Source organism: Christiangramia forsetii KT0803, assembly GCF_000060345.1.
Classification (GTDB): Bacteria; Bacteroidota; Bacteroidia; order Flavobacteriales; family Flavobacteriaceae; genus Christiangramia; species Christiangramia forsetii.
The window spans coordinates 749729-807399 of sequence record NC_008571.1 but is presented as its reverse complement, the minus strand read 5'-3'; the positions used below and the strand labels follow the sequence as shown (position 1 = coordinate 807399).

General features: G+C 37.4%; 40 protein-coding genes and 1 pseudogene (2 of these 41 running past the window's edge). 20 read left to right on the top strand and 21 right to left on the bottom strand.

Annotation, left to right across the window (positions count from 1 at the left end; all coding sequences use genetic code 11):
• Positions 1 to 673: the 3' portion of a DJ-1/PfpI family protein gene (locus GFO_RS03425; RefSeq protein ID WP_011708634.1), read on the top strand. The gene continues 74 nt to the left of window position 1, outside the view; 673 of the gene's 747 nt are visible here — the last part of the coding sequence; its start codon lies beyond the left edge, outside the window; it ends in the stop codon at positions 671 to 673.
• Between the two features lie 154 nt (positions 674 to 827).
• On the opposite strand, the gene GFO_RS03420 is transcribed toward GFO_RS03425, so the two are convergent.
• Together GFO_RS03420 and GFO_RS03415 are read right to left on the bottom strand one after the other, a co-directional pair.
• Positions 828 to 2171, bottom strand: a complete 1344-nt coding sequence (locus GFO_RS03420) for a sensor histidine kinase (protein WP_011708633.1) — start codon at positions 2169 to 2171, stop codon at positions 828 to 830.
• The gene (locus tag GFO_RS03415; protein ID WP_011708632.1) at positions 2161 to 3507 is read right to left on the bottom strand and encodes a sigma-54-dependent transcriptional regulator; all 1347 of its coding nucleotides are present in this window, start codon (positions 3505 to 3507) and stop codon (positions 2161 to 2163) included. Before GFO_RS03415 ends, GFO_RS03420 begins: the two co-directional genes overlap by 11 nt.
• Positions 3508 to 3711: 204 nt before the next feature.
• Between GFO_RS03415 and GFO_RS03410 the strand changes: the two genes are divergently transcribed.
• From GFO_RS03410 to GFO_RS03355, 12 genes are all read left to right on the top strand, one after another.
• Complete coding sequence (locus tag GFO_RS03410; RefSeq protein WP_011708631.1) at positions 3712 to 4962, top strand: efflux RND transporter periplasmic adaptor subunit; 1251 nt, start codon at positions 3712 to 3714, stop codon at positions 4960 to 4962.
• A gap of 135 nt (positions 4963 to 5097) precedes the next feature.
• Positions 5098 to 5787 carry an ABC transporter ATP-binding protein gene (locus tag GFO_RS03405; RefSeq protein ID WP_011708630.1) on the top strand — a complete coding sequence of 230 codons (690 nt, stop codon included), beginning with the start codon at positions 5098 to 5100 and terminating at the stop codon, positions 5785 to 5787.
• Between the two features lie 48 nt (positions 5788 to 5835).
• Positions 5836 to 8268: an ABC transporter permease gene (locus tag GFO_RS03400; RefSeq protein WP_011708629.1), complete on the top strand. Its 2433-nt coding sequence runs from the start codon at positions 5836 to 5838 to the stop codon at positions 8266 to 8268.
• A gap of 2 nt (positions 8269 to 8270) precedes the next feature.
• Positions 8271 to 10688 (top strand): ABC transporter permease, encoded by a 2418-nt coding sequence (locus tag GFO_RS03395; RefSeq protein ID WP_011708628.1) that lies wholly within the window; start codon positions 8271 to 8273, stop codon positions 10686 to 10688.
• A 2-nt stretch (positions 10689 to 10690) separates the two neighbouring features.
• Entirely contained in the window at positions 10691 to 13066 is a 2376-nt protein-coding gene (locus GFO_RS03390; RefSeq protein WP_011708627.1) for an ABC transporter permease, read from the top strand.
• Positions 13067 to 13088: 22 nt separating this feature from the next.
• Positions 13089 to 15500: an ABC transporter permease gene (locus tag GFO_RS03385; RefSeq protein ID WP_011708626.1), complete on the top strand. Its 2412-nt coding sequence runs from the start codon at positions 13089 to 13091 to the stop codon at positions 15498 to 15500.
• A gap of 10 nt (positions 15501 to 15510) precedes the next feature.
• Positions 15511 to 16275: a head GIN domain-containing protein gene (locus GFO_RS03380; protein WP_011708625.1), complete on the top strand. Its 765-nt coding sequence runs from the start codon at positions 15511 to 15513 to the stop codon at positions 16273 to 16275.
• A 20-nt stretch (positions 16276 to 16295) separates the two neighbouring features.
• On the top strand, positions 16296 to 18680 hold the full coding sequence (locus GFO_RS03375) for an ABC transporter permease (RefSeq protein ID WP_011708624.1): 2385 nt from the start codon (positions 16296 to 16298) through the stop codon (positions 18678 to 18680).
• 80 nt (positions 18681 to 18760) lie between these two features.
• Positions 18761 to 19426 (top strand): ABC transporter ATP-binding protein, encoded by a 666-nt coding sequence (locus GFO_RS03370; RefSeq protein ID WP_011708623.1) that lies wholly within the window; start codon positions 18761 to 18763, stop codon positions 19424 to 19426.
• Positions 19427 to 19542: 116 nt separating this feature from the next.
• On the top strand, positions 19543 to 20955 hold the full coding sequence (locus GFO_RS03365; protein WP_011708622.1) for a TolC family protein: 1413 nt from the start codon (positions 19543 to 19545) through the stop codon (positions 20953 to 20955).
• Between the two features lie 307 nt (positions 20956 to 21262).
• Positions 21263 to 21889: a hypothetical protein gene (locus tag GFO_RS03360; RefSeq protein ID WP_011708621.1), complete on the top strand. Its 627-nt coding sequence runs from the start codon at positions 21263 to 21265 to the stop codon at positions 21887 to 21889.
• Between the two features lie 93 nt (positions 21890 to 21982).
• Positions 21983 to 22819 (top strand): tetratricopeptide repeat protein, encoded by an 837-nt coding sequence (locus GFO_RS03355; protein ID WP_148264588.1) that lies wholly within the window; start codon positions 21983 to 21985, stop codon positions 22817 to 22819.
• A 348-nt stretch (positions 22820 to 23167) separates the two neighbouring features.
• Here GFO_RS03355 and GFO_RS03350 read toward each other — a convergent pair whose 3' ends face one another.
• From GFO_RS03350 to GFO_RS03265, 18 genes are all read right to left on the bottom strand, one after another.
• Positions 23168 to 25129 (bottom strand): glycoside hydrolase family 97 protein, encoded by a 1962-nt coding sequence (locus GFO_RS03350; protein ID WP_011708619.1) that lies wholly within the window; start codon positions 25127 to 25129, stop codon positions 23168 to 23170.
• A gap of 41 nt (positions 25130 to 25170) precedes the next feature.
• On the bottom strand, positions 25171 to 26124 hold the full coding sequence (locus GFO_RS03345; RefSeq protein WP_041250228.1) for a transketolase family protein: 954 nt from the start codon (positions 26122 to 26124) through the stop codon (positions 25171 to 25173).
• 9 nt (positions 26125 to 26133) lie between these two features.
• Positions 26134 to 26976 (bottom strand): transketolase, encoded by an 843-nt coding sequence (locus GFO_RS03340; RefSeq protein ID WP_011708617.1) that lies wholly within the window; start codon positions 26974 to 26976, stop codon positions 26134 to 26136.
• 3 nt (positions 26977 to 26979) lie between these two features.
• On the bottom strand, positions 26980 to 27636 hold the full coding sequence (gene fsa, locus GFO_RS03335; RefSeq protein WP_011708616.1) for a fructose-6-phosphate aldolase: 657 nt from the start codon (positions 27634 to 27636) through the stop codon (positions 26980 to 26982).
• A gap of 2 nt (positions 27637 to 27638) precedes the next feature.
• Positions 27639 to 29258, bottom strand: a complete 1620-nt coding sequence (locus GFO_RS03330) for a sodium:solute symporter (RefSeq protein WP_011708615.1) — start codon at positions 29256 to 29258, stop codon at positions 27639 to 27641.
• 1 nt (position 29259) lies between these two features.
• Positions 29260 to 30468: an aldose epimerase family protein gene (locus GFO_RS03325; RefSeq protein WP_011708614.1), complete on the bottom strand. Its 1209-nt coding sequence runs from the start codon at positions 30466 to 30468 to the stop codon at positions 29260 to 29262.
• An 18-nt stretch (positions 30469 to 30486) separates the two neighbouring features.
• A complete protein-coding gene (araA, locus tag GFO_RS03320) occupies positions 30487 to 31995 on the bottom strand; it encodes an L-arabinose isomerase (protein WP_011708613.1) in 1509 nt (502 codons plus the stop codon).
• Between the two features lie 21 nt (positions 31996 to 32016).
• The gene (locus GFO_RS03315; RefSeq protein ID WP_011708612.1) at positions 32017 to 32721 is read right to left on the bottom strand and encodes an L-ribulose-5-phosphate 4-epimerase; all 705 of its coding nucleotides are present in this window, start codon (positions 32719 to 32721) and stop codon (positions 32017 to 32019) included.
• The gene (locus GFO_RS03310; protein WP_011708611.1) at positions 32705 to 34402 is read right to left on the bottom strand and encodes a ribulokinase; all 1698 of its coding nucleotides are present in this window, start codon (positions 34400 to 34402) and stop codon (positions 32705 to 32707) included. Before GFO_RS03310 ends, GFO_RS03315 begins: the two co-directional genes overlap by 17 nt.
• 51 nt (positions 34403 to 34453) lie before the next feature.
• The gene (locus GFO_RS03305) at positions 34454 to 34663 is read right to left on the bottom strand and encodes a hypothetical protein (protein ID WP_148264587.1); all 210 of its coding nucleotides are present in this window, start codon (positions 34661 to 34663) and stop codon (positions 34454 to 34456) included.
• 16 nt (positions 34664 to 34679) lie between these two features.
• The gene (locus GFO_RS03300) at positions 34680 to 35783 is read right to left on the bottom strand and encodes a glycoside hydrolase family 43 protein (RefSeq protein WP_011708609.1); all 1104 of its coding nucleotides are present in this window, start codon (positions 35781 to 35783) and stop codon (positions 34680 to 34682) included.
• 158 nt (positions 35784 to 35941) lie between these two features.
• Positions 35942 to 36910: an arabinan endo-1,5-alpha-L-arabinosidase gene (locus GFO_RS03295; RefSeq protein WP_229664763.1), complete on the bottom strand. Its 969-nt coding sequence runs from the start codon at positions 36908 to 36910 to the stop codon at positions 35942 to 35944.
• A gap of 29 nt (positions 36911 to 36939) precedes the next feature.
• Positions 36940 to 37902, bottom strand: coding sequence for a glycoside hydrolase family 43 protein (locus GFO_RS03290; RefSeq protein WP_011708607.1), 963 nt, complete (start codon positions 37900 to 37902; stop codon positions 36940 to 36942).
• Positions 37902 to 40292 carry a glycoside hydrolase family 127 protein gene (locus GFO_RS03285; protein WP_011708606.1) on the bottom strand — a complete coding sequence of 797 codons (2391 nt, stop codon included), beginning with the start codon at positions 40290 to 40292 and terminating at the stop codon, positions 37902 to 37904. The genes GFO_RS03290 and GFO_RS03285 overlap by 1 nt, the downstream gene beginning before the upstream one ends.
• A 3-nt stretch (positions 40293 to 40295) precedes the next feature.
• Positions 40296 to 41921, bottom strand: a complete 1626-nt coding sequence (locus tag GFO_RS03280) for an arabinan endo-1,5-alpha-L-arabinosidase (protein WP_011708605.1) — start codon at positions 41919 to 41921, stop codon at positions 40296 to 40298.
• Between the two features lie 6 nt (positions 41922 to 41927).
• Complete coding sequence (locus GFO_RS03275; protein ID WP_011708604.1) at positions 41928 to 43478, bottom strand: alpha-N-arabinofuranosidase; 1551 nt, start codon at positions 43476 to 43478, stop codon at positions 41928 to 41930.
• A gap of 69 nt (positions 43479 to 43547) precedes the next feature.
• Complete coding sequence (locus GFO_RS03270) at positions 43548 to 45116, bottom strand: RagB/SusD family nutrient uptake outer membrane protein (RefSeq protein WP_011708603.1); 1569 nt, start codon at positions 45114 to 45116, stop codon at positions 43548 to 43550.
• A gap of 12 nt (positions 45117 to 45128) precedes the next feature.
• A complete protein-coding gene (locus GFO_RS03265; protein WP_011708602.1) occupies positions 45129 to 48185 on the bottom strand; it encodes a SusC/RagA family TonB-linked outer membrane protein in 3057 nt (1018 codons plus the stop codon).
• A 196-nt stretch (positions 48186 to 48381) separates the two neighbouring features.
• Here GFO_RS03265 and GFO_RS03260 point away from each other — a divergent pair, with 196 nt between their 5' ends.
• Both GFO_RS03260 and GFO_RS03255 read left to right on the top strand, forming a co-directional pair.
• The gene (locus GFO_RS03260) at positions 48382 to 49071 is read left to right on the top strand and encodes an NUDIX hydrolase (RefSeq protein ID WP_011708601.1); all 690 of its coding nucleotides are present in this window, start codon (positions 48382 to 48384) and stop codon (positions 49069 to 49071) included.
• 511 nt (positions 49072 to 49582) lie between these two features.
• Positions 49583 to 49914 (top strand): annotated as a pseudogene (locus GFO_RS03255) (single-stranded DNA-binding protein).
• A 511-nt stretch (positions 49915 to 50425) separates the two neighbouring features.
• Here GFO_RS03255 and GFO_RS03250 read toward each other — a convergent pair.
• Entirely contained in the window at positions 50426 to 50752 is a 327-nt protein-coding gene (locus GFO_RS03250) for a phosphotyrosine protein phosphatase (protein ID WP_041250226.1), read from the bottom strand.
• Positions 50753 to 50868: 116 nt separating this feature from the next.
• Between GFO_RS03250 and GFO_RS03245 the strand changes: the two genes are divergently transcribed.
• The 5 genes in view from GFO_RS03245 to GFO_RS03225 are tightly spaced (at most 40 nt apart) and all read left to right on the top strand, a layout consistent with a single transcriptional unit that may run on beyond the window.
• Entirely contained in the window at positions 50869 to 51660 is a 792-nt protein-coding gene (locus GFO_RS03245; protein ID WP_011708596.1) for a type IV toxin-antitoxin system AbiEi family antitoxin domain-containing protein, read from the top strand.
• A complete protein-coding gene (locus GFO_RS03240; RefSeq protein WP_011708595.1) occupies positions 51657 to 52448 on the top strand; it encodes a nucleotidyl transferase AbiEii/AbiGii toxin family protein in 792 nt (263 codons plus the stop codon). Before GFO_RS03245 ends, GFO_RS03240 begins: the two co-directional genes overlap by 4 nt.
• Before the next feature lie 40 nt (positions 52449 to 52488).
• Positions 52489 to 55491, top strand: a complete 3003-nt coding sequence (locus GFO_RS03235) for a type I restriction endonuclease subunit R (protein ID WP_011708594.1) — start codon at positions 52489 to 52491, stop codon at positions 55489 to 55491.
• Entirely contained in the window at positions 55484 to 56716 is a 1233-nt protein-coding gene (locus tag GFO_RS03230; RefSeq protein WP_041249992.1) for a restriction endonuclease subunit S, read from the top strand. The genes GFO_RS03235 and GFO_RS03230 overlap by 8 nt, the downstream gene beginning before the upstream one ends.
• A 4-nt stretch (positions 56717 to 56720) precedes the next feature.
• Positions 56721 to 57671: the 5' portion of an AAA family ATPase gene (locus GFO_RS03225; RefSeq protein WP_011708592.1), read on the top strand. 129 nt of this gene lie beyond the right edge of the window; 951 of the gene's 1080 nt are visible here — the first part of the coding sequence; it begins with the start codon at positions 56721 to 56723; its stop codon lies beyond the right edge, outside the window.

Sequence of the window (57671 nt, the reverse complement as noted above, 5' to 3'; positions counted from 1 at the left end):
TGAAAATCAAAATAATCGCGAAAAAGAAATTAAATCTGATACGCTGACAAAGCATTTAAAACCGTTCAAAAAAGAATTACCCACCATTGGTCTTTTAATGTATAATGGAGTTCTACAAAGTGAAGTGATAGCTACCTCTGATGTATTCGCAAAACCGACAGAAGATGAAAAACAAATTTTTAATGTGATTACCATTGCCGAAACGGAAAATCCCATAATAACTGAAGAAGGAATAAAAATTGTACCTGATTACACCTTTGAAAATTGTCCGGAATTAGAAGCCCTTTTCGTTCCAAGTGCCTATGACATGTATGCTCAGGTACATAATGATAATATCATCAATTTTATTAGAGAAAAGAATAAAGAAACTAAATATACCGTAAGCAATTGTGCAGGCGCGCAATTAATTGGAAAATCTGGGATTGCAGATGGTCATAAAATTGTGACCTGGATAGGTGGTGGAGAAGAACTTCAAAAGACGTATCCAGAATTGAAAGTTCAAAACGATAGTTTAGTGACCTACGTGAAAGATGGAAAATTCCTGTCGTCAAATGGAAATTTAGCGAGTTACATCTCAGCATTAAACTTAGTGGAGATAATGACCAGTGCTGAACATAGAAAATTTGTAGAATCTTACTTATACCTTGACCGACTTAAAAACTGGGAAGAGTAAGTCTTTTTCTATCGATCTCAGCTATCTTAAAATATCGTGTTTATACCAAAAATCTTGATTTGATAATTAGGACATCAAGGACTCTGCGAAACAAATAAAATAAAATCTACACTATACAAGTTCCTTTTAGCATTATTGAGAAAGAGCATTCAAACTAAAAATTCAGGCTTATAATGGTGCCTCCTTCTAAGTTGTTATTAACCTGAATCTTTCCACCATGCAGCGTCATAATTTGCTTAGATAAACTCAATCCTATCCCGCTTCCCTCCTTTTTTGTGGTGTAAAATGGCACAAAAATATCTTCCATAATTTCCTCGGGAATACCTGTTCCATTATCAGATACCCTTATAAATATTCTACCGTCCAGTTTTTTTTCTGCTGAAATTTGAACCTTCGCACGTGTATTATCTTCGCAAGATTCTACAGCATTTAAAATAAGATTTATCAGCACCTGTTCCATCAGGTAAGAATCAATTTCAACTTCCAGTTCTTCATTTTGTAAATAGAAACTCAGTTCAGCGTTTTTACCATTGAGAAGTGGTTGCATGAGGTGTTTTATATTGCTGAACAGATCTTTTAAGAGTACCAGTTCCAGGTTCAAATTAGTGACTTTATTCAGACTACGATAGGTTTTGGCAAATTTCAACAAGCCTTCACTCCTTGTTTCGATACTAGAAAGACCGGCGTCAAGATCTTCAATTTCAAGCTGATTTTCTTGTGGATTCTCCTGATGCATTTTCACCTGAAATTTTAAGGTATTGGCGAGTGAAGAAATCGGCGCAATGGAATTCATAATTTCATGGGTCATTACGCTCAACAATTTTTTCCAGGCATCAGCTTCTGTTTTATTCAGGGTATCTTCAATATTATGAAGCACAATGAGTTTGAAGCTTTTGTTCTCTATCTGAAAAACACTGTTGGAAAGCAAGACCTTGCTATTTTCCTTATGAACTTTAATATCTACAGCGGTGGGTTTTGAATACGTAGTGTCAAAAAGTAAATGATAAACTTCCGGATTCCTGCTAATGACAAATTTGATGTTTTTAAATGACGAAAAATCTAATGTATTTTGAAAAGATTCGTTTGCCCAAAGCACTTTTCCGCTTTCAATTTCATAGGCCAGAATCCCAATATCTACCAGTTCCAGTATCTTCTGAAGGTAAAGATACTGGGTTTCCTTCTCAGAATTCATTTCTCTTACCGTGCGGTTCACAGTATTAAACCCGGCATAAAGACGCCTAATATCATTAGATTTATTTTCTTCCAGATATCTACGAGAAAAATCCCTGTATTTAACCGATTCGAAAAAGTCGTCCATTACTTCAAATCGTCGGCTTAGAAACCGAAAGAATTCATAGATCAGAATGATAACAAGAAATAGAAAAATCCCCACTGCGATAAAAAAGCTTTTGAGGATGCTAAATACCAGTCCGGTTAAGGCTAGCATCAAGATCAAAATCCTGATTAGGATACCACCATGATAGCTTTTAAAGATCATATTTCTCTAATCTACGGTATAATGCTGCCCTCGTAATTCCCAGTTCTTTGGCAGATTTGGATATATTTCCCTTATTCTTATCGATCACTTTTAAAATGGTGTTTTTCTCTACTGTTTCCAGGCGCATATCATCAATTTCCGTAGAAATTGAGTTATTTTCAATTGCTGAAAAAGAAAGGTCCGTTTCTTTAAGCAAGGTGCTATCAGCCATAATTACCGTTCGTTCGATAACAAATTGCAATTCTCTAACATTCCCGGGGAAACTATGATTTTTGAGCTTTTTAAGAAAAGAGGGATCTAGTTTAAATGGGCCTTTGGAATATTTTTCAGAATAAAAATCCAAAAAATGCTTTGTTAATAAGGTGATATCGGTTCCACGCACCCGCAACGGAGGCATGGTAAGATCTACCGTGTTTATTCTATAAATAAGGTCTTTTCTGAATTTTGATTCATCTGAAAGTTCTGAAATATCAAGATTGGTCGCACAAATCAACCGAATATCGATTGGAATCACCTCATTGGAACCAAGTGGAGTAATATGCCTATTCTGAAGCACTGTTAATAATCGAGCCTGCTGTCTTAGACTGATATTTCCAATTTCATCCAGGAATAGCGTGCCGCCCTGCGCAGCCTCAAACCTTCCCATACGATCTTCACGAGCATCGGTAAAAGCGCCTTTCTTATATCCAAATAATTCACTTTCAAATAAAGTAGAAGTCAGGGCTCCTACATCCACCTTCACAAAAGCTTTCGACTTACGCTGAGAATTCTCGTGGATCGCTTTTGCAATCAAATCTTTCCCAGTACCGTTTTCTCCAAGAATAAGGATATTGGCATCTGTAGGCGATACCTTTTTCACTTTAGCAAAAACCTGCTGAAGCTCTTCACTCTCCCCTATTATTTTTGTTCCTGCTACACTGGGTTTTATAGATTTCGAGCCCTGTTTTTTACGATTCTGGAGCATGTCCTTAATCGATTCTATCACCTTTTGATTCTGCCACGGTTTTACGATAAAATCAGAAGCTCCTTCTTTTAAAGACCTTATTGCCAGATCGATATCACCATAAGCGGTGATTAAAATCACATCGGTTTCAGGTGCCGTCTCCTTGACCTTATTCAGCCAGAAAATCCCTTCATTCCCGGTATTCACCAGTCCGTTGAAGTTCATGTCTAAAATTATAACGTCAAATTTATTCCCGGATAGCAGAGAGTTTAAATTCTCGGGATTCTTTTCTATAGTAATTTCAGTAACAAAAGGTTTCAGCAGCAAACGTAGCGCAGTTAGCACATCTGCATCGTCATCTATAACCAGTATTTTAGCATCTTTGAGCTGCATAGACACAATATTACAATTTATTAGTGCCTCTTCTGAATTTCAAAAGCAGAAATATTTGTAACGATAATAGTGTATTACAAGCGAACAGCTAGTGTCCGAAAACGAACACTTTTAAATCAACCAAAATATTTAAATTATTGAATATCAATGATTTGCATTTCCGGCATTATATTGATAGTACTATAAGCGGAAACAATATTATTTATGGATATACCTCTTAAAAAGAAACGCTTTACTCCTAAAAAAATCGCAATCATCGCCGGTTCTGTGCTTATTATCGCACTTATACTATTTGTAATCCTTTCCTCTACCGGGAACTCCAAGTTGAATGTTGAAAAAGAACGGATTACCATAAGTGAGGTCAAAAATGGCAATTTTCAGGAGAATATTCCGGTCAACGGGGTGGTATTACCTATAAAAACTATTTATCTGGATGCGATGGAAGGAGGGCGAGTTGAAGAGAAGTTTGTCGAAGATGGTACCATGATGAAAAAGGGAGAGCCTATTATAAGATTATCTAATACAGATCTTGAATTGAGCCTGGTAAATCAGGAAACCCAGGTTTATAATCTGCTAACTCAGATGCAGATTTCACAGAATGCTGCGAGACAGAATACGATTAATAAAAGGAACAATTTTACAGACGTTGAGAATAATCTTATTGAAGCCAGACGTAAATACGAACTGAACAAAAAGCTTTACGAGAAAGGTGCCGTTGGGAGACAGGATTATATGGAATCTGAGAATAATTATAATTATCAGCAAGAAAAACATCAGCTGGCAAGAGAAGTATTGGAACAGGATTCTCTTTCCAGTAAGCAGGAAACACAGCAAGCTCGTGAATCTTATGAGCGTACCAGGAAAGCATTGGAATTAATGCGTAGAAAAGTGGGTGATCTTGTGGTAAAAGCGCCGGTAGATGGGCAGCTTACCGCACTGGATGCTGAAATTGGACAATCCAAGCAGAAAGGGGAACGTTTGGGACAAATTGATGTGATCAGTGGTTATAAGGTGAGAGCAGAAATTGATGAACATTATATATCAAGAATTTTTAACGGGCAACGTGGCGCTTTTAGTTTTAATGGTGAGGAATATGAATTGGAAATTAAAAAAGTGTATACCCAGGTTTCTAATGGACGATTCCAGGTAGATATGCATTTTGTAGAAGGGGTGCCCGAAAATATTCGTCGAGGGCAGAGCCTTCAAATCAAACTGGCTTTGAGCCAGGAAAAAGAAGCAGTCTTAGTTTCTAAAGGAGGTTTTTTTCAGCAAACCGGCGGAAACTGGATATTTAAAGTTTCTGAAGATGGTGAAACTGCCTATAAAACACCTATTCGTTTAGGAAGTCAGAATACCGAATATTATGAGGTCTTAGAAGGAATTAAACCTGGAGAGCAAGTAATTACATCAAGCTATTCCAATTTTGGGGATATTGAGGAGTTGGTTTTGAATTGAGCACCTCCCCGACCCTTCCGACCGCTGTTGCGGACACCTTCTCTGGGAAGGATTAAAATATATAAAGACTGCCACGTTTTACGAAAAAGTAAAACTCGCAGTGACAAAATTGAAAAAACTAAATACTTACAAAAGATGATAAAAATCACCAACCTGGAAAAATATTATAAGACGGAAGAGGTACAAACCATCGCGCTTAACAAACTTTCTTTTGAAGTAAAAGAAGGCGAATTTGCCGCCATCATGGGGCCTTCGGGCTGCGGAAAATCTACCTTACTAAATATCCTGGGGTTACTTGATGATCCTGATGGTGGAAGTTACCTCTTTAACGGAACCGAGGTTGCAGGTTATAATGAACGCCAGAGAGCAAAATTGAGAAAACATAATATCGGTTTCGTTTTTCAGAGTTTTAACCTCATCGATGAACTTAGTGTTTTTGAAAATGTAGAGCTACCATTAATCTATACCGGGGTAAAACCAGCAGAAAGAAAAGAACGAGTTCATGAAGTATTAGAAAAAATGCAGATCATGCATAGAAGAAAACACTTTCCGCAGCAATTATCGGGAGGGCAACAGCAGCGTGTCGCAGTCGCACGGGCAGTTGTTAATAATCCTAAACTCATATTAGCCGATGAGCCAACCGGAAATCTGGATAGCAGTAACGGAAATGAAGTTATGGATCTTTTAACCGAACTCAACGAAGCGGGAACCACCATCATCATGGTTACCCACAGTGAACACGACGCAAAATTCAGCCATCGAATCATCAGGATGCTGGACGGACAGAAAGTGACAGAGAATCTGCTTGCCGAATTTAAAAGTTAAGAAGGGTCATTCATCTCCCGATAGCTATCGGGACAAAAAACGAAAGTCATGTTTAGGAATTATTTTAAAATTGCGTTTAGAAGTCTAAAAAAGCAATCCTTTTTTACCCTAATTAATACATTAGGGCTTGCCATAGGCATGGCTGGTAGTTTGTTAATTGCGCTCTACATTTATGAAGAGCTGCATTATGACAACATGTTCGCAGATGCAGACCGTATTTACAGGATAGATATGGAAATTAAATTTGGTGGTGCAGAGATGAAAAGCGGTGAAACATCACCACCAATGGCTGCAACCTTAGAAAAAGATTTTCCGGAGGTTGAAAATACTGTTCGGTTTAGAAGTCTAGGGAGTAATCTCTTTAGAAGCAGAGATAAAACCACCAATATTAAAGAGCTTTCGACGACCTATGTGGATTCTACCTTTTTCAGCATGTTCGGGCTTGAACTTATTCATGGCGATGAAGAATCGGCGTTGAAAGAAACCAATACGCTGGTTATGACCAGAACAGCTGCAGAAAATCATTTTGGTAGTGTAGATGTTGTTGGAAAGAGTGTTTTAGTGAATAATGAAGAGACCTATATAGTTACTGGTGTAATGGAGGATCTTCCTGATAACTCCTTTCTAAAGGATTACAGCATATTTATGGCAATGGCTGGAAATGTAGCCTCTCGGGAAAATATTTGGGGTAGTCACAATTACTACACCTTTGTTAAGCTATCACCAGAGACCCGTCTCGATAATTTTCAGCTACAACTAGATGGGTTGTTAGAAAAGTATGTGCTCCCCTGGGCTCAAAAAACCTTTCCAGGTATGACCAAAGAATCTTTTGCTGCATCTGGAAATTACATCAGGTATCACACCATAGCATTGACGGATATTCATCTTTATTCTGAAAATCAAAATGAAATGGGTACGAAAGGAACGATCCAAAACGTATATATTCTATCATTCATTGGGCTCTTCCTTATTTTTCTGGCATGCGTGAATTTCATGAATCTATCCACTGCGCATTCCCTAAAAAGATCCAAAGAAGTAGGAATACGCAAGACACTTGGATCCAATAGGCTTCAGTTAATAGTGCAATTCCTAACAGAATCCGGACTAGTTACTTTTACTTCAATGATTCTAGCCATAATAATAGCATTTATTGCATTACCTTTTTTCAATGATCTGGCTGGCAGGAGTATTAGTATCCCTTTTACAGAACCTTTGTTCTATGTTACGATTTTATTCATCACGATACTGCTAGGACTTTTTTCCGGGAGTTATCCAGCCTTTGTCATATCCAGATTTATTCCGGTGGATACACTTAAGGGGAATGGACTAAAGAAAGGTAGCAAGTGGAATATTAGAAGCATGCTCGTTATATTTCAGTTTGGGGTTGCAGTATTTCTGATTGTTGGAACCTTGGTGGTTTTTCAGCAATTAGAGTTTATACAAAACAAGGATCTTGGTTTTGACAAAGAACAGGTTTTGGTAATCAATGACACGTATGCCGCTGGACAGCAGCTTGATATTTTAAAACAGGATATTCTAAATTTGAGCGCCGTCAAAAGCGCTACAGTGAGTAGTTTCATGCCTACTCCATCTGTGCGATCTAACAGTACCTTTTTTAAGGAAACTGCCATGGATCAGCAATATGCCATCCAGATGCAGACATGGGATGTAGATGACGATTATTTGAATACGCTAAATCTGCAGTTGATTGCCGGTCGCGATTTCAACAATCAATCTGCTGCAGATTCTACCGCCGTCATTATCAATGAATCGGCACTAGTTCCTCTAGGTCTTAGTGCAAAGGATGCTATTGGTAAAAGAATCACCCAGGAAGTTGAACGTGAAAATCCTGAATTTTTTCATGTCATAGGCGTTATTAGCGACTTTCATTTTGAATCCTTGCGAGAAAATGTAGGTGCACTGGGACTATTCATGGACAAATCTACAGGATCTATGGCCATTAAGTTGAAAACAGATGATTTTGCAAGTGTTATTGCTAGCATAGAAAGCATTTGGGAAAAGAGAGCTCCTGGCCAGCCTTTCAATTATCGTTTTATGGATGACGCATTTGAAGCCTCCTACAAAGAGGAGCGTCGTCTGGGTAGTATCTTTATGGTTTTTACAAGCTTATCCATTTTTATCGCCTGTCTTGGCCTTTTTGGTCTGGCAGCATTTAATGCCCAAAATAGAACCAAAGAAATAGGAGTCCGTAAGGTTTTAGGAGCCAGTGTGGGTCAGATTACTATTGGGTTGACCACGGACTTTCTAAAACTGGTAACCGTAGCTACTTTAATTGCATTGCCAATTGGCTGGTATTTTATGAATATCTGGTTGCAAGATTTTTCATATCGCATACAGATTGGTTGGGAAATAATGGTCTTTTCAGCATTATTAGTCATAACCGTTGCTATAATAACAGTAAGCTATCAAAGTATCAAAGCGGCACTAGCCAATCCAGTAAAAAGTTTAAGAACAGAATAATTATGTTTAGAAATTATCTAAAAATCGCATGGCGAAGCCTTTGGAAAGAGAAGACCTTTACTTTTCTAAATGTCTTCGGACTTTCAGTTGCCTTTGGAGCAGCGATCCTGCTTTCCATTTACTCACTTTTTGAACTCTCTTTTAATAAGTTTCACGAACATGGAGATAATATCTTCCAGGTGTACCATACAGAATATACTCCGAAAGGGCCTGAAGCTGGAGTTGCTAATCCATTGCCATTTGCGAACGCGCTTAAAGAGGAAGTTCCCGGTGTGGAAAAGATCACTCGTTTTAATGGCGGTGGCGTGCTAGCTAGTATTGGCGAAAATCAAGTTCGCTTACAGTCAGCTTTTGTTGATCCGGAATTCTTTTCAATTTTCACTTTTCCGGTTTTGAAAGGAGATAAAAATCCGGTTTCCGGTAAATCTGAAATCGCTCTTACCGAAAAAGCGGCCAGAATACTTTTTGGCGATGAGGAAGCTCTGGGGAAAAATGTCGATATTTTTATTGATGAACAGGAAGTTCCGTTTACAGTAACTTCTATCATAAAAAACATCCCCCAGGAAAGCAATATTTCTTTCGATATCGCCCTTAATTTTAAGAGTCAGTCTCATCATGCCTATGGAAGGAATATAGGCCGATGGGATAATTCCAATCATGAAGTCTATATGCAACTGGCAGAAGGGATTTCCCCTACTCAATTTGAAAAATCTACCCGGGATTTTTCAAAACTGCATTATGCTGATGCATTTATAAATGCAAAAAGGGATGGAGCCCAACCCGGGGAGAATGGACAATATATTCAGCAGCGACTGCTATCTGTGAAAGATTTAAATTTTGTAAAAATAGAAAATGGTTTAGCTGCTCCCAATAGAACATATCCTTATCTAATCTTAGGCATCGCTTTCCTTATATTATTCATTGCAAGCATCAATTTCATTAATATGAATATCGCCAAAAGTTCACAACGTTTACGTGAAATTGGAATGCGTAAAACCCTTGGTGCCAGAAAAACTCAATTATTCTTTCAATTTTGGGGAGAAAGCATCCTGGTTTTCCTAGGTGCGATGTTTTTAGGATTATTAATAGCATATCTTTTGTTAGAACCTTTTCAAAGCCTTTTTAATACCCGTGCTTCCTATGAAAATGTGATTAGTTTCCGGAATATAATCAGTTTTATCTCTGCAGTTGCATTTATAACATTTATCGCCGGTGGTTATCCCGCCATGCTATTAAGTAAACTTGGTACTTTAAAAGCTTTAAAAGGAAAAATCAATTTGAATGGTGGCAACCGGGTGAGAAACACGTTGATTGTAGTTCAATTTAGCATAGCGATACTCCTGATTAGTGGAACGCTGGTACTCTGGAATCAGCTTCAATACATGCAGAATAAAGACCTTGGATTTAATAAGGAACAGGTGATCTCTTTTCCGCTAAATGGTAAAAAAGATGATTTCCGTGCCATGCAATTGCTTAGAAACGAATTAAACGATACACCAGGAATTAAAAGTATCACTGCTGCTAATAACATTCTGGGAATAGGAAAAGACCACAACACTACTACCAGTATTATGGGATTCGAACATAAGGGAAAAGTGGTCAAAACAAATTTATTGATGGTGGATCACGACTATCCTGAAACCGTAGGCCTGGAACTGCTTTCTGGCAGAAGCTTTAAAAAGTCTTATCCTTCAGATAGCCTCTCCATTGTTATCAATGAAGCCATGGCCAAAGAATTAAACGAAAAAGATATTTTGAATTCCAGTATTATTCTAGACGATAGCATTCGTTATTCAATAATAGGAATCGTGAAAGATTATAATTTTCAGTCGATGGATAAAGAAATTGAACCTTTGACGCTATTTCTAAAGCCCCTTTGGAATTTGCGTTATGCCTTTGTAAGTGTAGCTCCCCAGAATCTTACAAACTCCTTTAATGATGTTAAAAATGCCTGGAATAAAATAGAACCTAATGCTGAATTTATGGGTTCTTTCCTTGATGAAAATATAGACCGCACACTGGAACGAGAACGAAATATGACCACAATGATCACCAGCGGATCGGTGATCGCTATCATCTTAAGCTGTGTTGGTCTTTTTGCCATTTCTCTTCTTGTAGTTTCTCAACGCAGAAAAGAAATTGGAATTCGGAAAGTGGTGGGTGCCAGTGCTTCCAGAATTACCGTGATGCTCACTTCAGATTTCCTGAAATTGGTTGGAATTGCCTTTTTAATTGCGACACCTATTGCCTGGTTTTTTAGTGATAAATGGTTGCAAGGCTATCCATACCGAATGGATTTAAATATCTGGATTTTTATAAGTGCCGGAGTTCTTGCCTTTATTATCGCCATTTTAACCATAAGCTTTAGAACAATACGTGCTGCTATACAAAATCCTGTTAAAAGCTTAAGAACAGAATAATTATGATTAGACATTATTTTAAAATAGCATTAAGAAACCTAAGGAAAAATAAACTTTACAGCATTATTAATATTGGAGGTCTTTGTCTCGGTTTAACTGCATGTATTCTCATAATGTTCTACGTTTCACATGAACACAGCTATGATAAATTTCATGCAGATTCAACCAGGATTTTTCAATTAGAAGGCATGACAAAATTTAGAGATCAAACCATTTATATGCAAAATTTTAGTCCGGTTGTTGCTGGAGCTATGGTTGAAAAATCTCCTTGGGTAGAAGCTGGACTAAGAATAAATTACGAATACAAGCCACTTATAGTAAAGACGGTAGAGGAAACACCGCAAAGTTTTTCGGAATCCAACTTCTTCTATACCGATCAGAATTTCTTTAATTTCTTTTCTTTTAATCTTCTTCAGGGAAATAAAGAAACGGTATTAATTAGACCATTCAGTGTGGTCATTTCCGAAGATATCGCAAAAAAATACTTTGGAAATAGCGATCCTATAGGAAAGAAACTTGAGGTTTTAAAAGATAGTACGTATCAATTTCAGATAACCGGAATAGTAGAGAATAGTCCGTCGAATTCTAGTATTAAAAGCGGATTAATTACTTCCATTGCTACCATGGAAAAAATGAAGGAGCATGAACGCAACTTTAGTTCTCAGATTTTTCAGGGTGGGTCCTTTGCCACTTTCCTGAAACTAGATAATGCCGAAAATTTAAAAGCTGTTAGTAAAACCGCACAAATTTTAAGTAAGCAGGCAAATACACAATCAAAGGATGAATATTTACTGGAAGCTTTTGGAGACAAACATTTAAAATCCAGAAAAGACATCGGAATAAAATATCTGGATGTATTTCCTTTAGTTGCAATTTTAGTTTTACTGCTTGCATTAATCAATTATATGAGCCTTACTACTGCAAGAGCAGACTCCAGAGCAAAAGAAGTTGGGGTGAGGAAGGTAAATGGTGCCAATAAGAAGCATATCGCGCTACAATTTTATATGGAATCTGCCCTGTATGTTAGCCTATCTTTTATTCTAGCTGGAATCTTAAGCTATTTTCTTGAAAAACCATTTTTTAATTTGATGGATATTGAGATAGACGGAGCCTTTTTTTTCCATCCAGTATTTTTGGCAATTTTGGGTTTTATCTATTTGATCACGATTCTATTAGCTGGCATATACCCTTCTTTAGTAATGACATCGTTTAAACCTATTGAAAATTTCAGAAAGAAATCTCAGGAGAAGTTTGGTGGAAACATGGTTAGAAAAATTTGTGCCACTGTTCAGTTTACAATAGCTGTCGTTTTAATAATTGGTGGATTTATCATTAAACAACAAATGGAATATCTAAAGACATTAAATACGGGCTTAGATCGTTCTGAAATTTTAATGGTACCCCTTCAAAAAAGTATTAGAGATAATTCTCAGGCCTTTAGAAATAAAATTGAAAAAATTCCAGGAGTAAGGAATACAGCTATATCTAATAATCAGATATATGATGGGTACGATATATTCTATGCTTCTGCAAAGAATACAGAATCTGTAGCCCTGCCTTTAATGCAGGTAGATGATAACTTCCTGAATATCCTGGATGTAAAATGGAAATTAGAACCCGCAAATGATAAATTGATAACGGCAGCCAAGAAAATAGTAATAAATGAAACTGCAATTGGAAAATTCAACCTTAGCAAGGATCCCAGGGGAGAATTTATAGAGTTAGCAGGAAGTAAGCAAGAAATCGTAGGCGTGGTAAAAGATTTCAACTATGCATCCCTCGAAAATCCCATAGATGCGCTTGGACTGAAAATATCAAAGCGAAATGAATTTTCAGGAACAGGGTGCTTGTACATTAAATACAGTAATAGGGACAATTTACCGGAGCTGATTTCAAATATAGCCGGTAGTTATAAAAAATATGATTCTGAAGCACCCTTTGATTATCAATTTATGGATGATAAATTCAACGCTCTTTTCAAATCTGAAGAACGTCTATCAAGAATGTTCAGTTTATTTATCATTCTCACAATTATCATTGCGGGACTTGGACTTTTAGGCCTCGCCACCTTTTCTGCACAGCAAAGAGTAAAAGAAATTGGGGTTAGAAAAATTTTAGGTGCAAGTGTTTTCCAGATCACTACTTTACTTTCAAAAGATTTTATAAAACTAACTGCTTTAGCAGTATTAATTGCCTCGCCTGTGGCATGGTTTCTCGCTAATGAATGGCTTCAGGGTTTTGCTTATCAAACTAAAATTGAATGGCCGGTATTTTTTCTATCTGGTGTATTTGCTGTATCACTCGCTTTATTTATAGTCTGTTTCCAGGCCATTAGAGCAGCCAGGGCAAATCCTGTGAAAAATTTAAGAACAGAATAAACCATCATCAAAGAAATTCATCATGATCAAAAACTATCTAAAAACAGGCTGGAGAAATATCCTTAAAGACAAAGGTATTTTTTCTATTAATATCACCGGATTGGCGATAGGCATAGCTTCCTGCCTGTTGATCATGCTCTTTGTCACAGATGAACTTAGTTATGATCGTTTCCACGAAAAAGCAGAACGAATTGTTAGGGTTGTTTTTAAGGCAAATGTAAACGGGGAAGAAATGAAAGAAGCTGTGGTGATGGCTCCCGTGGCTCAGGCACTTAAAAACGATCTTCCCGAAGTTACCAAATCTACCCGACTTGCAAAATCACACAACAATCGCATAGAATATAATGGAACCTATTTCGGACAAAGCAGTCTTGCCTATGTAGACCCAAACTTTTTTGAAATATTTAGCTTCCCAATTATTCAGGGTGTTAAAAATAGAGCCCTGGATAAACCAAATACGGTAGTCATCTCCAAATCTTTTGCTGAAAACACTTTTGGAAATATAGATCCTATCGGTAAAACCCTGAAGGTAACCAACAGAGATGAAAACCTTACAATTACCGGTGTCATAGAAGATATGCCAAAGAATTCCCATTTCCATTTTGATCTTTTGGTTTCTACTTTAGGGTACGCACAGGCTAAAAAAACAAGTTGGATGGAATCTGATTTTTTCACCTATCTGGTTTTACAAAAAGATACACGAATTGAAACTGTAGAAGCTAAACTTCCGGCAATTTCTGAAAAATATATGGGTCCACAGATAAAGGACGCGCTGGGAATGACCTACACGGAGTTTACCCAAGACAACAAAATTGGTCTTTTCCTGCAACCTCTAACAGATATTCATTTATATTCCGATTTTTCTGATGCCACTATCCTTGAACAAGGAGGCGATATCAAATATGTTTATATTTTTAGTGCAATCGCGATTTTTATGCTAATCATCGCTTGTATTAATTTTATGAATCTGGCGACTGCTTCGGCCACAAAAAGAGCAAAGGAAGTTGGCATTAGAAAAGTGCTTGGTTCTAATAAAAAGCAACTTATTTACCAGTTTTTAGCAGAGTCCTTTATCGCTACTTTTCTTGCTGCTTTTCTGGCTTTACTACTGGTTTCGCTTTCACTTCCTTTTTTCAATCTACTTGCTGGGAAAGAACTAAATTTTCAATATTTGCTTTCTCCTGAAATAATACTGGCTTTTTTCAGTCTTATCTTTTTTATTGGATTTCTAGCCGGTGGATATCCGGCATTTTACCTTTCTTCCTTCAATCCTTTAAACGCATTAAAATCTAAATTTTCCGGAAGCGGGAAAAATTCAGGACTTAGAAGCGGATTGGTAATTTTTCAGTTTGTGATTTCCGCGGGGCTTATCCTCTCGACACTGGTAGTCAAAGAGCAAATGGATTTTATTCAGGATAAGGCATTAGGCTATGAGAAAGATCAACTTTTAGTAGTTAGAAATTCTTATTTATTGGGCAATAATGAAGATAACTATATAGACCAGGTTAAAAATAATCCGCTGGTGGAAAACCTGACCCATTCAGCATTTGTTCCTGCAGGGGAAAGCGATAATGAAGTTGGGGGGATCTTTAAAAACAACGAATTTCAGCGTAGAATGTCATTTTACAATATTGATGAAAACTATATTCCCACCATGGGTATGGAGTTACTGGAAGGAAGAAATTTTTCTAAGGATTTTGGAGCGGAATCCGATAAAGTGATCCTCAACCAAAAAGCTATCGAAATTCTCGGTTTTGACAAAGATCCAATTGGAAATACTTTTCAGCGTGATACTCATGACGGACTAAAAACAATGACGGTTATAGGGGTTATTAAAAACTTCAATTTTAAATCTTTGCATCAGGAAATCGAGCCACTTATTTTAAAGTATAATCCCTACGGCGGTATTATCATCCGTTCAAAAGTTGCCGATATGTCCGTCCTTATTGAAAATCTCAATGATAATTGGAATAACTACAATGTAAAAGAAGGCTTTAACTACAGTATTTTGGACGATGCCTACAATCATACCTATTTGAAAGAACGAAAAATGGGAACTATTCTTAGCCTTTTCGCTTTACTAACAATTATTGTTGCCTGTCTTGGACTATTTGGACTGGTGACCTTTACTGCAGAACAACGTTTTAAAGAAATTGGGATTAGAAAAGTGCTTGGTTCTTCTGCAACACAGATTGTTACGCTTCTTTCGAAAGATTTTTTAAAGCTTGTAGGACTGTCATTTTTAATCGCCTTCCCGCTTAGTTATTTTTTAATGAATAAATGGTTACAGGATTTTGCATATCGCACCAGTATTCACTGGTGGCTTTACCTCATGGCTGCAGTTGTAACCATGGGAATTGCCTTTTTGACCATTGGCATAAAAAGCTATAAAGCTGCCAGTGTAAACCCCATAAAAAGTTTAAAAACAGAATAAAACAATATTTATGAAAAAATCAATTCTAACTCAAAACAAAATGCTAATCACTTTGATCATAAGCGTCCTGAACTTTAGTTTTTCTAATGCGCAATCTAAAACTATTGAAGTATCTCCGTTTAAGGAAGTAATCGTCAGCCCGTATATCGAGGTAGTTTTTAAACAATCAGATCAGGAATCTGTGGTGATCGAAAAATCGAGCGTCGAAACTGAGAAGATCAATATAGAAGTTGATAAAAAAACACTCCATATTTACCTGGACGATGCAAAAGTGGTTGCAAAGGAAGAAGAGGTTATGATCAACGGAATTGAACAGGATCGTTCAATTTACAATGGAACCGAAGCAACTATTACCGTTTATTATAGAAATCTGGAAGAGGTAGAAATTCGGAGTGAAGAGATGATCAATTTTGCAGATGCGATACAAACTGAAGATTTTGATCTGGATATTTATGGTTCTGCAAAAGTTTATCTTGAAAGTATTACTGCGGAAGATTTTAAGGTAGCCATGTATGGCGAAAGCTATTTGGAAATCAAAGATGGAAATGTAGATTTTCAGCGTTATCGCTGCTATGGGAAAAGTGAGGTGAGTGCAGTAGATCTTCAATCTGCTGAAACTAAAATTGCCGCTTATGGCAACAATCATATTGTGGTAAATGTTTCAGAAAAACTAAAAGTCTCGGCATTTGGGGAAGCCAGAATTCAGTATAAAGGAAACGCAAAAGTCAACAACGGACTCAAAATAGGAGAAACTGTCATTCAAAAAATAGATTAAAACCTGAAAATCATTCATTCATGTTTAAAAATTTCATCAAAATATCCTGGCGAAAAATAAAGTCAGATAAAACATTCTCATTCATCAATATTCTGGGACTATCTATTGGTCTTACTATTACGATCCTGCTTTTTCTATTTGTGATGCAGGAGCGTAGTTTCGATAAAATGTATGCGAATAAAGATCGTATTTATCGGGCTTTGCTGAACACGACGGAAAAATCGAATAAGGAGATATGGTCTACCGTTCCTGCGGCTTTGAGCCCGAATGCAAAAACAGAGATCCCGGAAATAGAAAATTCAGCCAGGCTCTGGGATCATAACTTTGGCAGTACTGCCTTTATTGAAGCCGAAAATGAGCAGTATGTAGAGCCAAAAATGTATTATGCGGATGCTACTTTCTTTGATATATTTCAAATTGAATTTATTTCCGGAAATCCCGCCACCGCATTAGTACGCCCAAATACCATTACTTTATCAGAAACTACCGCGAAAAAATATTTTGGAACCCGCAATGCTTTAGGCAAAATATTGAAAGTAGATAATGATATGGCAATGGAAGTTACCGGTGTATATAAAGACTTTCCTATAAATTCCAGTTTTGAGGGCGAGTTGATCGCATCGTTCAGCTCTGTGGGATTTTATGAAAATCCATCCTGGAGCAACGCAAGTTTTGAAACCTTTTTTCTACTGAATAAAGGTTCAAAAATGGCAAATGTTGAAAAGAAAATTTCCATTCTGCTAGACAAAAAAGTTGAAAAGGAATATCAATGGTACACCTTAAGTCTACAACCACTGGAAAAAATACATCTGTATTCTACGAAAATTGAAAAAGGGAATTCCTCAAAAATAGGAAGCATCGATGAAGTTCGAAACTTCAGCCTGCTGGCTATTTTAATTTTATTGATCGCCTGTATTAATTATATGAATCTGGCTACGGCACGATCACAGAAAAGCACCAAAGATGTTGGCATTAACAAAACACTTGGAGCTTCAGGAAAGGTATTGATCTTCAGGTTTTTTATTGAAACGGGATTTGTAACCCTGATAGCAATCGTACTGGCTATTATTTTAAGTCTTATTTCGATTCCTCTCTTCGAATCTGTTACGGGAACCGTATTGAGTTATAGTGCGCTTACCTCGCTTCCATTTATTGTAGCAATTTTTATTATCTGGCTGGTTACGACACTTGTTGCCGGCTCATTCCCTGCATTATATTTATCTAAATTTTCTCCAATGGAAGTCATGAAATCTTCCAAAGAAAACGGAAGTTTTTCTACAGTGCTAAGAAAAGGATTGGTGATCGTTCAATTTTCAGCATCGGTTATTTTGATCATTAGTGTGCTGGTAATTTATAATCAGCTTCATTTCATTCAGAATAAAGATCTGGGATATAATCCGGAAAATATACTGGCTGTTTCTACCTCGGCAGTAAAGAAAGATAGTGATAAAGAATCCCTGATAAAGCGCTTTAGACAACTTCCCGAAGTTTCCAGTGCGACGATGGCACAGGGTTATCCGGGATTGAGTGTAAGTGGTCGTTCTCTATATAAGAATATAAATTCTGAAGAGAGTATTAACATTCAAACCAATAGAAGCGGAGACGGGATTAGTGATGTGCTGCAACTAAAGTTCCTTGCCGGAAACGGACTTCCTAAAAACAAACAGGAAGGAGATAGTATTGTAGATGTGGTTCTAAACAAAAAAGCCGTAGACTACCTTGGTATTAGTCCACAGGAAGCGATTGGAAAAAATGTTAGCATGCAATTAGGAACGAATGCTTACGTGGTGGGTGTGGTAGACAATTTCAATTTTTCCTCCCTGCATTCGCCCATTGGCGCTTATGCCTTTAACAATGGCAGGGAACCGCTACGCTATTTACTTATTCGGTTTAATAGCGCTAACATGGCTACCTCGCTAGCTAAATTCGAAAATACCTTTAATGAAATTGTGCCTTCATCTGCATTCGATTATTCCTTTTTAGATAAAAATGTAGAGCAAATGTATGCTTCGGAACGTAGAACTGCCGAGATCGCTCTGATTTTTGCCGGACTGGCAATTTTTGTAGCCTGCCTTGGTTTGTTCGGACTTGCGGCATTTATGGCAGAACAACGAACCAAAGAGATTGGCGTTCGAAAAGTTCTGGGCGCAAGTATTGCGAGCATTACCAGATTGCTATCCAAAGACTTCATTAAACTAGTTTTGGCAGCCCTGGTATTTGCCTTTCCACTTGCGTATTGGATGACAGAAAAATGGCTTCAGGAATTTGCTTATCGCATAGCAATAGACTGGCAGATATTTGTCTTTGCAGGGATAATTGCCATATTCATCGCTTTTGTTACCGTAAGTTTCCAGGCGATTAAAGCGGCTGTTTCAAATCCTATAAATTCCTTAAGAAACGATTAGTGTACTCTTTAGAAAGGGAAATAAATAATATTAAAAAAAAGCTGAAACAAGTTCAGACCGACATAAATAAAAATTAAAACATGCTTAAACTAAATCATATCTATAAATGGGTAAAATCAGGTGGAAAGAGAATTTTTCTACTGAATGACCTAAGTCTAAACGTTGAAGAAGGAGAGTTTCTATCCATAATGGGGCCTTCGGGTTCTGGTAAATCTACTCTGCTAAATGTCATTGCCATGTTAGATGAATTTAATGAAGGTGAATATTTTTTTGAAGACCAGCCTATCCACGAGCTGAAATCGAAAAAACGAACCGAAATTTTCAACCAAAACATCGGTTTTATTTTCCAGGCTTATCACCTGCTGGATGATTTGACGGTTTATGAAAATATTGAAACTCCCCTACTTTACAAAAAAGTCAAAAGTTCAGAAAGAAAGGCTTTGGTGGCTGATATTCTGGACCGTTTCAATATTGTAGGAAAGAAAGATCTTTTTCCGCATCAGCTAAGTGGCGGTCAGCAACAATTAGTTGGTATTGCACGAGCTTTGATCATCAAACCTAAACTTATCCTTGCCGATGAGCCTACCGGAAACCTTAATTCTAAGCAAAGCGATGAGATCATGCAGCTTTTTAAAAAATTGAATCAGGAAGGGGTTACTATTATCCAGGCTTCACATTCAGAAAGTAATGCCGCTTATGGCTCACGAATCATCAACCTTCTGGACGGAAGCGTTGAAAAATCATAAAAATATATTTTTCTAACTGCGCTCACAACTTTGCTTTGTCATCCTGAGCGCAGTCGAAGGATAGGCAAATAGTGCTCCTAAAAATCTTAAAAAGACATTCATTAAAAATTTAAATTTTGAAAACATTCATCATCATCACATCATTCTTCTTTTCCCTGCAACTCTTTTCCCAGAAAATTTCTTCGGAAAAATTATCGCTAGAAGAAAGTATCGAGATCGCATTAAAAAACAACATAAACTTAAAAAGATCGCAATTACAGGCAGAAACCGCCGCACTTACTTTTAAAGGAACGCGTTCTGAAGTTCTTCCTAGTCTAAATGGCAGATTTAATTATGGAGTTAACAATGGCCGGAGTATTGATCCGTTTACAAATGATTTTATAGATCAAAAATTGAATTTCAGCAATGCTGGTCTTAATTTGGATACACAAATATTCAACGGCTTCGAACTTAGAAATTCCATTCAAAGAGACCGGTTTAATATGAAAGCTTCGGAAGCTCAAGCTGAGGCTGAGCGCCAGCAGCTAATCCTTGATGTTACATTAGCATATTTTCAAGTTCTTAATAATCAGGATCTTATGGAATTGGCTAAATTCAGATTGGAAAGTACCAGGCAGCAAACCGATAGACTAGAAACCTTGAATGAAGAAGGACAGGGAAATCCGGCAGACTATACCGATATAAAAGGACAGGTTAATAATGACCAATCTAGCGTCGTGGATGCCAAAAACAACCTCTATCAATCTAAACTTGAACTGGCTCAACTCCTCAATTTAGATTCTGAAATAAATATAGAGGAATTTCAAGTTTCCCCAGAACTAGAAAAATATCGTTTATCTGCGGAGGAAACTTACGAAGCCTCCCTCGAGAATCTTGCTACCTTTAAAGCCAGGCGTTTAAGAATACAGGCTGCAGAAGAAGATATAGCAGTATCCCGTTCTCTTTTTGCCCCAAATATTTCTTTATTTGCCCAATTAAATACTAACTATTCCAGTGTTGCCAGGTTATTCAATGAAACAGGCACCCAAATTGTAGAAACCGGACAATTTATTACTGTAGATGAAGTGACCTACCCGGTAAGAACGAATCAAAGTCAGTTTGGAGAGGAAAAAATATCGTATTCAGATCAGTTTGAGAATAATCTTAATTCAGTCATAGGGGTTGCAGTGGATATTCCTATTTTTAATGGTTTCAGGGCAAAGAGGAATGTTCAGCTTAAAAAGATTGAACTGGAAGATGCTGAACTGGAACTGGAAAATACAAAAACTCAATTTTTGCAGGCCATCAAAAGAGCCCATAGTGATATGGAAGCCGCTTATGAAAACTATTTTATCCTCCAGGATCAGGTAGAAGCCTATGAGCAATCTTACGAAGTAAACGAGATCAGGTTTACAAATGGAGTCTCAAATATTGTGGAATATATTATAAGTAAAAACAATTTAGACCGGGCCAGAATAAATCTGGCTAATGCCAAATACGAGTATTTAATAAGGATAAAAGTGTTGGATTATTACAAGGGTGATGTTTAACCTTTTAATACTACATCGCTATACAATAAAACTGTAGAGGTTCTTAGTGAAGTGCATATAATTTTAAAGTTATCTTCACTTAGCCCTTTTATAAGTTCGAGTGCAGTCGAGAACTATTGGGCAAGTGATTTTAAGTTTCGACTTCGCTCAACCTGACATTCAATGATCTAATAAATGTTTGAACGTGAAACAACCTATATAAAACTAATTCACCGCATGAGATTTGATTGTCAATCTATCCATATGCTTTGAAAAATTTTACTATAAACCTTTTTAACAAGATCAGAATAAGATAACCATACTTCTCATGAAAAGAATAAATCCGTATAAAGAAATTAACGAAGCGCTATCCTCTCTTGATAATGGTGGTAGATTCTATAACATCTTAGCAAAATCAAATGATGGTATAATAACTCAGTCTGAATTAGGGAAAATTGGTGGTGTATTTAATGACAAGCAAAAAGTCATCCTTTTTCTAGAAATGTCTATGATCTCATTGAAAGATGAAGAAAAACAGGAAATACTTTCAAAATTAGATGAAGAATTAAAACAAACATATCTAAAATATAAGCCACAAAATTTATTGCCATCTAAAGCGAATGAAAATGGAGTAATTGCTTCAAACGCTATATTAACCGGAGTTCCAAAATTAATAGACAATAAATCTGATTTCAATGGATTTATAATGGTACCGATAATGGCAGGAAAAGTAATGTCTTTTATAATGATCCCAATGATAGATAATTATGATGTTTATGAATTGCGGGACGAGAAAACTTCGGAAACCTTCATAATCGCACATTCAAGGGGTTCAGAAAAACTACCAAGCGAAAAGATAATTATTGCTGGATTACTAAAGGAGCTTAAGTCAGAAAAAGATGAAAACAGTGAAGCTGTGAAATTTCTGGAAGTAAACTATTATATTTCAAATTAGATCTAACAAAATTTGGTCAAAGCCTACAAATAAGTCTTCCTTTTTCCAATAATTCTATAACCCGAGGTCGCTATGCAAAATTTAAATCAAGCTTTGAAATACTTAAAAAAACACCTTCTGACTTTACTTTTTATTTCAGTTTTAATTGGTTGTAATCACAAGAAAAATCTAAAAACTTCAGAAGAAAATGAAGTTTCAAAATTCACTCAGAAACAGCAAGATTCGCTCATTGAAGTTCATCTTAAAAATGGAGCCTGGGCGCATGATACTTATTCGCAAGAGTGGCAAAAAGAAATTGATAAAGGTTTAAAAAAAGATTCCACCGTAGCCTATTTCTGGCAACAAAAAGCGATGCCACTGTTTAAACAAAGTAAATATGAGCTCGGGATGCCTTTTATTGATAAAGCCGTAAAGTACAATCCGAAAAGATGGCAGGATTACAGGGCATTTATAAAATGTATATTTTCAAAACAATACAAAGATGCAATTGTAGATTTTAGAAATTATCAGGATCAATATGGCTATGGATTTGTTATGGATCATTCTTACAATTTTTACATTGCCTTGAGTTATTTGCAGCTTAATGAATTTGAGAAAGCAGAGGGAATTTTTGAAAAAGATTATCATAAAACCATACAGGAAAACAAAGAAGGCTGGTTACACCACTTAGATCTTTTTTATTATGGAATTAGCAAGTATGAACAGAAAAAATATGAGGAAGCTTTAGAATTATTTGATAAGGCACTGGAGATCTACCCCCAATTTTCGGATGTTCAATATTACAAGGCTAAAATTCTTTATAAGCTTGGGAAACCAAACGAAGGGCAAAGTATATATAAAGATGCCAAAGAGAATGCAGATAAAGGATATTCTATTAATGAAGATAATGCTATATATGAAAGATATCCTTATCAAGTTAGATGGCCTTAAGACGCTATAGATTTCCTAAAAGATCATATTCCTCTATTATTTTAACTTGAAAATAACTAGAGCTAATTCCGAGTACAATTAGGGACTATAACTTACTCACTGAGTATCTCCTCATTTATTCGAGTTCGGCAGTTATTATTTTATAATAAATAAAATCAAAAAAGCCCGTAAACATAATGTTTACGGGCTTTTTTAGGAGAAGGAGGAGCTATCCAACTTTTACTTTTCATAAGCTTTTTTTAATATACCTACCGGATTTAGCTTCTTTGGCCAAACCTTATATTATCTGTTTTTTACCAATCCTAAAGATTTAAAAATATATTAGGAAATTTAATGGAGTTTTTCATATTAGTTATTTATCAAAACAGCCCCACCCTCTGGCAAAAGTTCAAGAGTCACTAATCCATTTTCATTTATTTTAATTTCACTATTTCCGGCTGAACCATCTTTCTTATCGAATATCATCTGAACCTTTTGCCCCGTTAGCATGGGAAGTTCAATTTCAAGTTTTTTAGCTTTCTTTTCGCCATTGACGGCTGAGATGTACCATTTTTCATCTTTTCTTCGAGCCAACACAACCTCCTTTTCAGGAGTACCAGAAATAAATAACGTTTCATCCCATGTCGTGGGAACATTTTTCAGAAAGTCTAACACAAACTCAGGTTGCTCTTCGAGATTATTTGGAGTAAGTCCGAAATGCTGAATAGGTGAAAAATACAACACGGAAGTCGCCAATTCAAAAGCGTCTGTTGTAGATCGAATCGTTCCGTTTTCCTGATCCTGGGATAAGCGGTCGTTCAGAAAAACAGGGGCAAAATCCATGGCACCCACAGCATTTCTGGTAAAAGGTAAGAGCGTAGCATTCAAAGCATGCTTATCCAGCGCTTCCTGTCTGAATATCAAATTTTCTGAGGCCAGGACTGCTTCTGAGGAGACGAAATTCGGAAACATACGCTGCCATCCTCTAGACAGGGTACAGCCGTGAAATGTTACTCCAAGACCATATTCATTGGCATCCGTCAGAATATCTTCATAAAGCTGCATCGTTGGCTGCTTATCCCCTCCAAAAAAGTCAACTTTTATTCCTTTTACCCCGAGATCCTGCATCCACTTCATCTCCTTTTTCCTTTCAGCTGAAATATGCATTTTATCCTGCGGGGTCTGCGGCGCATTATTCCAGTATCCGTTGGAATTATACCACAAAAGTGTCTTTACATTTTTAGAATCGGCATAATTAATCAGCTCTTCCATTCTTTCGTAACCGATATTCCTATCCCAATTGGCATCTATAAGAATATATTCAAATTCAAGATCTGCAGCGAGATCGATAAATTTAACCTGGTCATCATAATTCATACTATCATCCTGCCATACGATCCAGCTCCAGGATGCTTTCCCCATTTTATATTCTTCTGAAGCATTATAGAGCGGCTTCACTACATCGAACATCACTGTAGATTCCACGATCGGTTTCAAGGTTTTTCCTATAGTGATCGTGCGCCATGGAGTTTGAGCCGGTAGGGCCATGGATGGGAATGTATCTCCTATTCCATTATTCTCTCCTTCCTGAGGAAATTCTAAACTGTACAATCCTTCTGTGGAACCTTCACCTAATCTCGAACCTACATATTGTCCATGGACTCCAGTCTCAGATAGTAATAACCACCCCTGTTCTCCTAATCTGAATAAAGCTGGAAAAGTATAGCCAACTCCGTATTGAGAAGGTTTTTCCATAGCCTCGTTCAAGGTATATTCCTCTTCATAGCTTGGTTTGGTATTTTCCCAACCTATCATTGGTATGGATTGCGGAGAAATATAGGTTGTTGCATCATCAGGAAGATTAAATCCTGTAGTTTCTTCATGGATCCGGATCTTAGTCTGCTGATTACCTCCAATAACTCTATAGGAAAAAGCAACATCATTATCGCTAATGCTGAAGATCACTTTTAGCGTATCCCTATTCTGATTGGTAAAAGTGCTTATTAGTTCATTAGCCTTATAATCGATCTGGCTAATTTTAGCCCTATCCATCTGGTAAGTTTCTGAAACAGCATCGACCTCACTGGAAATAAAATTCAAATTTTCAGAAAAATCACCAATCGAGGTCTTCATACCTAATGGTGATTCTTCGAGAAAAACCTTATCTCCAAGCTGAATTTGATACAAAGGACTTCCATTTTCATTCAATTTTAATATAACCTCCAGGTTAGCGTCCGGACTTTTAGCAGAACTTAGCGTTTGCGCAAACAGGTTTACCGATAAAAGCAAACTAGATAAGATCAACAAAAATTGAATTTGATTTATTCGCATAATTTCAGATTTATTAAGAGATGATAGACGCTGTGTTTATTTTACTTGCGTCTCATTACTTTTTCACAGGCTTTGATAATGGCCTCAGAATTCAGGCCATACTTATCCATCAATTGCTCCGGAGTACCGCTTTCCCCGAAAGTATCCTGGGTAGCGACGAATTCCTGAGGAGTAGGCAGATGCTGAGACAGAGTTCTGGAAACACTTTCACCAAGACCTCCAAGAAAATTATGTTCTTCAGCAGTAACTACACAGCCTGTCTTTTTAGCCGATTTCAGAATTGCTTCCTCATCTAAAGGTTTTATCGTATGAATATTAAGCACCTCTGCATTGATTCCTTTTTCAGCTAATTCTTCTGCAGCCTGAATAGCTTCCCAAACCAAATGACCGGTAGCAATGATGGTTACATCTATTCCCTCATATAATTTAACTGCCTTTCCAATCTCAAACTTTTGATCTTCCGCAGTAAAATTAGCAACTTTGGGTCTTCCAAATCTTAGGTAAACCGGTCCGTCATGTTCAGCAACAGCGATAGTAGCAGCTTTCGTCTGGTTATAATCGCAGGTGCAGATTACCGTCATTCCCGGTAACATTTTCATAAGTCCCAGATCTTCCAGGATTTGGTGCGTTGCTCCATCTTCTCCCAAAGTAACTCCAGAGTGGGAAGCACAAATCTTTACGTTCTTTCCTGAATAAGCAATACTTTGTCTTATTTGATCGTACACCCTTCCGGTAGCAAAATTGGCAAAGGTTCCCGCAAACGGAATCTTTCCTCCAATGGTGAGGCCGGCAGCCATTCCCATCATATTTGCCTCTGCTATTCCAACCTGGAAGAACCTTTCCGGGTTTTCATCAATAAAATCCTGCATTTTTAAAGACCCTATTAGATCTGCGCAAAGTGCCACTACATTTGGATTATTTCTACCAAGTTCGGTTAGGCCATCACCAAATCCCGAGCGGGTATCTTTTTTTCCTGAATCTGTATATTTTTCCATCATACAATTTTAATAGTCACCGAGTGTTTCGGGATTTTGAGATAATGCTTTTTCCAGTTGTTCATCATTGGGAGCTTTACCGTGCCATGCATGCGTATGCATCATAAAATCTACTCCATGTCCCATAACGGTATGCATTAAAATACATACCGGTTTTCCTTTTCCGGTTCTGTTTTTCGCTTCCTTTAATCCATCTATTACTTGCTGAAGATCATTTCCATTTTTAATCTCCATTACATCCCAGCCAAAAGCTTCAAATTTTGCTCTTAAATTCCCCATAGGTAAAACTTTATCCGTGCTGCCATCTATTTGCTGTCCATTAAGATCTACTGTAGAAATAATATTATCCACGCCGTTACCGGCAGCATACATGATGGCTTCCCAGTTCTGACCTTCCTGCAATTCTCCATCACCATGAAGTGAATAGACTAAATGTGAATCCTTATTCAGCTTTTTGGCCTGGGCAACACCTAGCGCCACGCTCATTCCCTGTCCCAGTGAACCTGAAGCAATTCGTATTCCCGGCAGACCTTCATGAGTAGTAGGATGTCCCTGTAAACGGGAATCAATAAGCCTGAATGTACTTAATTCTTCTACCGGAAAATATCCGCTTCGGGCAAGAACACTATAAAATATAGGTGAAATATGACCGTTTGAAAGAAAGAAAACATCTTCATCTTTTCCGTCCATATTAAAATCAACATCATGTTCCATGATTTCCTGATACAAAGCCGTAAAAAATTCGGTACATCCAAGAGAACCTCCAGGATGACCGGAATTTACCTTATGTACCATTCGTAAAATATCCCGTCTTACCTGAGTAGCAAAATCCTGTAATTCTTTTACTTCCATAACTTATAGATTGAACGATTTCGCATCCTCAAGGAATTTCTCCAGTCCGCTATCGGTTAGAGGATGTTTTAAAAGGCCATCAATTGAAGATAACGGCCCCGTCATCACATTTGCCCCCAGTTTAGCACAATTCACTACGTGCATGGTATGCCTGATAGAGGCTGCCAGGATCTCTGTTGAGAAATTATAATTATCATAGATCAATCTGATATCAGCAATAAGCTGAAGCCCATCTGTAGAAATATCGTCTAATCTTCCCAGGAATGGAGAAACATAAGAAGCCCCTGCTTTCGCAGCTAATAATGCCTGTCCCGCAGAAAAAACCAAAGTACAGTTCGTACGAATATTATTATCTGAAAAATATTTAATGGCTTTAATACCATCTTTGATCATAGGAACTTTCACTACGATCTGTTTATGTAAGCTGGCGAGCTCCTCTCCTTCTTTAACGATCTGATCAAAATCTGTGGCTACCACTTCAGCAGAAACATCTCCTTCTACAATCTCGCAAATCTTTTTATAATGATCCAGAATGTTTTCCTTTCCGGTAATACCTTCTTTAGCCATTAAAGATGGGTTTGTTGTTACTCCATCTAGAACTCCAAGGTCCTGGGCTTCCTGAATCTGATCAAGATTTGCTGTGTCTATAAAAAATTTCATAATTATTCTCCGTTAAAAAATATCATTACTCCAGCTACAATAATTACAATTACGATAGATACCGCAATATCAACCCAATTGTAGCTTACTTTATTATTTTTCTTTTCTTCTTCAGTTATGGTCTGGTAGGTCATATTCTCAACTTTATCATACGCAGGTGCCTTAGATAAGAAGCTTACTGCTACTATAAGGATTACACAGAAAAGGAAGAACCAGGATGCAAAATACAGGAAGTTCATATCTCCAAATGCAAACAGAATTCCATTCGGGTCTAAAGAATCTTTGATCAATTCCATGAAAATTCTTAGTGCTGCGACTACCAATCCTGTTACTAGTGTAACGAATGCTCCTTTTGCATTGATCCTTTTTGAGAAAATCCCTAAAAGAAATACAGCTGTTATTGGAGGTGCGATATAAGACTGAACACTTTGCAGGTATTCGTACAACACTCCTGAAATATTGGCCATAATAGGAATCCAGGCGATACCAATAAGTACAATAAATACGGTTGCGATTTGACCAGTTTGCACCAGTTTTTTCTCCGGTGTATTCGGTCTCAGTTTTTTATAAATATCAACAGTAAATAAGGTTGAGCAGGAATTAAATACAGATGCTAATGAACTCATTAAGGCTGCCAGCAATCCTGCTGCAACAAGTCCGCGTAAACCTGAAGGAAGTAAATTACTCATCAATACAGGGAATGCCTCATCTGGAGAGTCCCAATGTAGTTCTCCTCTCATTTTAAGAGTCAACGCGATAATACCAGGAATTAAGAATAAAAATACAGGTAATAATTTCAATAATGCTCCAAAGATAGTACCTCTACGTCCTTCTTTTATATTCCTTGCGGTAAGTGCTCTTTGAACGATATATTGATCTGTACACCAGTACCAGATACCGGTAATCGTACTTGCAATTAATAACGGAGCCCATGGAAAGTTGGGATCACTCATTGGTCTCCACATATCAAGATATTCAGGACCAACGGTTTCCGTCATACTTGCCCAACCTCCTACTTCATCAAGGCCGATAAAAGTCAAAGCTGCCGCACCAATAACCAGGATAATTGCCTGAAGTGTTTCAGTATAAACTACTGCACGCATTCCTCCTAGTACGGTATATATTCCAGTTAAAATCACAGTTCCTAAAGCACCGGTCCAGAAGTCAATTCCTAGAAGCGCTGATACTACAATACCTCCGGCATATATTGTTACGGAGATTTTTGTGAGTACATAGGCCGCAATAGAAAATATGGAAAGTACCCATCTTGATCTTGCATCAAAGCGTTTTTCAAGAAATTCCGGCATTGTAAAAACCCCGGCACGGGCATAGAATGGAAGGAAAACCCAACCCAAGATCAAGACAACCCACGCTTGAATTTCATAAATAAGCATCGGTAATTTATCCCCGGCTCCGGCTCCGGCAAGTCCAACCACATGTTCAGATCCAATATTGGAAGCGAAGATCGAAGCTCCTACTACAAACCAGCCCACATTTCTACCTGCTAGAAAATAGTCTTCTGTATTAGAATTCTTTTTTCTGATCACCCAAATGGCGATTCCGGCTAGTATGGCAAAGTAAATGGATATAGCAATCCAGTCGAAAGTATCTAATGTTTGCATATTATTTTACTGAAAATTTATAAGAAGTTTCTGAAGTATATTTCTCTTCCGGTTCTAGTACTGTCGAAGAGAAATTTTCCTGATTTGGTGAATCCGGATAATGTTGTGTTTCCATACAGAATCCAGTACGTTTTTCATAGGTCCCTCCGCCCGATGCAGGAAGACTTCCATCCAGGAAATTCCCGATATAGAACTGAAGTGCCGGCTCATTGGTATAAACTTCCATAAATCTACCGCTATCAGGCTCATAAGCAGAGGCTGCGAAACGTTTACCGCTATCCTGCCCGTTCAAAACCCAGCAATGATCAAATCCCGGTCCTCTGTCCAGTTGCTCATTAGAACCTTCCAACTCCAGTCCTTTTGCAATGGTAGTTGGTTCAGAAAAATCAAAAGGAGTTCCTTTCACAGGCTTTAATTCACCGGTAGGAATTAATGTTTTATCTACTGGCAGGAATTCATCTGCATTGATCTCTACTACATGATCCAGTATCTTTTTACTAAAATCCCCGGAAAGATTAAAATATGAATGTTGTGTTAGGTTTACAATCGTCTTTTTATCGGTAGTAGCTTCGTATTTAATATCTAATTCGTTATCTGAATTCAATGTATAGGTCACCGTCGTTTTTAAATTACCAGGAAATCCACCTTCACCATCCTTACTTGTATAGCTGAGCTCCAAGGTTGCGGTATTCCCTTCAGTGCTGGATGCAACATCCCAAACCACTTTATCAAATCCTTTCTCTCCTCCATGCAAACTATTTGGTCCGTCATTGGTATCAAGATTATATTCCTTACCATCCAGGGTGAATTTTCCGCCTGCTATTCGGTTGCCATAACGACCTATGATCGCACCAAAATATGGACTACCATCCTCATAATCCTTAATATTATCAAACCCCAGCACAACATTTTCGTAATCGCCATTTTTATTGGGAACCTTTAGAGAAGTTATGATCCCTCCATAGCTGATGACACTCATTTCAAGTCCTGAAGCGTTTGAGATCGTATAGTGTTCTACCGATTTACCATCAGCAGTTTCACCAAAATTGCTTTGCTCGATATTCATTTTTGTTTCATCTTTATCTACTTCCTGCTGTTCAGATGCGGAAAGGTTTTCAGAATCACTTCCTTTATTGGCATCCTTACATTGAATTAAGATCAGTGCAAAAGCCAGACAAAAAAATCGAAGCGGTTTATAGAGTTTTTTCATAATTAAAGATTTATGGTTTTACATTCCGTGCTGGAACAAATGGTAATAAGCTTCATTGGCATTTAGGGTATCCTTGAACTGACGAACCGATGTATTATCATCAATCACCAGCAATTCAATACCGGCTATATCTGCAAAATCTTCCAGGAACTCTGTTGATAAAGCTTGCGTATATACAGTGTGATGGGCTCCACCGGCAAGGATCCATGCGGTTACCGCTGTATCCATATCCGGTTTTGGATCCCATAGTACACGGGCAACCGGTAAATTTGGAAGATCTGCCTCCGGTTCTACCGCTTCCACTTCATTAACGATCAACCTGAAACGAGTTCCCATATCTACCAAAGAAGCATTTAAAGCTTTACCTTTTGGAGAATTAAAAACCAGTCTCACCGGATCTTCCTTTCCTCCAATTCCAAGTGGATGTACTTCACAGGTTGGTTTTGAATCTGCAATTGATGGGCAGATCTCCAGCATGTGTGAACCTAATACGTAATCTTTTCCTTCTGTAAAATGATTGGTATAATCTTCCATGAAAGAAGTTCCACCTTCCATGCCCTGTGCCATTACCTTCATAGCTCTTAGTAAAGCTGCGGTTTTCCAGTCACCTTCAGCACCAAAACCATAACCATCTGCCATTAATCTTTGTACAGCCAGACCCGGTAATTGTTTAAGAGCGCCCAAATTTTCAAAAGTGTCTGTAAATGCCATAAATCCACCTTCTTCCAGAAAAGCTCGCAGGCCAAGTTCTATCTTTGCCGCATCAACCAAAGATTGTCTTTGATCTCCACCATCTTTTAAAGCATCGGTAAGATCATAATCCTTTTCATACTTTTTTAAAAGCGAGTTTACCTCATCATCTGAAACTTTATCGATATGCTGGGTGACATCTGAAGAATCATAAGCATTTACCTCAACCCCGAATTTTATCTGGGCAGCTACTTTATCACCTTCGGTTACCGCAACCTGGCGCATATTATCACCAATACGGGCAACCTTTATATGCTGTAGTTCATCCCAACCCAGAGCGACACGTTGCCAGTTACCTACTTTTTTCTGAGTAACTTCAGTTTTCCAATGACCAACGATCACCTTGCGTTTTTTACGCATTCTGGACATTATAAAACCAAACTCCCTGTCTCCGTGCGCAGACTGATTCAGATTCATAAAATCCATATCGATCTTACTCCATGGGATCTCAGCGTTAAATTGTGTATGAAAATGACAAATAGGTTTTTTAATGATACTCAGCCCTTTGATCCACATTTTCGCAGGGGAAAAAGTATGCATCCATAAAATCACTCCAATACAGGAGCTACTATTGTTAGCATCCAGCATCACCTTAGTGATCTCATCTGATGATTTTACCGTGTCTTGATGGATAAGTTTAACCGGAACATTGTCAGAACCGTTAAGCCCTTCTACGATCTCTTTTGAATTATTGGCAACCTGTCTCAAAGTTTCCTCTCCGTAGAGATGCTGACTTCCGGTTATAAACCAAACCTCTTTATTTTCAAAATTTGTCATTTCAATCTAAATTATAATTGATTAATTCTGACCGTAATAGGCATCTTTGCCATGCTTACGCTCATAATGTTTCTTTATTAATGAATCTTTTAATCTTGGAGCTTCAGGATTTATCTGAAGGGTGAGATAAGCCATTTCGGCCACCGCTTCCAGCACTTTGCTATGGTATACTGCTTTGGCAGCATCTTTACCCCAGGTAAAGGGACCGTGGTTCCCGATCAATACCATTGGTACTTCTTCGTATGAAATTCCCTTTTTCTCAAAGCAATCCAATATTTGAATTCCAGTATTATGCTCGTAATTTCCTTCGATTAAATCGTCCCTCATCGGAGCCGCACAGGGGATATCCTCGGTAAGATGATCTGCATGTGTAGTCCCGAAAATTGGAATGTCTTTCTGGCTTTGTGCCCAGGCTACAGAATAAGTGGCATGCGTATGCGCTATCCCACCAATATTTTTCCAATTCTTATAGAGATAAGCATGGGTTTTAGTATCTGAAGAAGGTCTCATCTCACCTTCAATCACATTATTATCAAAATCGAGAATTACAATATCTTCAGGTTTTAAGTCTTTGTATGGAACTCCGCTTGGTTTGATAGCAAAAACCTCTTTTTCACGATCTACCGCGCTTACATTTCCGAAGGTATAGATCACCAAACCTAATGCATTAAGTTGCATATTGGCGTCGTAACATTCCTTTTTCAAATCTTTATACTGCGAACTCATTTTGCTTATTTTTTTGGGTGATTTTATTCTCTACAAAATCGGCTAGTTCTCTGTACTCGGCCATGTACTTTTTAAGCTCTTTAACTTTCTCCGGTTGAGGGTGATATTCAGCTTCGAACGGACTTCCCAGTTTTTTACTGGCTTCAATGGTATTGGGATACAATCCCGCGGCTACTGCTGCATAGATCGCCGCACCAAGGGCAGGAGCTTCATCTGAAGATGCTACCTTGATAGGCATATCCAATGTATTGGCCAGTGTTTGCATAATGAAGGCCGATTTTCTCGCTACGCCGCCAATCCCGATCACATTATTAATTTTCACTCCTTCAGACTCAAAACGATCTACGATCATTTTAGAGCCAAAACAGATCGAATTCACCAGGGCATTGAAAATATGTGGTGCTTTAGTTCCCAGTGAAAGGTTTGTAATAGCACTTTTTAATTCCTGATTTGCATCTGGAGTTCTACGCCCGTTGACCCAATCGAGCGCAATAGGCATACTTTCTGAAAGATCCAGTTTTTCAGCCTGAGCAGTTAATTTTGGAATGAAATTATCTTCTACTTCTTCTCTCAATTTCTTCTTCTGCTCTTCTGCAAGTATTTCTGAATCGTAAACAAGATTTTCAAGTGGCCAGCTAAGTACATCTTTAAACCAGGCCAGAACGTCGCCAAATGCAGACTGACCTGCTTCAAGACCGATCATTCCCGGAATCACAGAACCATCAACCTGTCCGCAGATTCCTTTTACGGTATTTTTTCCGATTTCTTCATTTCGAGCAACCATAATGTCGCAGGTAGAAGTACCCATTACACGAACTAAAGAATGTTCGTCTATTTTTGCTCCAACAGCTCCGGCATGTGCATCAAAGGTTCCAACTGAGATTATACATTCTGTAGAAAGACCTAATTTTCCGGCCCATTCTTTACTTAAATTTCCGGCAACCTCATCTGAGGTATATGTCTTTTCGTATAAGCGATCTTTTAACTCAGCGAGATAAGGATCCAGCTGCGATAAAAAATCTTTGGAAGGCAATCCACCCCAGCTCTCGTGCCACATTGCTTTGTGACCGGCGGCACAACGGCTTCTCTTAAAACTTTCAAGATCACTGCCACCAATTAGAATATAGGTCATTAGATCACAGTGCTCCATCCATGACCAGGCGGCATTCTTTACTTTTTCGTCCTCCCTGGCAATGTGCAGGATCTTGGCCCAGAACCATTCAGAAGAATAGATACCTCCTTCATATTTCGTGTAATCCTCTCCTTCCCAGCTTCGGGCAAGATGGTTGATCTCGTTCGCTTCATTGATGGAGGTATGATCTTTCCATAACACCATCATGGCGTTTGGATTCTCTTCAAAGCCTTCGGTCAAAGCAAGGGCTTTACCATCTTTATTTACCGGTACCGGAGAAGAACCGGTCGTATCTATACAGATCGCTTTGACTGAATTGCCCTCTACTCCTGTTTTTTGAAGAACAGATTTTATCGTTTTCTCCAGACCTTCAATATGATCCAGAGGATGCTGTCTAAACTGATTTATAGAAGGCTCACAATATTTATCTTCTTTCCATCTTTTGTATAAATGAGTTGAAGAAGCTTCTTCTTTTCCAGAATCTATATTTACCAGAACGGCACGTACCGAATCGGACCCATAATCCAAACCAATTACATAATTACTCATTTCAAAATCTTTGATTTCAAATATATCATTTTATAAGTGTATAAAAAACACTTATATATAAATTATCTTTAATTTCATCACATTTAATGAATAAGGTTCCAGTGAAGCCTCAACTTTTCCTGATTTCGCCTGAATATTTTCTTCTGAAGGCACAATATTATTTGAACACTCAAAAGAACATTTATCATGCAAATTGATATTCAGCAATATCTCTTCAGATTCAGCAGAATTCTTTAATTTCTTCTTCCCTATTAATTTCATTAACAGATTTATCTTTTTAATAAAGTTCAAAAACCGGTCTTCCATTATCATCAAATTTTACTTCCATCATTCTTGCATGACGATTAGGATCGTATAAAGGATCTGCCTTAATTTCTTCTAACGGTCTTTTATCTGTAGCAGGTATCATTTTTGGATCTCCAACTGCCTTTTCGTAATCTCTCGCGTGATAAATCATTAATGGATCACCATTTTCATCGACGGTAAAGGAATTATGTCCCGGACCATAAATATTTTTTTCTTCATTAGTTTTTAAGACTGGATATCTTGACTTTGTCCAGGAATTTCTATCCAATAAATCAGCATCTTCGTCGGCTTCCATCATACCCATACTATAAGAAGCACCGGTGGCACTTGCTGAAAACGTTATATAAATTTTGCCCTGGTTTTTAATCACCGCCGGTCCTTCATTTACCCAAAAAACAGTACGTTCCCAATCGTAATCTGGCGTGGTTAGCATAAACTGAACTGTTTTTAGCTTTATAGGCGACTCCATTTCAGCTAAATACAGATTAGAAGACGCGAATTGTCCCCCAGTTTTTTCCGCCCAACAGAAATAGCGTTCGCCATTATGCTCAAAGACAGTTCCGTCTAAAGAAAAATCGGTAAAGCTTCTGGGATCATTGTCTGCTGCCTGCATCATTCCAAGCTCCACCCACTCATCCTTTAATGGATCTTTACCTTTAAGCTCCAACACATAAGGTCTCAACTTCCATATATCGTCCTCTTCACTAGCGGCAAAATATACATACCACTTTCCGTCTAAATAATGAATTTCAGGTGCCCAGATGTGACGACTCATCGGTCCGCTTTCGTGCTTTTCCCAAACTTTAACGGGCTCTGCATTTTGCAACCCCTCAATGGTCTTTGCCCGTCTTATTTCAATAGCATCGTATGTTGGAACAGAACCAGTAAAATAATAGTAACCGTCTGTATGCTTGTAGATAAAAGGATCTGCGCGTTGTAGCACAATGGGTTCATTTGACTTTGTGGCATCTTTAACCTTAGACGCATCCTCTTGCGCATTTAGTTGCGAAGAATTAGCCACTGCCAGTAAAGAAAAAACCACAAGTACCAGTTTTATTAATCTTTTTGCTTTCATCGTGAGTTTGTTTGTTTTTAATTATTTATTATTTCAAAGGAGCCACAATTAGCCATCCAATACCCCAGGATAACAGCACATCTACCTCATCATTATCAGGCAAGTCACCAATGCCATTTTTTAACAGGAAGCCTCCATTTTCTTCTTGCTTTAAAAATTTATTTCATTGGTTCTACGGTTGGCCAGCCATTTACCCATTCTATTTCTTTAATTCCAAGTTTTGGAGCACCTTCATCGCTGGCATCGTACGCATGGAAAAACATATAATCTTTCCCTTCAAAAGTGTACACGCTATTATGCCCTGCTCCATACCAGTTCTCATTGCCCTTAAGCACCAGGGTGCCTCCTCCTTCATTAAGAGGTTTTCCTGACTTATCTACATAAGGCCCGGTGGCATTCTTTGATCTTCCCACCACCACTTTATAAGTACTTTTCTCTCCCCGGCAACAAAGATCCCAGGATAGGAACTGGTAATACCAGTCGTCTTTTTTGAATATAAAAGGTGCTTCAAGAGCTGCATCTCCCGGATCTTTATTATCCAATTCAAATGAACGTTCCCTTCTGGCAATGCTTCTCCATTCTTCTGGTTTAGCTATTTCAGTAAGGTTTTCCGCCAGTTTTACCATTTTCAAACCATTCCAGAACGATCCAAAAGACATCCATGGCGTTCCATTATCATCATAAATAATATTAGGATCAATAGCATTCCACATATCCCTGTCTGGCACTGACTGAACAACAATTCCATGATCTACCCACTTATAATTATCGTTTTCAGGATCCAGGGTTTTATTAGTAACCACTCCAATGGCAGAAGTATTTTTAGCAAAAGCAGAAACTGAATAATACAAATACCAGGTATCTTCTTTTTTGATAATATCCGGTGCCCAGATATGATTACCAAAATCTGGCACTACTGAATCTGTCCATTCCGGTTTTTCATTAAAAACGGCCTCAGCGCGTTCCCAATTTTCAAGATCTTTAGAAGTATATACTCCAATGCCTTTTCCGGTATTAAAAAGGTAATAGGTATTTCCTTCTTTCGCGACCACCGGATCATGCACCCGAATATTGTAAGTATCCTGAGCGTAAAGGTTTACAGCACTAATCATTATGATAACTGTCAAAAAAATTAATTTTAGTTTAAAATTTTTCATCAGTCCTCTAGTTTTGTAATTCCTTTTGAAGTCATTTGTACTTTTTTCAAAGTACCATCAGGATTATAATATAGCCTGTCTATACTCACAGACCTTCTAAAGCTCCCCCCATTAGGCGAAATACCACCGGTATGATAAATGAAATATGGAGTGCCTTTAAAGTCTATTATTGCCTGGTGATTTGTATTCGAATTTCCTGCTATTTCATTCAGAATACCTTTATATTCCCAGGGCCCTCCAATAGATTTGCTCATGGCGTAAGCAGTTTTTTCGGGAAATCCATAAGCATAGGTTAGATAATACCAATCCCCTTTTTTGTGTAGCCATGGAGCTTCTGTGAAATTGGGTAAATCCATCGTATTTATAGGTCCGTCCAGCTCGATCATGTTATCCTTCAATTTGGCCCAGTAAAGAGCTGTATTCCCCCAATAAAGATAAGCCTGGCCATTCTCCTCGATCCAAACCGTAGGATCAATATCGTCCCAACGAATATCGGTATATTCCGTGGTCATATCATTGGTGATAAGTGCTTCTCCCAGTGCATCCTTAAACGGGCCAACAGGACTATCAGCTACTGCAACCCCTATTGCTTTTCCCGGATGTTCCTCATTGTGTTCCACGGAAACATACCAGTAAAATTTCCCGTCTCTCTCGATTACCTGAGCTGCCCAGGCATCTGCGATCGCCCACTTAAAATCTGAAACTTTCAAAGGCACCGGATGTTCTTTCCAGTTCACCATATCTGCAGAAGAATATACCAGCCAGTCGTTCATTTTATAAAAATGAAGATCATTAGGCGCCTCATCATGCCCGGTATATAAATAAACAGAGTCATTGTGAACAAGTGCTGCAGGATCTGCAGTAAATTTATCGGTGATTATCGGGTTATTAAACTTCTCGCCCTGGCCAAAACCATTGTAACCAAGAAGCGCAATTATGCCATATAGGAGTGTCTTTTTCATTATTTAATTTTCATTAATCTCACTTCATAAATTCCGGCAGTCCGGGAATTTTCCTTAGCCTGGAATTTGATAGTGAATTCATTGTTCTTTTTTTCTATTAATTTCTTCGGAAGGATATAATCTCTTGTAAAGTATGTATCTCCTTTTTCCCCTTTCAGCTTTTCTTCCCCAATAAGAATATCGTCTATTAGGATATTGAAATTTCTGTCTTTATCGTTTCCGTAATAAGTTATACGGACTTTTCCCGCTTCATTATTTTCGTCTTTCAGCACGTAACTAAACCAACCCGAAGCATCGCGCCAATGTTTTTCCCCGTTGATGCCGCTATTTGAATTTTCTGTTTTTATAAAATGATCAGATTCTGGTTGTTGTTCACCCGGAGCGACCTGGTCTATGGTAAGGGCGGCAATTTTTTGTTCTTCCAGTTCATTTTTCTGCCTTTCCTGCTGAAGTTGCTTCAAACTCTCCGGCGTTTCCAGAGGTAAATAAATAACATATCGGGAATCATGGATCTGGTAAAAAGGTTCAAAGGTCAGAGATGTAAATTTTTCAGGATACAGAATATCCTTCGTTTTAAACTTTAATTCACCCTCTTCTTTAGAAATGTAATTTACCAGATCAGCATTCTTAGTATCTGCTAAGAAAATTGGTGTCTCAGACAAAGGAATTTTCTTTCCAGCTGCTATATGGCCTCCCCGGCTGGCATCTGCAAATAGACCTTCCATATATTCATTTCCGGTTTTAGCTCCAAGCACCAACGGACCATATTTAAGGGCAAAATTGTTAGATCCATCTGGCAGACCTACACTACTGATATTCATAGGAATTTGAAGCTCAATTTCATCACCATCAGTCCATTCTCTTTTGATCGAGACATAGGAACCTGGTTCGTTGTTGAGTTCAACTTTTTCCTGATTCACCAAAATATTAAATCCTTTAGCCCAGGTTGGATACCTAAGCATCAATGTAAATTCTTCGACTTCTTTAAGATTTATAGATATTTTAGAAGTCTCCTCGTTTGGAAACTCCGTTTTCTGGGTAAGCTTAAGACCTTTCTCTTCCCAGTTTAAGATGGAAGGAATAAAGAGATTTACATAAAGTTCATTTTCAGTATGAGCGTAAATAAACTCATTATACTTCCCGTGATTTTCCAAGCCAGAACCAACACAACACCAAAAACTTGTTTCCGGCTGCGAATACACACGGTAGTGACCGGGTCGCATGGGTGTGAAATAGACAAAACCGCCTTTTTCAGGATGCTGGGAAGAAAGAATATGATTATAAAGCGCCTGCTCGTAATAATCCACATATTTTTCATTAGCTTCCGTAAGGAATAATTTTTCACTGAGCTTCAGCATATTATAGGTATTGCAGGTTTCAGGTCCCTGTACACTACTCATCATCGTTGAAAAATCATCTTTTGGATGAAAATGTTCCCTAACGCTATTTCCTCCAATGGCAACACTTCTCTCATTAACCACGTTGTCCCAAAAAAAACTAGCTGCATCGCGATATTCCCTGTTATCATTTAAGGCCGCTATTGTCTGAAAACCGATCACCTTTGGAATTTGTGTATTAGCGTGCATGCCGGTAAGAACATCCTGATCATCTTCTAAAGGCTTTAGAAGTTCTTTCTGTGAGAATGCATAGGCCAAATCAAGGTATTTTTTTTCGCCGGTAATTTCATACACATCTGCAAAGGTCTCGTTGAGGCCACCATATTCAGAAATTAGTAATTCCTGTATCTGTTCTTCGGAAAGATCTGAAGTAACCTCAAGCATCCAATCGCTAAGATCGATTAGCATAGTTTTAGCTCTTTCGATTCCGGCGATCTGATAAGCATCTCTAAGTCCCGCATAGGTTTTATGAATATTGTAAAGTGGAACCCAGCGATCATTCAGACTAAAGCTTCCCGCGTTTATATTTCCTTCAGAAATCTGTTGCCAAAGCTCTTTACTATCCGGTACCCCACCGATATATCCTACATTAGCCTGCTGAACTTTTTGTAGTTCATCCAGCATGTAATTTAGCCTTTCCAGCACCTCTTGATTTCCGGTGGCAGCATACATTAGGGAAAGCGCTGTAAGGTAATGCCCTCCAATATGCCCGTCCAGCCCGGTGTTTTCCCAATTGGGATAACTTTCCACTTTAGTTTCTAAACCGGCTTCCTTGAGGAAAGGCGCGAGTAAACGATCTGGATCCAATTTCAGAATATATTCAAGATCCACCAGCATGGCGTCCCTAAATGGACTATCCAGCAACTGCACATCTTCATGTGGAAATAATTTCAGCTTTGCTTGCTGAGCAGATCCCCAAATAGGGATCATAGAAAGCATAAGCAATAAAGCTGCTGAAAGATTATTCCTGAAAATTGCAGTTCCCATACTCATTTTCTAGTCTACTTTTTTACCCCAGATAGATGCTCCGGAAGAAGCAATTCCTGCATAGGTTAAAGTTTCCTCACGTGGAGATGCTTCCCAATCCCAGGCAGTATCCACAATAAAATCATTCCCGTTTATAGTTAATATTCCGGAATCTGCATCCAAAGACCAGGTACCATCAAGACCTCCACCCAAACTGTTGTCTGCCCTGAAGATAACATCATAAGATGTTTGCATGCTGCGATATTGATATTCCAGCGTAATCCCTTCCCAGGTCCCAACAATTTCAGCTTTAGTAATTTCAGTATCAGGTACTCCAGCATAACGTTCTGGAGCAACAAGTGGCCAACCATCCTGAGTCCAGTAAATCTCTCTAATTTGTCCCATCATTACTGCATTGGAGACATTTATACCCGCTACGTTTTCAGGAAGCCTCCCCTGGGAAGAATAGAACCATTTTCCTGTATCAGGATTTTGAAAAACGGAAGGATGAGAAATACCTACCCAACCTGTATGACCATCAAATTTATATGGATGTGTAAGTATAGGATAAGCTTCAGCTCCTTCAGTAACATTTCCACCATCAATACCATAATATGGACCTGTAATGTTTTGAGAACGTACCACTCGGGTATTGTATGCAACAGAAAGTTCATCATATGCCTGAAATAGATAGTAAAAACCTGTTTCTTGATTATAAATTATTTCCGGAGCTTCAAGTCCCTGCCAGCGATTACTACCAACATTTCCTCTACCTGCTATACGTACCCCATAATCTTCCAGCGCTTCTAATTTAGATGGCTTCCCAGTAGAAGGATCTACCTGTACAGCAGAAATCCCTGAATGCCAGGAGCCATAAATTAACCATTGCTCTCCCTCTGGAGTAACCACAAAAGAAGGATCTATAGCGTTGAATTTAAAATAACCACTCCAATCGTTTCCATTGTCTCTAAGGTAAGTTTCTTCACCATCGGCAATGGAGCTTATTACCATTCCTTTATCTTCCCAATTTCCGGAAGAAAGGTCATTAGATTCAGCTAAGCCGATAAAAGCACGTTCTGTCCAGGAAGAATTAGGGTCGTTGCCGATGATAGGATTTGTTACTACTACACTATAATACAATCTAAACTTATCATCTACTTTGGTTACATGAGGTGCCCAAAATCCATAATTCGGATTTTCTATAGGTGGCAATGAAGGATCCATATCAGCTCTCATGCTATTTAAGGAATCCTTGATCCAGGATGGGGCCTCAGGAAATACAGCTCCTTTAAATTCCCAGTTTATAAGATCTTTAGATCTGCGATACGGATAATGCCCGTGACCTTCATGTGCATTTCCATAAGACGCATCTGTTTGATACATATAATAATACTCTCCGTCTTTAACCACGGTAGGATCGTGTACATTGGCCAGATTCCACTGTGATCTTTCACTCCATGAAGCTATAGAAGTGTAATCATCCTTGTATGTAGGACCTACAAAAGAATTTGTTTCAGGTTCTTCTTTTTCTTCTTCAATTACTTCCTGCTCTTCCTCACTAACAGGTTCATCCTTACTACAAGCAGTTCCCGTAAGAAGTAAAGTATATATCATACTTCCCAATATTCCCTTGTATAATAGTCTAAGCTTTTTCATATTATATTAGATTTCTTTCAACACCACTACTGAAAATGGAGGAAGAGTAACATCAATTTTACCATTTCTGCTATCAAAGTCAGTGAATTCCTCCGGAGTTATGATATCGGGATTTTCAAAAGTATTGTGATCCTGGAGTTTACCACTCTTTAAAATTTCTCCTTTCATTTTCCCAGCTTTTAAAGCCCCTAAATCAATTTCAACAGTATTTCTCTTTTTTGAATCAATATTTACAAGAGAAATATTCATTTTATCCTTCTCGCTTTTGGACGCTGAAACCGAAATTGCCGGTAAGGATTCCCCATTATAGGTATAATCTAATCCGCTAAGTTTTACCGGGATCAAGGTAGCATCATGATGTACGGTGTACATTTTCATAACATGATAGGTAGGCGTAAGTAACATTTGTTCATCCTTGGTTAAAGCTACTGCCTGAAGAACATTTACCGTTTGCGCAAGGTTTGCCATTTTCACCCGGTCACTATGATTGTTGAATATATTCAATGTAGCTCCCGCGATCATCGCATCACGCATGGTATTTTGCTGGTATAGAAACCCAGGGTTTGTCCCCTCTTCTACATTATACCATCCACCCCATTCATCTACAATAAGATCTATTTCATGATTGGGATCATACTTATCCATGATCTCAAGATGTTTAATGATAAGCTCTTCCATACGAAGTGCTTTTTTCATAGTCTTGAAATACTGGTCTTCTGTGAATTCTACTGCGGGGCCTTTGTCATTCCATTCAATTACAGAATAAGAATGCAAGGCAACGCCTTCAATAAGGTTTTTGGGTATATCCCGCATTAAGACTTCTGTCCAGTGATAATCATCCTCACTGGCACCTGAAGCAATCCTGTAAAGACCACCAGAGTTACTCCAGTCGCCCATAAACGTCGCATACTGTCGGTACAGGTTTGCATAGAATTCCGGCGTCATATTTCCTCCACAACCCCACATTTCATTTCCTACGCCCCAGTATTTTACATTCCAGGGTTTTTCTCTTCCATTTTCTCTACGGAGTTTTGCCATTGGGCTTACTCCGTCATGGTTTACATATTGCACCCAATCTGCCAGTTCTTTAACTTCTCCACTTCCAACATTTCCTGCCAGATATGGTTCCGCTCCCAGTTCTTCACACAGATTAAGGAAATTATGGGTTCCAAAGCTATTATCCTCTGTAACGCCGCCCCACCACGTATTTACTATACTTGGCCTGTCTTCTTGTGGCCCAATGCCATCCATCCAGTGATAGGTATCAGCGAAACATCCTCCAGGCCATCTCAAATTTGGGATTTGAATATCTCTTAATGCCTGGATTATATCGTTACGAACTCCATCGGTATTAGGAATTGAACTATCAGGTCCTACATAAATACCATCATAAATCGAACGGCCAAGATGCTCTGCAAAATGCCCGTAAATATGTCGACTGATTGTAGGAGCATCATCAGTATTTTCAAGTGTTATGGTACTTTTTTCCTGAGCTTTAACCGAAGACAGGATCATTATAAATGCTATTATTATATAGCTGTTTAAGTGCTGTTTCATTTTATTGGTATCTTTTAATGAAAATTATGTCCCCCAGAAGGTTTCCGGAGGACATAAAGGCTAAATCAACTAATTTGCTGAGTTTGGTTCTGCATTAGGATTTACATCCAATTCTGATTGTGGGATAGGAAAATATTCCTTGCCCGGTCTCCAGCTTTCAAACTCACTGTCTCGCTCTCTAAGTAATGCAAGTTTCTCGTCTTCATATAACCAACCCCATCTTCTGATATCATGCCATCTTATACTCTCTATCGACAATTCTAAAGCACGCTCGTGTGCTAGTTGATCTCTCATTTCCTCTTGAGATAAATTTGGTTTAGTTTCTTCCAAATCCGGTAAATTGGCTCTGTTTCTTACCTGGTTAATATACTGATAGGCTTCCTGGGTCTGTCCCGTTTCATTTAAAGCTTCAGCATACATTAGTAGAACATCAGAATATCTCATAAGTCGATAATTAATTTCTGAAAGTTCATTACCCCCCTGGCTTTCACTTTCAAACCCATATCCATCATGAGTATATTTACGTGGATAGATAGCCTCCTCTGCGTGCGGCCATTCTACCCCGCCATAAACTGTAGTAGAATTTGCTTCAGGCTCAAAAGAAGCAATAGAAATCAATAGTCTTGGATCTACATTATCATTCTCTGTCTCCTCCTCTTTATATTCATTATATATCCAACGTGTTGGTAAAAAATCGGAGTAACCAAAACCATCCTGAGCATAAGTATGCCCTACAGAAGAAACCTGCATCCAGGCATTTTGAGGTTCTCCTCCATAGTTTTTCACCGATCCACCCACCTGGTCTGGGGTAGCAAATTGAACTTCAAAAAGAGATTCTGCATTGTTTTCAGAAAAAGGACTAAAGTTATCTGCATAATTTTCCATTAGCGAATAAACATTTACTTCCGGCCCTTCAATCAATTTTCTAAATTCTTCAGCAGCTGAGCTCCACTCTTGTCTGTAGAGATATGCTTTACCTAGAAATCCTGTTGCAGCACCTTTTGTAGCTCTACCAACCTGACCTCGATCTGGTCCTGATACTGCTTGATAATCTATAGGCAACAATTCCTGAGCTTGGGTAAAATCTGAAACAATTTGCGCCCACAATACTTCTTCCGTAGCAGTAGGTTGATAATAATCTTCTGCACCCTGTGCTGGGGTAAGAATCACAGGAACCTTTTGATAGTTGATAGCAAGATGGAAATAAGCTAAACCTCTTAAAAAATGTGCCTGACCTAATACACGTTGTTTAAGATCTTCGTCCATTTCAATATCCGGTACATTCTTTAACACCTGATTAGTTCTAAAAACTTGCTGATAATATGCTTCCCACATCCATCTTATTGGACCTGAAGTTGGGAGAATTGTGAAATTAGATATCTGCATAAGATCTGGCCATGGAGAATCTCCTCTAAAATCATCAGCCCTGCCATCTGTTAACGCAGGGGTCATCCTCATGTAATAACCATCATTTATAAGAGGAGTATAAGCGGCATTTACACCCGCTACCGCTTGTTCTTCATTAGACCAGTATTCTACAGCTGTCATACTGTTGGGATTTGTTAAATCCAGCTCATCTTCACAGCCTGCAAGTATTAGCAAGCCAACAGAGAAAAGTAAATATTTCTTTATTTTCATAATATTTGTTTTTTAAAATGATACATCAACACCTAACATAAATGTTCTGGGTCTGGGGTAAGTTCCGTTATCAAAACCTGGCTCTAAGATTCCTGAGTTAAAATCAGGATTATAACCTTTATAGTATTGGAACGTATGTAGGTTTTGCACAGTTCCATAAACACGCAATGAATTTAAAGAGTTACCAAAAAGATCTTCTGGCAAAGAATACCCAAGAGAAATTGTGTTAATTCTAAGATAATCCCCTTTTTGTAGCCAACCTGGCCTGTTCGAATCCCTTGCATTTCCATTTGGATCGTCTGCTACAACACGAGGAATATCTGTATCAGTATTTTCTGGGGTCCACCTATTTAATATATCTTCATGGGCATTTATATATCCAGTTGAAAGCATTAGAGAACGATATAACCTACTGTTTATGTAATAACCTGCTGCTCCCGAAGTAAAGAGTGTAAAATCAAATCTTTTGTAGTTTGCAGTAAAATTTAAACCATAAGTTACGCTTGGAAGAGCACTTCCTAAAAAGGTTCGATCATCAGCATTGATTTCACCATCTCCACTTAAATCTCTAAACCTTACATCTCCAGGTGCAGCACCAGGTTGAAAGGCATGTTCATCAATTTCAGCCTGCGTTTGAAAAATACCGTCGTATACAAAGCCGAAATGCTCACCGACTTCTCTTCCTACCTGAGTTCTTGAACCTGCCCCGGATATAGGTTCCTGATTACCACCAAGAGCCAATACTTCATTATTTATAGTACTTACGTTTGCAGATAAATCGAAGTTAAAATCTTCACTATTATTATGATGATAAGTTACCTCAGCTTCAAAACCTGAATTTCGAATACTTCCGGCATTTACCAACGGATTTACATTAACTGAACCGGTAGACCAGGGAATTGGTACTCCAACTAGAATATCTACAGTTTCTCTTTCGTAATAATCAAGAGTAACATCGATTTTTCGACTAAAAAGCGTGGCATCTAAACCAATATCAAGAGAGGTTGTAGTTTCCCAAACTATATCTTCTGAAACCACACTGGTTTGAAGACCTCCGAGCACCCTATCTAAATTGAAGTTGTATGGTATGTTCCTGTTAATTACGGCTTGATAAAGATAATCGCCAATATTTTGATTTCCGAGCTCTCCATAACTTGCTCTAAGCTTTAAGTTACTTACAACATCTTCTGAAACATTGAAAAATTCTTCATTATTAATTCTCCATCCAAGAGCTAAAGATGGAAATGTTCCCCATCTGTTTTCTTCCTTAAACCTGGAAGATCCGTCCCTTCTTACTGTCGCTGTTAACAGATATCTATCATCAAAATTATAATTCAGTCTTCCAAAATAAGATGCCAGGGAACTTTCAATCTCCTGTCCTCCTACTGTTTGATTAACTCCATTTGAAAGAACTGGATAATACGGTTTTGGTAAATCTTCAGAATGAGCACTCCTTAAAACTGTTGTATTCTTCTGAAAGGTTTGTCCCAAAACAATATCGAAAGTATGTTGTCCCAAACTGGTGTTATAGTTTAATGTATTCTCTACAAGTCCTACAGTGTAAATAGCCGAATTGTCATCTAAAAGAGACTTTCCAGATCCAAAGAAATAGCCCATTTCGAATTCTGGTACGAAAGAAAAACTTCTCACGTGGGTTTTATCATAACTGGTATTCAGCTTATATGTTAATTGATGATCCTCATTATCAATAATTTTAAACTCTGGGTTTATTATCGCAAAAATCCTGTCGACCTCCACGTTGTTTGTGAACAGACTATTAATCCCCGGTACGTTTAAAACAATTTCCTGATGAATTTCCGATGAAGTTCCTGCATAACCACCTTCATTTTCGGGATCATAAACTCCCAAAGTAGGAATAGCATTTACAAGGTCATTAATAAGTGGAGGACGACCTCCAGTTAAAACATCACCTCTAAAAGTCAAAGAATTCTCGAAACTATGAGTATAATATAAAGAAGGAGATATTTTAAATCTGCCTTTCTCCATTACTGTATTAATTCTTCCTGAATATCTTTCATAATCCGGCCCGTTACCTACGAAAACTCCTTCATTCTTAAAGTAATCAAGAGAAGCATTATAAGTGATATTCTCTCCTCCTCCTGAAAGGCCAATATTATGATTCTGTCGGCTTCCACTTTTAAGCCCAACAGATTGCCAGTCTGTATCAATATTATCAACATAAAGATCTGAACTTGGATCATTGCCAGGTATTAAAGGCTGCCCCGCATTCATCCTCTTTTCATTTGAAATCATTTGATAATCTTCCCTACCTAATACAGGAATTCTTTGTGCTACCTCGTCTATACCGTAATATCCACTATACTGGATCTGTAAAGGAGTGTTCTTTGTACCTTGTTTAGTAGTAATTATCACTACCCCATTTGCCGCCCTGGATCCATAAATAGCACCCGCAGAAGCATCTTTAAGAACCTGAATGGTCTCAATATCGTTGGGGTTAAAATCCCTAATTGAAGTTCCTACCGGTACACCATCAACGATATATAGAGGTTGGCTATCACCGAATGTAGACACTCCTCTAATTCTTACATTTGCACCAGCTCCAGGTTGCCCGTCAGCAGTTACAGTAACTCCGGCAGTTCTACCCTGCAAAAGTTGAGAAACATCACTATTAGAAACCTTTTGAACCTCATCGGCATCGAGAACGCTAACCGCGCCCGTAAGATCAGATTTACGTTGTGTACCATACCCTACAACAACTACGTCATCTAATGTTTCGAGATTATTTACCATTGTAATATCAACGGTACTGCGACCGTTAATCTCAATTTCCTGTTCTTCAAATCCTAAATAAGAAAAAAGGAGTACGGCATCTTGAGCAACATCAATTGAATATTCTCCATTCATATTGGTGACCACCCCATTGGTGGTACCTTCTTCTATGACATTAACCCCCATAAGTGGAAGTTCATCTCCCGATGATTTTACCACACCGGTCACGGTATTTTGGGCAAAACTTGAAAAACCAATAAATGCTATTAGAAAGCATAAGTAGCGAAATCGGTTTCGCTTTAGTGTTTTTGTTCTCATAATTTCACAATTCAATTAGATAAGTGTTTTATTTACACTTCCAAATTAATTAAACATTTTATAAAAAAACAAGAATTATTTTACATTTATTTAACTTTAAGCCTCTGATAAATAAAAGATTCCAATTAATTAAGTTATAAATGTTCTTACAACACTTATCTGCGTTGATTTAAGCCTAAAATTTTATATTTGCTAAATGATTAATAATTATTCTTCAGAAGATAAAGCTCTACTTGCCGTTGACTGTATAATTTTTGGGTTTGACAAGGAAGAATTAAAAATTCTTCTTATAAAAAGAGATTTTGCACCAGAAAAAGGAAAATGGTCATTAATGGGCGGATTCCTTAAGAAACATGAAAATTTAGATCAGGCCGCAGACAGAATTCTAAAAACATTGACGGGAATTAATAATGTCTTTTTAGAGCAGCTCCATAGTTATAGCAAGGTAGATCGGGATCCAGCGGAAAGAACTATATCTGTAGCTTATTACGCTTTAATAAATATTGAAGATCACAATGAAGAGCTAACGGAACAATTTTCAGCGCAATGGTTTAGTATATCTGAAGCCCCTAATCTGATCTTTGACCATGATATTATGGTTAAACACGCTATTAGCAGGCTACGATATAAAACTTCAAAGGAACCTTTGGGGTTTGAATTATTACCCCCAAAATTTACCATGAAGCAATTACAAAAACTTTACGAATCAATTCTGAACGAAAAACTTGATAAAAGAAATTTCATCAATAAAATTAATGTCATGGACATTCTGATAAAATTGGATGAAAAGGATATGAATTCTTCTAGAAAAGGTTCTTTTCTATACATGTTTGATGAAAATAAATATAAAACAAAAAAGGCTGAAGGATTTTCATTTCGACTTTAAGCCTTTTTTCTCTTTTCCAGAATTCAATTGCTAATCATGTCATGTGAAATTTCTATATAATAAAAGATAAAGGCCAGAAAATTCGAACCTTAATTAAAAATATCTTTATTTTTAATACCTCCTAATTCATCAGGAATAAAATACTACTACTCTACCTCCGTCTTCAATTCTATTCAGTTCGTTATCGTTTACGATAAATATAATCTCTTCCGCTACAAATTCCATTTATCCTTCCCACGGTTATTTAAACATTTCTCCCGACCATCACTGTAATTCCCTTTTTTGTAATGCAAAATACCATGAATTAGAAGTTAGTCCAGACTGCATAAGCCAGTCGTGCCTCCTTTTTATAAGTCTACCCTAATTCTATTTCCCGAAATTATATAAGCATCAAAAAAGGTAACTGTAATGGCTCTACGGGAAGTAAGTTTTAAAATAGAAATCATGAAATCGTATCAAATCCATAAAACTGAAGCGGAAAATAAATAATTCATTTATTTTTTTTTCAATCATGAGTACACTTAGAAACAAATTACAGTTAATCGGACACGTGGGAAACAATCCTAAAATCAAGAACCTTGAAAGTGGCAAAAAAGCAGCTAGTTTCTCCATTGCTACCAATGAATTCTATAAAGATTTAAAAGGCGAAAAAGTACAGAACACCCAATGACATGCTATTGTTTCCTGGGGAAAAACTGCGGAAATCTTCTGACTTCCAGATCTTATGAAACCAAGGAAGGTGAAAAACGCTATGTTACCGAAGTTGTAGCCAATAAAATTCTGCTACCGGGTAGAACAGATGGATCAACCTCAAAAATGCTTCACCAGAATCTTTCAATATAAAGATAATAGCCTTTAGGTCCCAATTTAGAGGAGTTAGAAATGTAGAATTCTTACTCTATAGACTAACCAATATTTTTGCATAAACACAACAATTAGGCTTGATCCATAAAAAAAGCCCGCAAACATAATATTTACGGGCTTTTAGTGGAATTTGATCAATTCCCAGCGGAGAAAGAGGAACTATCCAAATTCTCATTTTTATAGCATTTACAGGGCTTCAAACGTCCCTTAAAATTTACTGACCCCGAATTAGCCCCTTTTTAACAAAAGTTTGTGAGTTTTGGGATATTTATGCGAGCCCAGTATATAAGTCTGCATAAATGAGTTCAAATTAAATTATTTTAGATCAGATTATAGTAAACTTTTGAGTAAAGTACCAATTTTTAGTGTTTTTCTCGAAAGTTTGCTAAAGGTGAGCCATTCAACTATATTAAGTCGAGAGTAAGCAAAAGACCACTATAATAGTAATTTTAATGGTTTATAGGGTATTTTTACCACTATAAAGGTAATTTTAGAAAGATACCTTCTCTTCCAAAATCGTGATTAAATCAGCATCGTAATATTTGTAAATGTCTCGAATATTCAAGACTTCAATTTTCGAGTAATATTTTGAGCCTGTATGCTTCTTAATTTGGTCTAAATGTTTCTTTTCCATCACATAGACTTTGTCTGCCCATTCTAACAAATCTTCAGTCAGCTCAGTTGTTCCTTCTTTTCTACAAATTTTGATATTGGTGCCTGCACTTTTAAAGTTGTATTCAGGATGCTTTTCAGCAAAATAGTCTTCGGCCGTTTTTGAGCGTTGTTTGTTTGCGGAGCAGATGAACAGCGTTTTCATATAAAATTGATACTTATAGTCCTTATGGCAATGCTTTGGCAAAATTAAAAATTTTTATAGTAGAATAACGAGATAATTACCGTAAAATGGTATCTTTCTCGAAAATTTACTTTTAAGTGGATATTTCAGACTATATAAAGCAACTACAATCCTTTGAGGAATACTCGTTTTCTTGGGATGAACTTGTAAAAAAGTGTCATAAAACTGATACTGCTTTAAAGCGAGAGCTTTCACGTTTGGTAGCCAAAAAGGAAATTGTAAACTTAAGAAAAGGGTTTTATTTAATCATTCCACCAAGATATTCCAAACAAGAACAGCTACCTGTGCAGTTATTTGCACATAAGCTTTTTGACTATTTGGATAGTAATTATTACTTAGGCTTTTATTCTGCTGCAAAGTTTCACGGCGCAGGACATCAACAAGTGCAACGGGAATATGTAATGACAGATAAGTCATTCCCTGATATTAAAAAATCATCGATAGATATTCATTTTTTTACAACTTCAAAATGGCCAACAAAAAACATTTTAGAGAAAAAATCGGATGCAGGTATTTTTAAAATTTCAAGTCCAGCGCTAACAACTGTAGATTTAATCCATCATCAAACCAAGTTGGGTGGTATCAATAGAATGTTAGCTATTCTCGAAGAACTGTCAGAAGAAATAAACGTTCAAGATATAGAAGATTTACTTAGTTGGTATCCTCACAAAAGCACCTTACAACGTTTGGGCTTTTTGCTAGAAGACGAACTACAAGTTGAATCGAATTTGTACGAACCCATAAAAGAGTACTTAAAGACATCAAAATACTATCCAGTGTTATTGAGTCCAAAATCAAAAGAGAGACCTGGAGCCATTCATAATAATTGGAAAGTGGATGTGAATATAAAAATAGAGAGCGATTTATGATACCCAAGCCCTACATAGCGAAATGGCAAGAACAAGCACCTTGGAAACAGTTTTATCAAGTAGAACAAGACCTTGTCATTAGTCGAGCATTGGTAGAAATTTTCTCAGATGAATTCTTAAATGAAAACTTAGCCTTTAGAGGCGGTACCGCCCTTCACAAATTGTATTTGAATCCAGCACCGAGATATTCTGAAGATATAGATTTGGTCCAAATAAAACCAGGTCCTATAAAACCAATAATGCAACGTCTAAATGAAGTAATCACATTTTTTGAAGAACCAAGAAAAACACAAGTTAAAGGACACGGAGCAAAAGCACTATATCGTTTCACTTCTGAATATGAAGGAATTAGATTGCGCTTAAAATTGGAAATCAACTGTAAAGAGCATTTTAACGTATTGCCTTGGGTAGAAATTCCTTTTGAAGTAAAAAACGATTGGTTTACAGGGAAAGCCAATATCCGAACTTATAATATCAATGAATTACTGGGAACCAAATTAAGAGCCTTATACCAGCGTAGCAAGGGAAGGGATTTATTCGACTTGGATTATTCCAGATTGCATATAGAATTGGACATAGACCAGATCATTAAATGTTTTAAGGAGTACACAACATTTTCAACAGGAAATAGACCGCCAGGTCAAAAAGAGTTTTTAATGAATATTGAAGAAAAAGAACAAGATCCCAATTTTACAGGAGATATGGAAGCCTTATTACGACCGGAAATTAAATATGACCAAGAAGAAGCGTTTCAATGGCTGAAAACTGTAATTCTTGAGAAACTATAACAAAATAAAAATATCATATTCACTTAAAGTGAAAAATTGAATGGCCAAAGAAAACCAAATAGAACAACAATTCATCAACCAACTGGTAGCGCAAAAATATACGTACCGTTCTGGTATAATTGATAGAAAAACGCTAGAGCTTAATTTCAGAGAAAAGTTTGAGGCTCTTAATCGAGTGCGATTGTCAGATAACGAATTTATACGCTTAAGAGAAGAAATCATCACACCTGATGTTTTTCTCGCTTCCAAAAAATTACGTGAGCGTCAATATTTCCAGCGAGAGGACGGAACGCCTCTTCATTATATGCTTGTTAATCTCAAGGATTGGTGTAAAAATGATTTTGAAGTCATAAGTCAATTAAAAATCAACACCGAGAACAGTAACCAAAGATATGATGTGATTCTATTGCTGAACGGTTTGCCATTAGTGCAAATTGAGCTTAAAAAACTTGATATATCGCCGCGAAAAGCAATGCAGCAAATTATTGATTATAAGAATGAGCCAGGAAACGGCTATGGCAATACGCTGCTTTGTTTTATGCAGTTGTTTATAGTAAGCAACAGAACAAATACCTACTATTTTTCCAATAACAAGAATAAACACTTCGCCTTTAATGCCGATGAGCAATTTTTGCCTATTTATCAATTAGCCGACCCTGATAATAAGAAGATAACACATATAGAGCCATTTACACAGAAGTTTCTTGAAAAGTGTACTCTGGGCGAAATGATAAGCAAGTATATGGTGCTCGTGGAAAGTGAGCAAAAAATATTAGTAATGCGCCCATATCAAATTTATGCGGTTAAGGCTATCGTTGATTCCATTGAACAATACAGAGGTAATGGCTACATTTGGCACACTACGGGAAGTGGAAAAACACTCACATCTTTTAAAGCGGCGACTTTACTTAAGGGCAATAACGATATTCACAAATGTTTGTTTGTGGTAGATCGTAAGGATTTGGATAGGCAAACCCGAGAAGAGTTCAATAAGTTTCAAGAAGGCAGTGTAGAAGAGAATACGAATACCGAAACGCTGGTACGGCGACTTTTATCTGATGATTATACGGATAAAGTAATAGTTACTACAATCCAGAAACTTGGCTTGGCACTTGACGGCACGCAAACACGTAATTATAAAGAACGTTTAGAACCCTTGAGTGATAAGCGGATGATATTCATTTTTGATGAGTGCCACCGGTCGCAGTTCGGTGAAAATCATAGAGCCATTAAGGATTTCTTCCCTAATTCCCAATTATTTGGATTTACAGGCACACCTATTTTTGAAGAGAATGCCACTTATAAAATTCGCGAAGGAGAATTTGAAACCTATAAAACCACGAAATCGGTATTTGAGAATGAATTGCCCAAATACACAATCACACACGCCATAGAGGATAAAAACGTACTACGTTTTCATATTGACTATTTTAAGGGCGAGGGCAAACACCAAGCGAAACCTGGTGAGGCATTAGCACAACAAGCCGTCGTAGATGCAATCATTAAAAAACACGACAGGGCAACCAACAATCGTCGCTTTAATGCTGTTCTGGCAACCAGTTCTATAAACGATGCCATTACATATTATCGTTTGTTAAAAAACAAACAAAAACAACTAGCGGAGGAAGATCCAGATTACAACGCTTTCCAAATTACCGCTGTCTTTTCGCCACCCGCACAATTAATAGCAAAAGATGGTAACCAGCAAAGTCAAAAGAATGCTGCCGACATCAGACAACTGCAAGAAGATTTAGACACTGAACGGGAAGACAACAAGCACAATCCTGAAGAAAAGAAAAGGGCTTTGGAAGAAATAATTGCAGACTATAACAAACAATTTAAAACACACCATACCATCAATGAGTTTGACTTGTATTACCAAGATGTACAACAACGCATCAAAGACCAGAAGTATGACAACAAGACTCTTCCAAAAGACAAAAAAATAGATATTACCATCGTGGTAGATATGTTGCTCACAGGTTTTGACTCAAAATATCTCAATACGCTGTATGTTGATAAAAACTTGAAATATCACGGCCTGATTCAGGCGTTTTCCAGAACCAATCGGGTTTTGAATGACACTAAACCTTATGGGAATATATTGGATTTCCGTTCGCAGCAGGACTCGGTAAATCAAGCCATTACTTTGTTCTCAGGAGAGGATAAAGACCGCGCCGTAAAAATCTGGATGGTAGAACCTGCACCTGTAGTTATAGAACAATATCAAGAAGCCGTGGCGGCATTGGGCGAGTTTATGAAAGAACATAATTTAGTGAATGAACCTCAAGAAGTTTACAACCTTAAAGGTGATGCGGCGCGTATAGCCTTTGTGAAGAGTTTTAAAAAGGTACAAAAGCTTAAGACCGAGCTAGACCAGTATACAGACCTGAACGACGAGCAGCAAGAAGTTATAGAGGAGATTTTGCCTACTGAAAAATTACAGGAGTTTAGGAGCAGCTATATAGAAACTGCAAAGCAACTTCGTGAGATACAGCAAAAACAAGGCGATGATGCACCATCCGAGATACAGGAACTAGACTTTGAGTTTGTACTCTTTAGTAGTGCGATAATAGACTATGATTATATAATGAGTTTGATTGCGGACAGCACCCAGCAAAAACCCAATAAGCAGAAAATGAGCCGGGAACAGATTATTAATTTGCTAAAATCACATTCAAATTTGATGGATGAGGAAGAAGATTTTTCAGATTTTATTAATCAAGTTGATTGGAGCGTAGGGCAAACCGTCGAAGAGCTTAAAAATAACTTTGAAACATTTAAAACTGAAAAACACGAAAAAGAATTGGCAACAATCGCCCGTAAAAATGGATTAGAAACCAAACATCTTAAAACCTTTGTTGCAGTCATTATGGAAAGAATGATTTTTGATGGTGAACACCTGACTGATCTTTTAGAACCACTTGAATTGGGCTGGAAAGAACGCCGTAAGCGGGAATTACAATTAATGGAAGACCTTGTGCCCCAATTAAAAAAACAGGCCGAAGGCCGTGAAATTTCTGGACTACAGCCTTATGAATAAGATAAAAAATAAATTAGTGCCAGAGCTAAGATTTCCTGCATTTGAAGATGATGGGGAATGGGATTACTTTTATGGTAATAAGCTATTCAAAACAGTCTCAAATAAAAATCATAACTCAGAACTACCCATCCTAGCTATTACCCAAGATCAAGGAGCCATTCCAAGAGAGGAAATCAATTATCACGTGTCCGTATCTAAAAAAAGTGTTGAAGGCTATAAAGTTGTTGAAGTAGGTGATTTTATTATTAGTCTAAGATCATTTCAAGGGGGTATAGAATATTCGAATCATTTAGGAATATGTAGCCCAGCATACATAATTTTGAGAAGGAAGAAAAAAAATTTACTGAATCTTTTTTACAAACAATATTTTAAAACAGATGTGTTTATATCCCATCTAAATAAAAATCTTGAAGGCATTCGAGATGGGAAAATGGTAAGTTATAAACAATTTTCAGAAATTAAAATACCCCAACCGCAAACCCAAGAACAACAAAAAATTGCAGATTGTATAGCCTCGCTTGATGAGTTAATTCTCGGATTTATTGAGAAGTTGGAAGCCTTAAAACGTCATAAAAGAGGTCTGATGCAAAATCTGTTTCCGCAGGATGGGCTAAACGTTCCTAACTATCGGTTTGCAGAGTTTAAAAATGATAAGGAGTGGGAAAAAACTACCCTTGGAAAGATTACGAACGTTATATCTAACAAAAATAAAGACAACAAAAATTTACCAGTTTATTCGATAAATAATAAGGACGGTTTTTTGCCACAATCTGAACAATTTGATGATATGAATAGTAAACGAAGAGGCTATGACATATCATTATATAAAATAATTGAAAAAAATACTTTTGCGTATAATCCAGCCAGGATTAACGTTGGTTCTATAGGCTATTCCGGAAATTTGAACAATATTCTAATTAGTTCTTTATATGTGTGCTTCAAAACGGAAAATATCGTAGATGACAAATTTTTAAATCAATATTTGGAAACACCGTACTTCTTGAAGTTAGTTAACAGAAATACTGAAGGAGGCATTAGAAGCTATTTGTTTTATAAAAATTTTTCAAAAATCACCATATCTCTACCATCTATGCAAGAACAGCAAAAAATAGCCACTTGCCTCACATCGATGGATGATTTGATTTCTGCTCAACAAAACAAAATAGCTCAAATAGAACAACATAAAAAGGGCTTATTACAGGGTTTGTTCCCTAAAGTGAACTAGAAGTATGAAAAACTCGAAAGAAATAGCTAAAGAGCTTTACGAATTAGAACATAAAATTTGTTTGATTTATGCTTTTAACGCTACTGGTAAAACGCAGTTATCCGTCGGGTATAAAAATTATACCAAGGCTCAAAATGGGGGCCGACATACTGGAGTATATTATAATGCTTACAGCGAAGATTTATTTGTTTGGGATAATGATGAAGAGCATCAAAATGAAAATGTGAAGCTGGGTATAAAGGGTAGTTCTCTCAATACGCATCACTCACTATTGCTCGATACCCCAATTTTGATAGAAAAGTTATCACTATATAATCCAAATTATATTTTTGAATTAAATCTATATGAAGATGGCAATAGGGAGAAAGGCATTGCGTCCATTTCTTTTTACGAAGATGAGAATAAGGGAATACCAATTAAAATTTCAAGAGGACAAGAAAAAATCTTTATTTGGTGCTTTTATTTGGCACTATTTGATGTTGAGACATTTACTGGTGATGGAGAACAAGATGCCCATTTATTCATTGATGACCCAGTATCAAGTATGGATGAGAACAATATATATTTAACAACTGAATCTATCATTAATCTAATTGATGGTGTTTTTCCAAACAAGAAAGTTATCATTACTACACACCATATTGGGTTATTCTCAATTCTTGCAAATAGGTTCACTAAAGGTGAAAAATCCAAAATATTTGAAAGTCAAACTAAAACTTATTTATTACAAAAGGACATCAATACTGGTGAGTTGAGCTTGAATGAAAAAAATGGAGTATTTCTATTCCATTTGCATCTATTAAAAACGTTAGAAGATGCAATAAATGATGAGCTCTTTGTTTATCATTTTGCACTTTTAAGACAATTACTTGAACATATTGCCTCGTTTCTGGGAAGACCACGTATAGGATATGTTTTAAATCAAATTGGAATGGAAGATGCTAGTATGGTGTCA

Excerpts from the sequence above, each read along its gene's own strand:
- GFO_RS03420 (WP_011708633.1), bottom strand. The coding sequence starts at position 2,171 with ATGATCTTTAAAAGCTATCATGGTGGTATCCTAATCAGGATTTTGATC.
- GFO_RS03415 (WP_011708632.1), bottom strand. The coding sequence starts at position 3,507 with ATGCAGCTCAAAGATGCTAAAATACTGGTTATAGATGACGATGCAGAT.
- GFO_RS03410 (WP_011708631.1), top strand. The coding sequence starts at position 3,712 with ATGGATATACCTCTTAAAAAGAAACGCTTTACTCCTAAAAAAATCGCA.
- GFO_RS03405 (WP_011708630.1), top strand. The coding sequence starts at position 5,098 with ATGATAAAAATCACCAACCTGGAAAAATATTATAAGACGGAAGAGGTA.
- GFO_RS03400 (WP_011708629.1), top strand. The coding sequence starts at position 5,836 with ATGTTTAGGAATTATTTTAAAATTGCGTTTAGAAGTCTAAAAAAGCAA.
- GFO_RS03395 (WP_011708628.1), top strand. The coding sequence starts at position 8,271 with ATGTTTAGAAATTATCTAAAAATCGCATGGCGAAGCCTTTGGAAAGAG.
- GFO_RS03390 (WP_011708627.1), top strand. The coding sequence starts at position 10,691 with ATGATTAGACATTATTTTAAAATAGCATTAAGAAACCTAAGGAAAAAT.
- GFO_RS03385 (WP_011708626.1), top strand. The coding sequence starts at position 13,089 with ATGATCAAAAACTATCTAAAAACAGGCTGGAGAAATATCCTTAAAGAC.
- GFO_RS03380 (WP_011708625.1), top strand. The coding sequence starts at position 15,511 with ATGAAAAAATCAATTCTAACTCAAAACAAAATGCTAATCACTTTGATC.
- GFO_RS03375 (WP_011708624.1), top strand. The coding sequence starts at position 16,296 with ATGTTTAAAAATTTCATCAAAATATCCTGGCGAAAAATAAAGTCAGAT.
- GFO_RS03370 (WP_011708623.1), top strand. The coding sequence starts at position 18,761 with ATGCTTAAACTAAATCATATCTATAAATGGGTAAAATCAGGTGGAAAG.
- GFO_RS03360 (WP_011708621.1), top strand. The coding sequence starts at position 21,263 with ATGAAAAGAATAAATCCGTATAAAGAAATTAACGAAGCGCTATCCTCT.
- GFO_RS03350 (WP_011708619.1), bottom strand. The coding sequence starts at position 25,129 with ATGCGAATAAATCAAATTCAATTTTTGTTGATCTTATCTAGTTTGCTT.
- GFO_RS03345 (WP_041250228.1), bottom strand. The coding sequence starts at position 26,124 with ATGGAAAAATATACAGATTCAGGAAAAAAAGATACCCGCTCGGGATTT.
- GFO_RS03340 (WP_011708617.1), bottom strand. The coding sequence starts at position 26,976 with ATGGAAGTAAAAGAATTACAGGATTTTGCTACTCAGGTAAGACGGGAT.
- fsa (WP_011708616.1), bottom strand. The coding sequence starts at position 27,636 with ATGAAATTTTTTATAGACACAGCAAATCTTGATCAGATTCAGGAAGCC.
- GFO_RS03330 (WP_011708615.1), bottom strand. The coding sequence starts at position 29,258 with ATGCAAACATTAGATACTTTCGACTGGATTGCTATATCCATTTACTTT.
- GFO_RS03325 (WP_011708614.1), bottom strand. The coding sequence starts at position 30,468 with ATGAAAAAACTCTATAAACCGCTTCGATTTTTTTGTCTGGCTTTTGCA.
- araA (WP_011708613.1), bottom strand. The coding sequence starts at position 31,995 with ATGACAAATTTTGAAAATAAAGAGGTTTGGTTTATAACCGGAAGTCAG.
- GFO_RS03315 (WP_011708612.1), bottom strand. The coding sequence starts at position 32,721 with ATGAGTTCGCAGTATAAAGATTTGAAAAAGGAATGTTACGACGCCAAT.
- GFO_RS03310 (WP_011708611.1), bottom strand. The coding sequence starts at position 34,402 with ATGAGTAATTATGTAATTGGTTTGGATTATGGGTCCGATTCGGTACGT.
- GFO_RS03305 (WP_148264587.1), bottom strand. The coding sequence starts at position 34,663 with ATGAAATTAATAGGGAAGAAGAAATTAAAGAATTCTGCTGAATCTGAA.
- GFO_RS03300 (WP_011708609.1), bottom strand. The coding sequence starts at position 35,783 with ATGAAAGCAAAAAGATTAATAAAACTGGTACTTGTGGTTTTTTCTTTA.
- GFO_RS03290 (WP_011708607.1), bottom strand. The coding sequence starts at position 37,902 with ATGAAAAAGACACTCCTATATGGCATAATTGCGCTTCTTGGTTACAAT.
- GFO_RS03285 (WP_011708606.1), bottom strand. The coding sequence starts at position 40,292 with ATGAGTATGGGAACTGCAATTTTCAGGAATAATCTTTCAGCAGCTTTA.
- GFO_RS03280 (WP_011708605.1), bottom strand. The coding sequence starts at position 41,921 with ATGAAAAAGCTTAGACTATTATACAAGGGAATATTGGGAAGTATGATA.
- GFO_RS03275 (WP_011708604.1), bottom strand. The coding sequence starts at position 43,478 with ATGAAACAGCACTTAAACAGCTATATAATAATAGCATTTATAATGATC.
- GFO_RS03270 (WP_011708603.1), bottom strand. The coding sequence starts at position 45,116 with ATGAAAATAAAGAAATATTTACTTTTCTCTGTTGGCTTGCTAATACTT.
- GFO_RS03265 (WP_011708602.1), bottom strand. The coding sequence starts at position 48,185 with ATGAGAACAAAAACACTAAAGCGAAACCGATTTCGCTACTTATGCTTT.
- GFO_RS03260 (WP_011708601.1), top strand. The coding sequence starts at position 48,382 with ATGATTAATAATTATTCTTCAGAAGATAAAGCTCTACTTGCCGTTGAC.
- GFO_RS03250 (WP_041250226.1), bottom strand. The coding sequence starts at position 50,752 with ATGAAAACGCTGTTCATCTGCTCCGCAAACAAACAACGCTCAAAAACG.
- GFO_RS03240 (WP_011708595.1), top strand. The coding sequence starts at position 51,657 with ATGATACCCAAGCCCTACATAGCGAAATGGCAAGAACAAGCACCTTGG.
- GFO_RS03235 (WP_011708594.1), top strand. The coding sequence starts at position 52,489 with ATGGCCAAAGAAAACCAAATAGAACAACAATTCATCAACCAACTGGTA.
- GFO_RS03230 (WP_041249992.1), top strand. The coding sequence starts at position 55,484 with ATGAATAAGATAAAAAATAAATTAGTGCCAGAGCTAAGATTTCCTGCA.